The sequence below is a fragment of the Burkholderia ubonensis genome (assembly GCF_001718695.1).
In the GTDB taxonomy this organism is placed as follows: domain Bacteria; phylum Pseudomonadota; class Gammaproteobacteria; order Burkholderiales; family Burkholderiaceae; genus Burkholderia; species Burkholderia ubonensis_B.
In genome coordinates, this window is sequence record NZ_CP013422.1 from 341,699 (window position 1) to 399,369 (window position 57,671).

The 57,671-nt window shown below is 69.4% G+C and carries 43 protein-coding genes and 1 pseudogene (1 of these 44 cut by a window edge); 19 read left to right on the forward strand and 25 right to left on the reverse strand.

Features of this window, described 5'->3' with window-relative positions; translation table 11 throughout:
• Positions 1-147 carry the 3' end of an IclR family transcriptional regulator gene (locus WJ35_RS21500; protein WP_011881412.1) on the forward strand. It extends 729 nt beyond the left edge of the window, so only the last 147 of its 876 coding nucleotides appear in the window; its start codon lies beyond the left edge, outside the window; its stop codon occupies positions 145-147.
• A 105-nt stretch (positions 148-252) separates the two neighbouring features.
• Here WJ35_RS21500 and WJ35_RS21505 read toward each other — a convergent pair whose 3' ends face one another.
• Complete coding sequence (locus WJ35_RS21505; protein ID WP_059567524.1) at positions 253-1,815, reverse strand: methyl-accepting chemotaxis protein; 1,563 nt, start codon at positions 1,813-1,815, stop codon at positions 253-255.
• Between the two features lie 508 nt (positions 1,816-2,323).
• Here WJ35_RS21505 and WJ35_RS21510 point away from each other — a divergent pair.
• Together WJ35_RS21510 and WJ35_RS21515 are read left to right on the forward strand one after the other, a co-directional pair.
• Positions 2,324-3,337 carry a sel1 repeat family protein gene (locus tag WJ35_RS21510; RefSeq protein WP_221417822.1) on the forward strand — a complete coding sequence of 338 codons (1,014 nt, stop codon included), beginning with the start codon at positions 2,324-2,326 and terminating at the stop codon, positions 3,335-3,337.
• Between the two features lie 45 nt (positions 3,338-3,382).
• Complete coding sequence (locus WJ35_RS21515) at positions 3,383-3,670, forward strand: PAAR domain-containing protein (RefSeq protein ID WP_011881415.1); 288 nt, start codon at positions 3,383-3,385, stop codon at positions 3,668-3,670.
• A 99-nt stretch (positions 3,671-3,769) separates the two neighbouring features.
• Here the strand turns inward: WJ35_RS21515 and WJ35_RS21520 are convergent, their stop codons facing one another.
• Together WJ35_RS21520 and WJ35_RS21525 are read right to left on the reverse strand one after the other, a co-directional pair.
• A complete protein-coding gene (locus WJ35_RS21520; protein ID WP_059735651.1) occupies positions 3,770-5,026 on the reverse strand; it encodes a cyanate transporter in 1,257 nt (418 codons plus the stop codon).
• Positions 5,027-5,185: 159 nt separating this feature from the next.
• Positions 5,186-6,043 carry a helix-turn-helix transcriptional regulator gene (locus WJ35_RS21525; RefSeq protein WP_014724503.1) on the reverse strand — a complete coding sequence of 286 codons (858 nt, stop codon included), beginning with the start codon at positions 6,041-6,043 and terminating at the stop codon, positions 5,186-5,188.
• A gap of 95 nt (positions 6,044-6,138) precedes the next feature.
• Between WJ35_RS21525 and WJ35_RS21530 the strand changes: the two genes are divergently transcribed.
• Positions 6,139-7,032: an SDR family oxidoreductase gene (locus WJ35_RS21530; RefSeq protein ID WP_069240594.1), complete on the forward strand. Its 894-nt coding sequence runs from the start codon at positions 6,139-6,141 to the stop codon at positions 7,030-7,032.
• Between the two features lie 244 nt (positions 7,033-7,276).
• Here WJ35_RS21530 and WJ35_RS21535 read toward each other — a convergent pair whose 3' ends face one another.
• Entirely contained in the window at positions 7,277-8,656 is a 1,380-nt protein-coding gene (locus WJ35_RS21535) for an FAD-containing oxidoreductase (protein ID WP_069239953.1), read from the reverse strand.
• A gap of 226 nt (positions 8,657-8,882) precedes the next feature.
• Here WJ35_RS21535 and WJ35_RS21540 point away from each other — a divergent pair, with 226 nt between their 5' ends.
• The 5 genes from WJ35_RS21540 to WJ35_RS21560 all read left to right on the forward strand — a co-directional run bounded on the left by WJ35_RS21540 (position 8,883) and on the right by WJ35_RS21560 (position 14,732).
• Positions 8,883-9,521, forward strand: a complete 639-nt coding sequence (locus WJ35_RS21540) for a LysE family translocator (RefSeq protein ID WP_011881420.1) — start codon at positions 8,883-8,885, stop codon at positions 9,519-9,521.
• 332 nt (positions 9,522-9,853) lie between these two features.
• Positions 9,854-10,618 carry a DUF3348 domain-containing protein gene (locus WJ35_RS21545; RefSeq protein ID WP_069239954.1) on the forward strand — a complete coding sequence of 255 codons (765 nt, stop codon included), beginning with the start codon at positions 9,854-9,856 and terminating at the stop codon, positions 10,616-10,618.
• A 5-nt stretch (positions 10,619-10,623) separates the two neighbouring features.
• Positions 10,624-13,431, forward strand: a complete 2,808-nt coding sequence (locus tag WJ35_RS21550; protein WP_069239955.1) for a DUF802 domain-containing protein — start codon at positions 10,624-10,626, stop codon at positions 13,429-13,431.
• Positions 13,432-13,434: 3 nt separating this feature from the next.
• Positions 13,435-14,079 (forward strand): OmpA family protein, encoded by a 645-nt coding sequence (locus tag WJ35_RS21555; RefSeq protein WP_069239956.1) that lies wholly within the window; start codon positions 13,435-13,437, stop codon positions 14,077-14,079.
• A complete protein-coding gene (locus WJ35_RS21560) occupies positions 14,076-14,732 on the forward strand; it encodes a DUF2894 domain-containing protein (protein ID WP_069239957.1) in 657 nt (218 codons plus the stop codon). The genes WJ35_RS21555 and WJ35_RS21560 overlap by 4 nt, the downstream gene beginning before the upstream one ends.
• A 19-nt stretch (positions 14,733-14,751) precedes the next feature.
• Here WJ35_RS21560 and WJ35_RS21565 read toward each other — a convergent pair whose 3' ends face one another.
• The 3 genes from WJ35_RS21565 to WJ35_RS30620 form a co-directional block, all read right to left on the reverse strand.
• The gene (locus tag WJ35_RS21565) at positions 14,752-15,324 is read right to left on the reverse strand and encodes an NADPH-dependent FMN reductase (RefSeq protein WP_069239958.1); all 573 of its coding nucleotides are present in this window, start codon (positions 15,322-15,324) and stop codon (positions 14,752-14,754) included.
• Positions 15,325-15,470: 146 nt separating this feature from the next.
• Positions 15,471-16,754, reverse strand: a complete 1,284-nt coding sequence (locus WJ35_RS21570) for an isoprenylcysteine carboxylmethyltransferase family protein (RefSeq protein WP_069239959.1) — start codon at positions 16,752-16,754, stop codon at positions 15,471-15,473.
• 120 nt (positions 16,755-16,874) lie between these two features.
• Entirely contained in the window at positions 16,875-18,896 is a 2,022-nt protein-coding gene (locus tag WJ35_RS30620; RefSeq protein ID WP_080484408.1) for a collagen-like triple helix repeat-containing protein, read from the reverse strand.
• A gap of 372 nt (positions 18,897-19,268) precedes the next feature.
• Between WJ35_RS30620 and WJ35_RS21585 the strand changes: the two genes are divergently transcribed.
• Positions 19,269-19,667, forward strand: coding sequence for a carboxymuconolactone decarboxylase family protein (locus WJ35_RS21585; RefSeq protein ID WP_069239961.1), 399 nt, complete (start codon positions 19,269-19,271; stop codon positions 19,665-19,667).
• A 151-nt stretch (positions 19,668-19,818) separates the two neighbouring features.
• Here WJ35_RS21585 and WJ35_RS21590 read toward each other — a convergent pair whose 3' ends face one another.
• From WJ35_RS21590 to WJ35_RS21600, 3 genes and pseudogenes are all read right to left on the reverse strand, one after another.
• Positions 19,819-20,805: an alpha/beta fold hydrolase gene (locus tag WJ35_RS21590; protein ID WP_069239962.1), complete on the reverse strand. Its 987-nt coding sequence runs from the start codon at positions 20,803-20,805 to the stop codon at positions 19,819-19,821.
• 28 nt (positions 20,806-20,833) lie between these two features.
• Positions 20,834-22,440 (reverse strand): annotated as a pseudogene (locus WJ35_RS21595) (flavin-containing monooxygenase).
• On the reverse strand, positions 22,437-23,342 hold the full coding sequence (locus tag WJ35_RS21600) for an SDR family NAD(P)-dependent oxidoreductase (protein WP_069239963.1): 906 nt from the start codon (positions 23,340-23,342) through the stop codon (positions 22,437-22,439). Before WJ35_RS21600 ends, WJ35_RS21595 begins: the two are co-directional and overlap by 4 nt.
• An 89-nt stretch (positions 23,343-23,431) precedes the next feature.
• Between WJ35_RS21600 and WJ35_RS21605 the strand changes: the two genes are divergently transcribed.
• Positions 23,432-24,088, forward strand: coding sequence for a TetR/AcrR family transcriptional regulator (locus WJ35_RS21605; RefSeq protein ID WP_060235473.1), 657 nt, complete (start codon positions 23,432-23,434; stop codon positions 24,086-24,088).
• Between the two features lie 49 nt (positions 24,089-24,137).
• Here the strand turns inward: WJ35_RS21605 and WJ35_RS21610 are convergent, their stop codons facing one another.
• A complete protein-coding gene (locus WJ35_RS21610; protein ID WP_010098350.1) occupies positions 24,138-25,094 on the reverse strand; it encodes a LysR family transcriptional regulator in 957 nt (318 codons plus the stop codon).
• 126 nt (positions 25,095-25,220) lie between these two features.
• On the opposite strand from WJ35_RS21610, the gene WJ35_RS21615 reads away from it, so the two are divergent.
• The 6 genes from WJ35_RS21615 to WJ35_RS21640 all read left to right on the forward strand — a co-directional run bounded on the left by WJ35_RS21615 (position 25,221) and on the right by WJ35_RS21640 (position 33,008).
• On the forward strand, positions 25,221-25,865 hold the full coding sequence (locus WJ35_RS21615; protein ID WP_069239964.1) for a glutathione S-transferase family protein: 645 nt from the start codon (positions 25,221-25,223) through the stop codon (positions 25,863-25,865).
• A gap of 40 nt (positions 25,866-25,905) precedes the next feature.
• Positions 25,906-27,981 carry a pyridoxamine 5'-phosphate oxidase family protein gene (locus WJ35_RS21620; protein WP_069239965.1) on the forward strand — a complete coding sequence of 692 codons (2,076 nt, stop codon included), beginning with the start codon at positions 25,906-25,908 and terminating at the stop codon, positions 27,979-27,981.
• 132 nt (positions 27,982-28,113) lie between these two features.
• Positions 28,114-28,317, forward strand: a complete 204-nt coding sequence (locus WJ35_RS21625) for a DUF2970 domain-containing protein (protein ID WP_069239966.1) — start codon at positions 28,114-28,116, stop codon at positions 28,315-28,317.
• Between the two features lie 576 nt (positions 28,318-28,893).
• Positions 28,894-31,128 carry a TonB-dependent siderophore receptor gene (locus WJ35_RS21630; RefSeq protein ID WP_069239967.1) on the forward strand — a complete coding sequence of 745 codons (2,235 nt, stop codon included), beginning with the start codon at positions 28,894-28,896 and terminating at the stop codon, positions 31,126-31,128.
• Positions 31,129-31,161: 33 nt separating this feature from the next.
• Entirely contained in the window at positions 31,162-31,776 is a 615-nt protein-coding gene (gene pnuC / locus WJ35_RS21635) for a nicotinamide riboside transporter PnuC (RefSeq protein WP_069239968.1), read from the forward strand.
• Positions 31,777-31,799: 23 nt separating this feature from the next.
• On the forward strand, positions 31,800-33,008 hold the full coding sequence (locus tag WJ35_RS21640) for a phosphotransferase enzyme family protein (protein WP_069239969.1): 1,209 nt from the start codon (positions 31,800-31,802) through the stop codon (positions 33,006-33,008).
• Between the two features lie 449 nt (positions 33,009-33,457).
• Here WJ35_RS21640 and WJ35_RS21645 read toward each other — a convergent pair whose 3' ends face one another.
• The 5 genes from WJ35_RS21645 to WJ35_RS21665 are packed head-to-tail and all read right to left on the reverse strand — an operon-like array spanning position 33,458 to position 47,149.
• Positions 33,458-35,572 carry an HlyD family efflux transporter periplasmic adaptor subunit gene (locus WJ35_RS21645; RefSeq protein ID WP_069239970.1) on the reverse strand — a complete coding sequence of 705 codons (2,115 nt, stop codon included), beginning with the start codon at positions 35,570-35,572 and terminating at the stop codon, positions 33,458-33,460.
• 31 nt (positions 35,573-35,603) lie between these two features.
• Positions 35,604-37,046: an efflux RND transporter periplasmic adaptor subunit gene (locus WJ35_RS21650; RefSeq protein WP_014724524.1), complete on the reverse strand. Its 1,443-nt coding sequence runs from the start codon at positions 37,044-37,046 to the stop codon at positions 35,604-35,606.
• 4 nt (positions 37,047-37,050) lie between these two features.
• On the reverse strand, positions 37,051-37,824 hold the full coding sequence (locus WJ35_RS21655) for an efflux RND transporter periplasmic adaptor subunit (protein ID WP_069239971.1): 774 nt from the start codon (positions 37,822-37,824) through the stop codon (positions 37,051-37,053).
• Positions 37,821-39,470, reverse strand: a complete 1,650-nt coding sequence (locus WJ35_RS21660) for a TolC family protein (RefSeq protein WP_069239972.1) — start codon at positions 39,468-39,470, stop codon at positions 37,821-37,823. The genes WJ35_RS21655 and WJ35_RS21660 overlap by 4 nt, the downstream gene beginning before the upstream one ends.
• Positions 39,467-47,149, reverse strand: coding sequence for a DUF4347 domain-containing protein (locus tag WJ35_RS21665; RefSeq protein ID WP_069239973.1), 7,683 nt, complete (start codon positions 47,147-47,149; stop codon positions 39,467-39,469). Before WJ35_RS21665 ends, WJ35_RS21660 begins: the two co-directional genes overlap by 4 nt.
• Before the next feature lie 171 nt (positions 47,150-47,320).
• On the opposite strand from WJ35_RS21665, the gene WJ35_RS31500 reads away from it, so the two are divergent.
• Positions 47,321-47,608: a hypothetical protein gene (locus WJ35_RS31500; protein ID WP_124260097.1), complete on the forward strand. Its 288-nt coding sequence runs from the start codon at positions 47,321-47,323 to the stop codon at positions 47,606-47,608.
• A 32-nt stretch (positions 47,609-47,640) separates the two neighbouring features.
• On the opposite strand, the gene WJ35_RS21670 is transcribed toward WJ35_RS31500, so the two are convergent.
• Entirely contained in the window at positions 47,641-47,856 is a 216-nt protein-coding gene (locus WJ35_RS21670) for a hypothetical protein (protein ID WP_046429202.1), read from the reverse strand.
• A gap of 138 nt (positions 47,857-47,994) precedes the next feature.
• Between WJ35_RS21670 and WJ35_RS32320 the strand changes: the two genes are divergently transcribed.
• Positions 47,995-48,354, forward strand: a complete 360-nt coding sequence (locus WJ35_RS32320; protein WP_226103003.1) for a hypothetical protein — start codon at positions 47,995-47,997, stop codon at positions 48,352-48,354.
• Positions 48,355-48,417: 63 nt separating this feature from the next.
• On the opposite strand, the gene WJ35_RS21675 is transcribed toward WJ35_RS32320, so the two are convergent.
• From WJ35_RS21675 to WJ35_RS21710, 8 genes are all read right to left on the reverse strand, one after another.
• Positions 48,418-49,713, reverse strand: coding sequence for an O-acetylhomoserine aminocarboxypropyltransferase/cysteine synthase family protein (locus WJ35_RS21675; RefSeq protein ID WP_060235457.1), 1,296 nt, complete (start codon positions 49,711-49,713; stop codon positions 48,418-48,420).
• Between the two features lie 165 nt (positions 49,714-49,878).
• Complete coding sequence (locus WJ35_RS21680; RefSeq protein ID WP_080484444.1) at positions 49,879-50,640, reverse strand: class I SAM-dependent methyltransferase; 762 nt, start codon at positions 50,638-50,640, stop codon at positions 49,879-49,881.
• Positions 50,641-50,654: 14 nt separating this feature from the next.
• Entirely contained in the window at positions 50,655-51,281 is a 627-nt protein-coding gene (locus WJ35_RS21685) for a LysE family translocator (protein ID WP_059453435.1), read from the reverse strand.
• A gap of 1,051 nt (positions 51,282-52,332) precedes the next feature.
• Complete coding sequence (locus WJ35_RS21690) at positions 52,333-53,829, reverse strand: GMC family oxidoreductase (RefSeq protein ID WP_045578225.1); 1,497 nt, start codon at positions 53,827-53,829, stop codon at positions 52,333-52,335.
• Between the two features lie 37 nt (positions 53,830-53,866).
• Positions 53,867-55,354 (reverse strand): hypothetical protein, encoded by a 1,488-nt coding sequence (locus WJ35_RS21695; protein ID WP_059558942.1) that lies wholly within the window; start codon positions 55,352-55,354, stop codon positions 53,867-53,869.
• An 8-nt stretch (positions 55,355-55,362) separates the two neighbouring features.
• The gene (locus WJ35_RS21700) at positions 55,363-56,358 is read right to left on the reverse strand and encodes an iron-containing redox enzyme family protein (protein WP_224056523.1); all 996 of its coding nucleotides are present in this window, start codon (positions 56,356-56,358) and stop codon (positions 55,363-55,365) included.
• A gap of 10 nt (positions 56,359-56,368) precedes the next feature.
• Positions 56,369-57,334, reverse strand: a complete 966-nt coding sequence (locus tag WJ35_RS21705) for an iron-containing redox enzyme family protein (RefSeq protein WP_014724535.1) — start codon at positions 57,332-57,334, stop codon at positions 56,369-56,371.
• A gap of 76 nt (positions 57,335-57,410) precedes the next feature.
• Complete coding sequence (locus WJ35_RS21710) at positions 57,411-57,590, reverse strand: hypothetical protein (RefSeq protein ID WP_034194930.1); 180 nt, start codon at positions 57,588-57,590, stop codon at positions 57,411-57,413.
• Positions 57,591-57,671 lie beyond the last annotated feature (81 nt).

Consider the following 57,671-nt stretch of genomic DNA (forward strand, 5'->3'; position numbering starts at 1 on the left):
ACGCTGGCGTCGCGGCTCGGCGACGACCGGATGCCGATGGTCGTCGAACTGCTCAGGCGCCAGGCCGACGCGATCGGCCCGCGCACGAATCCGTTCGATGCCGCGCTGCGGCGGCCGATGCACGGGCTGTCGGGGAACGGCGGCTAGAGGCGGTGCGCGGCGGCGCTGCGGCGCGGCCGGTTCCGCGGTTGGGCGTCGCCTGTCGGTCACGGCTCACCGCTCGCGCGCCATCAGCGTGCCATCAGCGTGCCATCAGGCCGTCGCCGCGCCGTGCAGACGAAACTGCGCGACGGCATCGCTCAGCCGCGCGCCCTGATCGTCGAGCGACAGCGCGGCCGCCGCCGCTTCTTCGACGAGCGCGGCGTTGCGCTGCATCGTCTGTTCCATCTGGATCACGGCCGCGTTCACCTGCTCGATGCCGGCGGTCTGCTCGTCGAACGCGGTGCTGGTTTCGCTCATGATCGCGTTGACGCGCTCGACCGCGGTGACGAGTTCGGACATCGCCGAACCGGCGAGCGCGACGAGCGCGCTGCCGTCCTCGACACGCTGCGCGGAGTTGCCGATCAGTTCGCGGATTTCCTTCGCTGCCGACGCGCAGCGCTGCGCGAGCCCGCGTACCTCGGTCGCGACGACCGCGAAGCCGCGTCCCTGTTCGCCTGCCCGCGCGGCTTCGACGGCGGCGTTCAGCGCGAGGATGTTGGTCTGGAACGCGATGCTTTCGATCACGCCCACGATGCCGGAGATCCGCGCGGAGCTGGTGGAGATCGCCGACATCGTTTCGACGACGCGCCGCATCGCATCGCCGCCCCGCGCCGCGATGCCGGCCGCGCCCTGCGCGTAGGTGCGGGCATCGCGTGCGTTGTCCGCGTTCTGGCGCACCGTCGCGGTCAGTTGCTCCACGCTTGCGGCGGCTTGTTGCAGCGAGACGGCCTGCTGTTCGGTGCGCGTGGACAGATCGACGTTGCCGCTCGCGATCGTGCGCACGTCGCCGACGATCGTCTCGGTGCTCGTGCGTACCTGGGTCACGGTGTCGACGAGGCCGGCCTGCATGCGCTTCAACGCCTTCAGCAGATAGGCCATTTCGTTTTCGCCGCGGATCGCGACCGCGCCGGTCAGATCGCCTTTGGAGATCCGGTCGAACTGATCGACGGCCAGATGGATCGGCTCGATGATCGCCTTCGCCAGCACGCGCTGCGCGACGAAGCCGACCAGCAGCGCGAACGCGGCGACGCTCGCCATCGCCCATACGATCCGGTGAAAGCGCGCGCCGGCTGCGTCGTAGCGCGCCTTCTGGCGCGTGACCTGGAACGATTCGAGCGCGTCGATCGCCTGCTGATAGGCGGTGAACAGCCCGGGCGGCGCGGTGCGGTGCGTTTCGAGGAAGTCGAAGGCGTTGTCGTGGTCGAGCTGCGACATCGCCTTGAGGAACACCTGATCGAGCAGCGTGCGGCGACGTGATTGCAGCGTGTCGAACAGCGCCTGCTCGTCGGCGTCGCGGGCGTGCAGTCGCGTGTACGCGTCGAGCTCGTCGTTGCTTTGCTGGAGCAGCGTATGGAGCTGCGCGATTTCGGCGTTGGCCGGCTGGCCGGCGCTGATGATCTGCGCGACGTCGCTCACGCGTTCGCGCAGCACGAGCATCCGCTCGGAGCTGGTTTTCAGATGCAGCAGCGACGCGGTGTCGTCACGGTACATCGCCTCGAGCGAATGGTTGCCCGCGTAGAGCGCGGCGATGCAGGCGCCGACCACCAGCAGGAGCAGCACGGTGTAGCCGGCGATGGTCGCGACGAGGCCGCCGCGGATGGTGAGTTTGCGCATGACGTTCCCTTGCCGGCGGCCGAACGGCGGCCGACGGGCGATGTGGATGGCGGATCACGAACGACGACGGGCGCCGCGTCGAAGCTCGGGGCGCCGGGGTTACGAACGCGTTAACGGCGGGCGGGGCGCGGAGGTTTTATCCGTATGCGACGTGGATATGGATGGATGCGACAGGTGGGGCGCCTGCGTTCGGTTGAGGGTGGGGCGGGGTTGTTGGTATGGCCGATCGTGCTGCGGGCTGGAAAGTCGTTCGAATCTCGGCAGGCGATTCCGCTGAATCGGACGGAGGTGAATCGCTTCGTGGCAGTGAGTGAATTCAGCACGTGGGCGTGGAACGACGATGGATGGATTTGATTGAGATGCGCCAGGCGGCGCGTTGGCGATGCCGCATTCGCGGCGGCGGTGGTAGGTGTGAAATAGATGCGACAAAATGGTGGCCCAACAGCCATACGCGTCGCTCGTGGCCTTCATGCGAGCTTCGAACACGATCGCCCGTTCCGACTGATTCATGAATCGATACGCCATCATCATTGGGCTTTCCTTGGTTGCCTGCGCCTGCTCGAAAAAGGAACCGCCGGGGACCGCTTTGCCCGACATGAGCGCCGTGCGCACGAATCTCGCTTTCAGCTGCACGCATCAGGCGGATCACCTGCCGCCGCTTGATCCGCAGGCAGAGGGCCTGTTTCTCTACGCGCGCTTTTTGGAGAAGCAGGACGGCACGAAAGATTTCAACGAGGTGGCGCGCTATTACCGGATCGCGGCGGCACATGGACACTACAAGGCCAATCAGAATCTCCAGTCGCTGATTTCCGACGGTTTGGCCGGTTCACCCGATGCACCGAAGGAAACGGTGGAGCTTGCCGTGCGACTGATCCAACAAGGCATCCCATCGGGCTACTACGACATCGGCCACTATCTCGAAACGGGGTACGGACTGGGGCAGGATGCCGAGACGGCACTGCGGTATTTCCGAAAGGCGGCCGATCTTGGAAACCCGGAGGCGCAGGCGTATGTGGCGCAATTACTGGCGCCGCTTGATAAGGCTCCGGAGATTGCCAGACAGATGCGCCAGTGTGCTACGGACCAGGGATCTGGTGAGGCCGCAAGCGCGTTGGGTATCGATTTGAGCGGCGATAAGCTGTATCCGGACGCGGTAAAGGCCTTTCAAAAAGGAGTGGAGGCGGGCAGTATTCAGTCAGCTTCCTTTCTGGGTAACGGCTTCAAGGCCCCGCCGCAAACCGACGGTTTATATTATCTCGCGCTGACCAATGATTCAGAGCGCTCGCGGAGATACCGCGCGATTCTGGAATTCCTGCGCTCGAACGACGGCCGCAACCCCAAACTCCCCGACATCGACAAAATCGTGCCCCTTCCGCCCGCAAAGCTCCCCCGGTGGGACGGCACATTCGAATGGCAGAAGGAGCAGGACGCCGCCGCCTCGCCACCGAAGCCGTCGGAAGCGACGGTCGATGCGATGGCGAAGGCCTACAATCTGGATCCGAAAACCGGTTTCCCGCTGTAAGAGAAAACCGGCAAGACATTGAATACCTGAACGAGGCAACGACAAATGACGCGATACATGATCCTCGACGGCGATCACACGACCGTGGCCGGAACCGTCCGCGCAACGGCAACGCCGTTCGAGCTTGGCGGCAGACACATCGCTCATGAAGGCGACGACGTGATCTGTCCCGCGTGCAAAACCGTCGGCAAGATTCAATGTGTCGGCCCGCGACAGCCGATGACGGGGCCGGACGGGCGGCCTGTGGCATTGAGCGATGACCTTTGTATCTGCAAGTGCGCCCCGCCGCCGAAGCTCGTCCCGTCTCAGCAAGTGATGTCGGTCGATGCGTGACGGTACGCAAGGCCGCCAATCGCATGGTGGTCGATACGTTCACGTCGCCACCCATGCGCGCCGCAGCGGCTCACGCGCCATATCGTCAAACTTGCCCGCTCAGCACGCCGCGCCGGTAATGCGCACCATGCTGCGCCGATAACCGGCGGGCGCGAACGCGGCGTTCAACGCGGCCATCGCCGCGACCACGCCGGCATGCGCCCACCACGCGATCGCGAAGCCGCCGCCCGCGTCGCGCAGCCAGCCGATCAGCCACGGGCTCGCGGCCACGATCAGGAACCCGACACCCTGCACGAACGCGGCAAGCGCACCGGCGAGTCGTGCGTCGGGAAGATGGTCGAGCGTGACGATCAGGCTCATCGAGAAGAAACCGCCGAGCCCGATGCCGACGCTGGCGACCCACAGCCATGGCGCAAGCGCGGGCATTGCCGCGAACCCGGCGAAGCCGGTCGCCTGCAACGCCAGCGTCGCCCACAGCACCGCACGCCGATCGTGCGCCCGTTTCGCGAGCAGCGGCATCGCCAGCGCGCCGGCCGCCTGGAACAGCGCCATCCATGCAAGCAGGTTGCCGCTCGCCTGCGCGCTCATGCCAGCGCTGCGATAGAACGCCGGCAGCCACGCGACGACGCTCGCATAGCCGCTGTTGCAGAGACCGAAGAACAGCGCCAGCTGCCATGCGCGCGGCACCCGCGCGAACGCGGCGACCGACGCCGGCACCGTGGCCGCGTGCGCTGCATGCACTGCATGCGCTCCGTGCGCTGCGTCACGCGGCGCATGCGTTCGCCACAACGTGAGCGTGACGAGCGCGGGTACGGCCCAGACGGCCAGCGACAGACGCCAGCCGCCGTGCGCGGCGAGCCACGGGCTCGTCATCGCGCCGAACGCCCCGCCGCCGACGAGCGCGGCCGAATAGACGCCCATCGCGAGCGGCAGCCGATCGACGAACCAGCGCTTCGCGAGGCCCGGCGTGAGCGCCTGGATCACCGCGACTCCGGCGCCAGCGACGATCGCGGTGACCACCAGCCCGCTGCCGCTGCCCGCCCACAACCGCGCGGTGCAGCCGGCGGCGATCAGCACCAGCGCGACCGTCAGCGCGCGTCGTTCGCCGACGCGCCGCGCGAGCCCCACGCCGCCCCCGGCGACGATGCCCATCAGCACGAACGGCAGGGTGGTCAGCAGCGCAGCCGCGCGAAAGCCGAGGCCGGTGTCGCTGCGCACGAAGTCGAGGACGGGGCCGAATGCAGTGAGGAACGGACGCAGGTTGATGCCGGCCAGCACCAGCAGCGCGAGCGCGCCATACGACATTGAAGCGGCGCGCGGACGGCAGGCGGCTTGCGCGGTGCAGCGGTCGGTCATCGAATTGCTCCAGGACGGGGCCTGCGGCCCCACGATGCGATGCCGAAAGGGTAAAGCTGCGCTGCGCCGCTTGAAAATTAAATATTCGACTGCCTGTCAGTGGGGAATCCGATGGCGCGTCCACGCCGCACGACAGCGCGTATGGGCGACGCCGCACCGCTACATGGCCGGCGCCTGCGCTGCACGAGCCTGCTCGCGCGCAGCGACGAGCGAACGGATGCTTGCGCGATCGGCCGCCGTCGTCGGCGTGAAGATCACGAGGCTCAAGTCCGCACGGCCGATCACGGCGAACGCCGAGTATTCGAGCGTGATCCGCCCCGCGTGCGGATGGCGGATCTCCTTCGTTCCTTCGTCGTGCGAGCGGATATCGTGGTCGCGCCACAGCGCGTCGAATTCGGCGCTCGTCGCGCGCATCTCGTCGATGAAGGCCTGGACGGCCTGGGTTGCGCCGCCGCGCGCGATGTCGGCGCGGAACGCGCCCACCGCGAACCGCGCGACGCGGTCCCAGTTCGGTTGCGCGTCGCGCACGCGCGGATCGACGAAGATCAGCCGCAGGATGTTGCGCGCGGCCGGCGGCAGCGTCGCATAGTCGGTCAGCGTCGCGGCGGCCGCGGCGTTCCATGCGACCACGTCCCAGGTCGCCGTGCGCACGATCGCGGGGCTCGCGTCGAGCGCATCGAGCACGTGCTGCAGGCGCGGCGTCACGCCGCTGCTCGCGTGATAACGCACTTCGGGCGGATGGCCGACGCCGAGCAGGAACAGATGCTCGCGTTCGGCGTCGTCGAGCAGCAAGGCACGGGCGAGCCGATCGAGCACGTCGGCCGACGGCGCGCCGCCGCGCCCCTGTTCGAGCCACGTGTACCACGCGGTGCTCACATGCGCGCGCTGCGCGACTTCCTCGCGCCGCAGGCCCGGCGTGCGGCGCCGCGTCGACGGCAGCCCGAGCGCGGCGGGGTCGAGTTTCTCGCGGCGGTCCCGAAGGTACGCGCCGAGCAGGTTGTCGGGGGCGTCAGCCATAGCCTGTTAGTTCGTTTACCGGTAAACCGTCACGTCTTCACCGCGCGCGGCGGCCGGCAGATAGTAAGCCTCCATTTCATCCGGAGGTGTTGAACATGCGTGTCTTCGTTACAGGAGCGTCGGGCTTCGTCGGCTCCGCGGTCGTTGCCGAACTCATGGCCGCCGGGCATGCGGTGCTCGGCCTCGCGCGTTCCGACGCCGCCGCGGCAGCGATCGCGGCCGCCGGCGCGCAGGTGCATCGCGGGTCGCTCGAGGATGCCGACAGCCTGACGCGCGGCGCCGAGTCCGCCGACGCGGTCATCCATACGGGATTCAATCACGACTTCTCGCGCTTCGCTGAAAACTGCGAACTCGACCGCCGCGCGATCGAGACGATCGGCGCGGTGCTGGAAGGGTCGGCGCGGCCGCTCGTCGTCACGTCGGGGCTCGCGCTGGTGGCACCGGGCCGCGCGGCGACCGAGGACGATCCGCACGTGCCGGTGTCGGCGGCCTATCCGCGCGCGTCGGAAGCGACGGCGCACGCGCTCGAAGCGCGCGGCGTGCATGCGTCCGTCGTGCGCCTGCCGCCGTCGGTGCACGGCGACGGCGACCACGCGTTCGTGCCGCGCCTGATCGCGTTCGCACGCGAGCGACGGGTATCCGCTTACGTCGGCGAGGGCGAGAACCGCTGGCCGGCCGTGCATCAGCTGGACGCGGCGCGCGTGTACCGGCTCGCGGTCGAGCGCGGTGCGCGCGGCGCACGCTACCACGCGGTCGACGACACGGGCGTGCCGTTTCGCGAGATCGCGACCGTGATCGGCCGGCGGCTCGATCTGCCCGTTGCGTCGATCTCGGCCGAGCAGGCGCGCGAGTACTTCGGCTGGTTCGCGACGTTCGTCGGAATGGATGCGCCCGCAACCAGCGAGCGCACGCGCGCGGCGCTCGGCTGGGCGCCGACGCAGCCGGGGCTGTTGGCCGACATCGACCGGCCGCAGTACTTCGCGAGCTGACGCACGCGCGAGCAGCGCATGCGGCGCGCGTGTCGCGGCGCATCGCTGCGATGACGCTTCGATCCCCGGACATTCGGGCGCACGGGTAGTCGGGCACCCGGATGTTCGGACTGTCAGACGCCCGTGCCGAACCGCCGAGCCGCCGACCCCACCACCCGCCGTAAGGCACTCCCTGCACCGGCCGGCTGTGGCCAAGCCGTCGAGCCGAAAACGCGCGTTCAAGCGACACCGACGTCGGCGCCCCTCATTCCACCGGATGCAGATCCTGCAGCAACGTCGGCATCAGCTCCGACACCGTCGGATGAATGTGCATCGCGCGACTGATCGTCGTGTACGGCGCGTTCGCGGCCATCACGTCGAGCAGCGCATGCACGACCTCGTCGCCCGTCACGCCGAGAATCGACGCGCCCAGGATCGCGTGGCTGTCCGCGTCGACGATCACCTTCATGAAGCCCCGGCTCTCGCCTTTCTCGACCGCGCGCCCGACGCGCGTCATCGGCCGCGTGCCGACCAGCAGCCGGCGTCCCGTCTGCATCGCGTCGGCTTGCGTCATCCCGACGCGGCCGAGCGGCGGGTCGATGAACATCGCGTATGCGGGGATGCGGTCCGACACCTTGCGCGGATCGTTGTCGAGCAGGTTGGCCGCGACGATCTCGTAGTCGTTGTAGGACGTATGCGTGAACGCGCCGCGCCCGTTGCAGTCGCCCAGCGCCCAGATCCCGGGCACGTTCGTGCGCAGCTGCTCGTCGACCTCGATGTAGCCGTGCGCGTCGGTCGCGACGCCGGCGTGCGCGAGCCCGAGATCGTCGGTGTTCGGCACGCGTCCGACGGCGAGCAGCAGATGCGAGCCCGCGACCTCGCGCGCGCCGGACGCGCAGTCGAGCCCGACGACGACGCGGTGCCCGTCGCGCCGCGCGCTCAGGCAGTTCGCGTCGAGCTGCACGTCGATGCCTTCGGCTTCGAGGATCTCCCGCACCGCGTGCGACACGTCCTCGTCCTCGCGGCGGATCAGGCGCGGGCCTTTCTCGACGATCGTCACGCGCGAGCCGAAGCGCCGGTACATCTGGCCGAATTCGAGCCCGACGTAGCTGCCGCCGACGACGATCAGGTGCTCCGGCAGGAAATCGACGTCCATCATCGTCGAGTTGGTGAGATAGGGCACCTGGTCGAGGCCGGGCATCGGCGGCACCAGCGCGCGCCCGCCGACGTTGACGAAGATCCGCTCGGCTTCCAGCAGCGCGTCGCCGACGCGCACCGTGTCGGCCTGCTCGAAGCGGGCATGACCCTGCAACACGGTCGTATGGTCGAGCCCGCGCACCCACTGCTCGACGCCGTGGCTGGAGCGCGCGGAAATCTCGTCCTTGCGCGCCTTCACGCGCGGCATGTCGACCGTGACCGGTCCGCCGACCGTCACGCCGTATTCGCCGGCCCGCCGCGCGAGATGCGCGGCATACGCGCTCGCGATCAGCGTCTTGGTGGGGATGCAGCCGGTGTTCACGCAGGTGCCGCCGAACCGGCCCCGCTCGACGATGGCGACGCTCATGCCCGCGCCGGACAGCTGGGCGGCGAGCGGCGGGCCGGCCTGCCCGGTGCCGATGATGATCGCGTCGAAGTGTTGCGTCATGACGTCCTCCTGCGCTGGTTCAACGTGGGAACGGAGCGCGCAAGCCGCATGCCGGGCCGGCGCGCGCGAACGGCGGCGAGCGCCCATGGTAGACCGGTTGGCGCCGCCCCGCACGTGCGGCCGCGCTTTCGGCGGCCCGCGAAGCGTGCCAGAATCGGTGGCTTCCCGGTCCGGGACGGACGCGCAGGCGCCGGCGTCGCGGCGTCGCAAGGCAAAGGAGACTTCGATGACTGCATCGGCTGCCGTACTCGCCATTCTGGCTGCGCTATGGCTCGGCGCGATGATTCCGGGCCCCAGCTTCGTGCTGGTCGCCCGCAATTCGATCGGGCTGTCGCGCCGCGACGGGCTCGCAACCGCGCTCGGCATGGGCGTGGGCGGCATCGCGTTCGGCGGCGTCGCGCTCGCCGGGCTCTATACGCTGCTGCAGGCGGTCGAGTGGTTGTATGTCGCCCTCAAGCTGGCGGGCGGCGCGTATCTGATCTACATGGCGTCGAAGATCTGGCGCGGCGCGGACCGGCCGATCGCGATGGACGATCCGCGGGCCGGCGCGGCGGGCAGCGCGCGCAAGTCGTTCCTGGCCGGCCTCACGACCCAGCTGAGCAACCCGAAGACTGCGATCTGGTACGGCAGCATCTTCGCGGCGCTGCTGCCGCAACATCCGCCGCTGTGGTGCTACCTGGCGCTGCCGCCGCTTGTGTTCGCGGTCGAGTTCGGCTGGTACACGATCGTCGCGCTGTGCTTCTCCACCCGCCGGCCGCGCGAGCTGTATCTCCGGGCGAGGAAATGGGTCGACCGCATCGCGGCCGGTGCGATCGCGCTGCTCGGGCTGCGGCTGATCCTGAACGCGCCGAAGGCCGGGATCTGACGCGACGCGCGGTTGGCGAATCCGCCATGCACTGACTCCCCGTCACCACGGCCGGCCGATGGTCCGGCTGCGAGCGATCGCGTTCGGCACGAGTAAGGCTCATGGAACCCGTTCGACCGTCGTCGCGAGCCCGGCCGGCTTGCTCGCCGGCGGCCAGCAGCCGCCGCGCGGTGCGGTGCCGTCCCGGCCGGCGCGCCCGCGATCGGCTCGCGAGCCTTGTGCGGCGGGCGTTCCCGCCGGCCGCACGCGGTGCGGTGCCGCATCGCTTTCCCGATTCTGGCGGGCGACCGCGCGACGACGTGTAAACTGCTGCCTTTTTTGACGGTAGCAGCATGGTGCAAGCCCCCCAGCGCACGGCATTGAGCGGCCCGACGCTCGTTCGCCTGCTCGCGCGGCTGGCGGACGCCGACGTGCCCGAATCCCGGCAGACGCTCGCGGACCGGCTGAGCCAATGGCTCGGCTGGACGGACGCGATTTCGCTGTCCTCGGCGCTGAATGCGAACCCGCCCGCTGTCGCGGCCGGCGTGCGCGGCTACGACGCGGAGCGCGAGTGCGCGCGCGTGCGCCACGCGCTGGCGCAGGCGATCACGGGCGCCCTTCGGCCGCGCACGCGGCGGCGCGCCGGCGAGATGCCGCCGCCGCCCGCCGACACGGCCGATTTCGCGGACTTCCGCCAGCAGTGTCTGTCCCTGCAGCAGGAGATAGAAACGGCGATCGGCAACCTGCGCGGCCGCCTGCGCGTCGCGCTGGCGGCGCGCGCGCCCGGCATGGCGCGGCTCGCGACGCTCGACGCGATCATGGAGCGGGTGCTCGGCGCGCGCGAACGCAGCCTGCTGGCCACCGTGCCGGCGCTGCTCGGCGCGCACTTCGAGCGGCTGCGCGCGGCGGAGCAGCAGGCGCTTGCCGACGCGCAAGCAGCGGCCGATGCCGATGCCGATGCCGCGCCCGACGCGCCGAGCCCCGCGCCGGTCACGCCGGTCGTGCCGGGTACGTGGCTCGACACGTTCCGCGACGAGATGCAAAGCATCCTGCTCGCCGAACTCGAAATCCGGTTTCAAACGGTGGATGGGCTGCTCGCGGCCCTTCGCGCCAGCTAAAAGTTATGTCCAGAATTCGCATTGATCTCGTTGTATTTATGGCCGGCCTCGTCGCGGTGTGCTGGATCGGCGCCGGTTATGTCGCATCGAATCCGCCGGCGGCGGTCGTCACGCTGCTGATCGCCGCGTGCTACGTCGCCGGTGCGTGGGAGCTGCAGCGTTACCGGCAGGCCACGGCCACGCTGACGCGCGCGGTGGCCGGCTTGACCGAGCCGCCGCCGGCGCTCGACGCGTGGCTCGACACGCTGCACCCGAGCCTGCGCGGCGCGGTGCGCGCGCGCATCGAGGGCGCCCGCGCGGCGCTGCCGGGGCCGTCGCTGACGCCGTACCTGGTCGGCCTGCTCGTGCTGCTGGGGATGCTCGGCACGCTGCTCGGGATGGTCGTGACGCTGAAGGGCACCGGCGCCGCGCTGGAAAGCGCGGCCGATCTCGACGCGATCCGCGCGTCGCTGATCGCGCCGGTCAAGGGCCTCGGGTATGCGTTCGGCACGTCGATCGCCGGCGTCGCGACCTCGGCGATGCTCGGGCTGCTGTCCGCGCTGGTGCGCCGCGATCGGCTCGACGCATCGCAGCAGCTCGACGCGATGGTCGCGACGACGCTGCGGGTGCATTCGCACGCGCATCAGCGCGAGGAATCGTTCCGGCTCCTGCAGAAGCAGGCCGACGTGATGCCGGCGCTGGTCGAGCGGCTGCAGACGATGATGACCGCGATCGACGCGCGCAGCGCGGCGCTGCACGATCGCCAGATCGAAAGCCAGCACGCCTTCTTCGAGCGCACCGAGCGCGCGTATGCGGGCCTTGCCGCGAACGTCGGCGACGCGTTGAAGGAGAGCGCTGCCGAGAGCGCGCGCGTGGCCGGCGCGGCGCTGCAGCCGGTCGTCGCCGCGACGATGACGGGGCTCGCGCAGGAGATGGCCGCGCTGCGCGACACAGTGACGGGCGCGGTGCAGCGCCAGCTCGACGCGCTGGCCGGCGGCTTCGAGCAAACCACCGCCGACGTGACGGCCGCGTGGGGCCGCGCGCTCGACGAGCAGCGCCGCGCCGGCGACGCCGTAGCGCAGCAGCTGCAGACGACGCTCGGCCGGTTCACCGACACGTTCGCGCAGCGTTCGACCGATCTGCTCGACGGCGTCGCGACGCGCCTCGAGTCCACCGAAGGCCGTCTGTCCGACGCGTGGCGCGATGCGCTCGCGCAGCAGCAGCAGGTCGGCGACGCGCTGGCCGACCGGCATGCGCGCGCGCTCGGCGAAGCCGCGGCCACGTTCGAACGACACTCGGCGGCCGCGCTCGTCGCGATGCGCGACGCGCACGCGGGGTTGCAGACGCAACTGGCTGCACGCGACGAGCAGCGTCTGGCCGCATGGAACGCATCGCTCGCCGCGATGGCCGCGAAGCTCGGCGACGAATGGCAGCGGGCGGGCGTGCACAGCGCGGGCCGTCAGCAGGAGATCTGCGATGCGCTCGCACAGACGACGCGCGATCTGACCGCGCAGGCGGCGACGTTCGAGCAACGCTCGAACGATCTGCTGTCGACGATTCGCGATTCGCACGCGGGCCTGCAAACGCAACTCGCCGCACGCGACGAGGAGCGTCTGGCTGCATGGAACGCATCGCTCGCCGCGATGGCCGCGAAGCTCGGCGACGAATGGCAGCGTGCGGGCGTGCACAGCGCAGGCCGTCAGCAGGAAATCTGCGATGCGCTCGCACAGACCACACGCGATCTGACCGCGCAAGCCGCGACGTTCGAACGACGCTCGAACGATCTACTGTCGACGATTCGCGATTCGCACACAGGCTTGCAAACGCAACTGGCCGCACGCGACGAGGAGCGTCTGGCCGCATGGAACGCATCGCTCGCCGCGATGGCCGCGAAGCTCGGCGACGAATGGCAGCGCGCGGGCGTGCACAGCGCGGGCCGTCAGCAGGAGATCTGCGATGCGCTCGCACAGACCACACGCGATCTGACCGCGCAAGCGGCGACGTTCGAACGACGCTCGAACGATCTGCTGTCGACGATTCGCGATTCGCACGCGGGCCTGCAAACGCAGCTCGCCGCACGCGACGAGGAGCGTCTGGCCGCATGGAGCGACTCGCTGGCGGCCCTGGCCGCCGCGCTGCGTGACGAGTGGGCGCAAACGAGCGCACAGGCCGCGAGCCGCCAGCAGGACATCTGCGACACGCTCGCCCGCACCGCGAACGACATCACCGCGCAGGCGCAGGCGCACGCGAGCGACACGATCGCCGAGATCTCCCGGCTCGTGCAGGCCGCGTCGGAGGCGCCGAAGGCCGCGGCCGAGGTCGTCGCCGAGCTGCGCCAGCGCCTGTCCGACAGCATGGTGCGCGACACCGCGATGCTCGACGAGCGCAGCCGCCTGCTGGCCACGCTCGAGACGCTGCTCGACGCGGTCAATCACGCGTCGACCGAACAGCGCGGCGCGGTCGATGCGCTCGTGCGCACGTCGGCCGACCTGCTGGATCGCGTCGGCGTGCGTTTCAACGACACGGTCGAAGCCGAAACCCGCAAGCTCGATGCGGTGGCCGCGCAGGTCACCGCGGGCGCCGTCGAGGTCGCGAGCCTCGGCGACGCGTTCGGGATGGCCGTGCAGGTGTTCGGCGAATCGAACGACAAGCTGCTGAGCCATCTGCAGCGCATCGAGGCCGCGCTGGAGAAATCGCTCGCGCGCAGCGACGAGCAGCTCGAATACTACGTCGCGCAGGCGCGGGAAGTGATCGACCTGAGCATGATGTCGCAGAAGCAGATCGTCGAAGACCTGCAGCAGCTCGCCGGCCGGCGCGCGTCCGTCGGAGCGTAACGCATGCACGACGAAATCGACGGCGGCGCGCAATCGGCGCCGGTCTGGCCCGCCTTCGCCGACCTGATGTCGGTGCTGCTCGGCGCGTTCGTGCTGATCCTCGTCGGCGTGATCGGCATGCAGCTGCAGCTCACCTCGAAGCTCGAGGAGGCGATCAAGCAGCGCCAGCAGGAAGCGCAGCAGCGCAAGACGCTCGAACAGGCGCTCGCGGGGCCGCTCGCGGCCGGCCGCGTGACGCTCGTGAACGGACGCATCGGCATCGCCGGCAACGTGCTGTTCGCGCTGAACTCCGACCAGTTGCAGCCTGAAGGGAAGGAGCTGCTGAAGACGCTGGCCGGCCCGCTGTCCGCGTATCTGAAGACGCGCGACGAGATCCTGATGGTCAGCGGCTTCGCCGACGATCAGCAGGTGCACGCCGGCAACCGCCTGTTCGCGGACAACTGGGAGCTGTCGGCGAAGCGCGCGCTGACCGTGACGCGCGCGTTCATCGACGCGGGCGTGCCCGCAGCGTCGGTGTTCGCGGCCGCATTCGGCTCCGAGCAGCCGGTCAGCTCGAACGCGGACGACGCCGGGCGCGCGAAGAACCGCCGCGTCGAGATCGCGCCGGTGCCGCGCAAGAGCGCGTCGAATGGAGGAACGGCGAAGTGACGGTGGACGCGACGCAGGTGCGCGCGATGCTCGACGCATGGCGTGAGCAGCGCGCCGACCGGCTGGACCCGGTGCGCTTCCATCGGCTCGATGCGCTCGCCAAACGCGCGGCCGCGCTGGACGGCGATGCGCGCGCGCTGCTCGACGCGCGGTTCGCGACGCTGCTCGACGCGTTCGCCGCGATCGTGGCGCGCGCGAGCGAAGGCATAAACGTAGCTGCAACCGCAACCGCAGCTGCGTGCGACAGCGCGCATGCCGGCGCGCAGGGGCCTGCGCGCGGCGCACTCGCCGGGCTCGTCGCGCGGCTCGCGCGCGATGCGCAGGCGGACCGGGCCGGGATCGACCCGGCGCTGATCGAGTACTTCAGGGAAACCTGGTCGAAGGTCCGCACCGAGAAGCAGTATCGTCAGGCGCTCGACCGGGTGCCGCGCAATGCCGGCCCGCTCAATTCGAGCAGCCTCGTGCACCGGTCGCTGTCGCTGATGCGCGACCTGTCGCCGGGATACCTTCAGCAATTCCTGTCGTATGTGGATGCGCTGGCGTGGCTCGAGGATCTGGCCGGCGGCCCGCCGCCCGACAAGGATGCGCCGCGCGCCAAGGCAGCGAAGTCCGGCAAGCCCGCGAAGAAAGTCGCGCGGGTGAGGGCGCGATGACGCCCGTTGCGGTGCTTCGCTAGCGGCTCGGCGTCTGCGCGTCGATCGTCGCGCGCAGTGCGAGCAGCGCATCGGTCAGCGCCGGCGCGAAGTGCGGATGCGCGGCGATGCCCGCCGCGTCGAGCCGGCTGCCGAGGATCGGGAGCGCGATCGAGGCCTCGTCCACGACGCGAGCGGACATCACCGACAGCGTTTCCTTCAGCGCCGCGTCGGCGTGCGTCGCGCGCGGCGACGCGTTGAGCACCGCCACCGGCTTATGCACGAATGCTTCGCACCCGACCACCCAGTCCAGCGCGTTCTTCATCACGCCGGTCACGCCGTGCGCATACTCCGGACTTGCGATCAGCACGCCGTCGGCCGCGTTCAGCCGTTCGATCAAGTCGTGCACCGCGGGCGGCGTCGGAGATTTGATATCCGGATTGAACAGTGGAAACTCGCCGAGCCGTTCGAAGCGCACGATGCGCATCCCGTGCGGTGCGACGCGGGCCGCCGCATCGAGCAGCGCTGCGTTGTGCGATTGGGCGCGCAGGCTGCCGCACAGCGCGATGATGTCGACGCGGTGCGCGCGATCGGTTCGGGGTTCGTCGGCCATCGGCGGGTGGGTTGGCGGTGTAGGGGCGCGGCGTCGTCGCGTGGGTTCGACGGATTATCGCACCGGTGCGCGTTCGGGGCGCGCCGGCGCGAAGCGCGGATGCGCGCCGCTCATCGAACCGACGATCGCCGCCGCGTTACACGGCCTCACACCGCCGCGCGCATACCCAACGCGTGCCGCATCCGCGCAAACAACCCGTGCTCGGCGATCCACGCCGCATACGCGCGATAGTCCGGATCGCGCATCAGGTGACGCTCCTCGGTCTTCGCGCGCAGGAAGTAGATCAGGTTGACCGCGACGAGCGCCGCGCAATGCGCGAGCGCGACCTGCCAGCCGAGCGGCTCGACGAACGGCACCGAGATCATCCAGTACGACAGGTTCTTCGTGATGTAGGCCGGATGCTTCGTGAAGCGGTACGGGCCGGACGTGATGATCCCGCGGTTGGTCAGGTTCGAGAAGCGCAGGCCGAACGAGATCGTCGACAGCGCGTAGCACAGCAGCAGCGCGATGATCGTCGCGCCCCAGGCCACGCGAATCGCCGGCGCGGAGAGCAGCCAGTTGTCCCAGAACATCGAGCCCTCGTAGCGGATGTAGTTGTTCGAGATCAGCGACCAGAACGGCTGGTAGCAGATCAGCGCGGCGAGCCAGCCGAGCGTCGTCGGCTCGACGGTGCGCACGTGGCTGTCGAGGACGCGGAACGTGCACAGGTAGCCGACGGTGCCGAACATCAGGTCCATCGTGAACGACAGGTCGTACATGAACACGAACAGCGCGAGCGACATCGGCGCATGCATCGCGTTCGCGAGCGACGCGCTCAGGTGGTCGGCGTCCTTCGACAGGTAGACGGTCATCAGCGGCAGGAAGAACGCCTTGACCATCCACCCGGCGAGCATCTCGCGCACCGGCCGCCAGCTCGCGGGCTGCTCGCCGCGGAACAGGAAGCGCCCCCACAGCAGGTAGGCGTCATCGGTCTCGCGCTGATGGCGGTCCATCCACGCGAAATAGACCGGCGCGGCGACGATCACGTACGGCGCGAGCGCGCGCAGCAGCGACCAGAACGGCAGGTAGAACGCGCCGTGATACTCGGGCAGCAGCCAGTACAGCATGCCGATGCCCGCGTAGACCGACGCGAGCGCGCCGAGCCGCACCGCGACGCGGGCGACGCCGAGCGGCCGCACGGCCTGCCGCGACAGGCCGGCGCTCGGCCGCAGGTAGACGCGCGAGATGAAGAGCTCGTGCAGCGCGATCGTGCCGATGATCGCGAGGCTGGCGATGACCGCGCGCGTGGCGCCGTCGAGGGCGGGCTGGTCGCGCGTGATCCACAGCGCGAAGAGGCCGGCCGTGATGCCGAGCAGGCCGGCGCGCAACGGGGTGGCGGAGCGGGGCGGACGATCGTGGACTGCTGCAATGCCGTCGATGGTGGAATTCATGATCGGATCCTCGTCGGGAGGTGGGCCGGCGTCCCCGCTTGGCGGATGACGCCGGCCGTCGGCCGGGCTCCGTATCGGAATGGGCCCGGCCACTGGCCTGTCGTTCTGATGGGTGAAGCGTTACTTCTTCGGCGCGGTGGCGCCGAGCAGGCCGCCGACCAGGTTCGTCACCGGCGCGAGCAGGTTGGTCGCGCCGCCCGCGGTGCTGCCCGAACTGCCGGACAGGCCGGCCGTCACGGTGCCGCTGCCGGACGGCGTCGTCACCGTCCCGACCGCGCCGCCCGGGCTCGCCGTGCCGACAGCGCCGAGCGCACCGGTCGGCGACGTCAGCGAACCGGCGAGCGTGCCGACCGGGCCGCTCGTCAGCGCGCCCGTCAGGTTGCCGGTCACACCGCCGCCCGGCGCAGTGACCGTGCCGGTGAGGCTCGCGCCGAGCGGCGTCAGCGAATTGACGAGGTTCGTGACGGGCGCCAGCAGGCCGCCGACGCCCGCGCCACCGTTGCCGCCGGTGCCGCTGGTACCACCCGTACCGCTCGAACCGATGCCGCCGAGCGTGCCCGTCACGGTGCCGAGCAGCGCGGTGATCGGGGCGAGCGGGTTGGTGCCGCTCGTTCCACTCGTCCCGCTCGTTCCGCTGGTGCCGCCCGAGCCGCTCGAACTGCTGCCGCCGCCGAGCCCGCCCGTCAACGTGCCGAGCAGGCCGGTGATCGGCGCGAGCGGGTTCGTGCCGCTGCTGGAACTGCCGCTGCCGCCGTACAGCAGGCCGCCGGCCGATGCCACCGTGTTGCCGAGCTGCGCGACGGTATTGCCGGTGCTCGCGCCGACGGGGTTGCCGGTCGTGCTGCCGATCTGCGAGCCCGCGAGGCCCAGGCCGCTGCCGAGTGTGCCGAGCAGCCCGTTGAGCGGGGCGCCGAGCAGCGTCGCGCCGCCGAGCGTCTGCGTGGTGCCGGGCGTCTGGACGCCGCCGGCCAGCGTGTTCGTGATCGGGTTGATGAGGCTGCCGACCTGCGTTTCGAGCTGCTGGACCGGTGCGCTGCTCAGCGCCGTGTTCAACGCCGACGCGGTGGAGTTCACCGCGGTGCCGACCGTGTTGACGAGGCCGCCGACGGTCGTCGTGACCGGTGCGAGCGGCGACAGCGGGCCGGCGCCGAGGCTCGTCACCGCATTGCCGACATTGTTGACGGCTGCGCCGGCGCTGCTCAGCAGGCCGGTCGTCGACGTCAGCGTCGGGCCGAGCGGATTCGGCGACACGCCGATCGAGCCGAGGCCGGCCGCGACACCGTTGCCGAGCGACTGGACGCCGTTGCCGAGGCTCGTGACCGCATTGCCGACGCTGGCGGCCGTCGTCGGGTTCGTGCCGGGCACTTGCACGCCGCCGATCTGCGAGCCGCCGTTCGCGACGGTCGTGCCGAGTGCGGTGACCAGCGTGCCGGTTTGCTGAAGGACGTTGCCGAGCGGGGTGGTGGCGGTGCCCGAAGTGCCGGAAGTACCCGAAGTACCCGAAGTACCCGAAGTACCCGAAGTACCCGAAGTACCCGAAGTACCCGAAGTACCCGAAGTACCCGAAGTACCCGAAGTACCCGAAGTACCCGAAGTACCCGAAGTACCCGAAGTACCCGAAGTACCCGAAGTACCCGAAGTACCCGAAGTACCCGAAGTACCCGAAGTACCCGAAGTACCCGAAGTACCCGAAGTACCCGAAGTACCCGAAGTACCCGAAGTACCCGAAGTGCCCGAAGTGCCCGAAGTGCCGGAAGTGCCCGAAGTGCCGGAAGTGCCGGAAGTGCCCGAAGTGCCCGAAGTGCCCGAAGTGCCCGAAGTGCCCGAAGTGCCCGAAGTGCCGGAAGTGCCCGAAGTGCCCGAAGTACCCGAAGTACCCGAAGTACCCGAAGTACCCGAGGTACCCGAGGTACCCGAGGTACCCGAGGTACCCGAAGTGCCGGAAGTACCCGAAGTGCCCGAGCTACCGCCGCCCGACGTACCCGACGAACCGCCGCCCGACGTCCCGGACGTGCCTGATGTTCCCGACGTGCTCGGCTTGATCGACGGCGTCACCGGCCCGTCGACCGATCCGCAGCCATACAGCGTGACGACCGACAAGGCGGCCAGCGCCACCGTCGTTTTCTTGAAGTAATGATGCATGTTGGCCTCGACATTGGAAGTTGTGTCCGAGCCAACACTGCAAATTCCGCGCCACGACATGTTGTGCGCGATCCATGCGCGCTTTGTTGCGGGAATCGGGAAGATTGCGGTGATTTAAACGGGGGAAGGCAGGTTTCCGCGAGACGGCGCCGCGTGCTGCACGCATCGCCCGCCGCGGTGTTCCCGCCAGTCGCCGTAACGCCGGGCCGGATGTTACGTAGCGCCCTGCCCGCCGTCGCGCGTGCCCGGCCGGCGCGATCCGCGACGCCTTTGACGAAACGCCCGTACGCCGCGAACATCACGCGAAACCCACCGGAAACCCACCAGGCCGCAGGCGACGCCGAAGCGGCCCACTTCGAACAGGACAGAGAGATGAGCGAACAGGACAAGGAGCAGGGCAAGGCGCGCCGCATCGACGTGATGGGCGAGGCATTCGTCGAGCGGGCGATGCGCGATCTCGACGGATTTTCTCGGCCGCTGCAGGACTGGCTGAACGAGCACGCGTGGGGCAGCACGTGGCAGCGCGGCGGCATCGATCTCAAGACACGCAGCCTCTGCACGTGCGCGATGCTGGCTGCGCTCGGCCGCGGCACCGAGTTGAAGGGCCACGTGCGCGGCGCGCTCAACAACGGCGCGAGCCTCGTCGAGATTCGCGAGGTGCTGCTGCACAGCGCGCTGTACGCGGGCGCGCCGGCGGCGGTCGAGGCATTCCGCAACGCGCGCGAGGTCATCGCCGAGCTTGGATTGTCATTGCCCGACGACGAAGCCTGAGCCGCGTCGCCGAAGCGGGCCGCGGGCGCGCATGCGCCGCCGCGGCGTCACCGCGCGCGACGCGCGGCGCGGTTCATGACCGCGGCCGAGCCGTGCCGACTCGCGCGAGCGGCCCGCGGCTTCACGCCCGCCGCGGCGCCGCCCAACGCGATCAGTGCTCGACGTGCGCGCGCGCTGCACCCGCATCGACGGGCGCCGCGGCGACTTCGAGCAACCAGTCCGCCGTCGCGCCCGGAATCGTGACGGGCAGCATGTGGCCGCCTTCGACCACCCGCAGCCGCACGCGCGGCGACTTCTGCGCGAGGGCCTCGCCGTGGCTGCGCCAGTTCAGGATGCGGTCGTCGCGGCCGTACAGCACGTCAACCGGCAGCGCGAGCTCCGCGTAGCGGCGCTCCATCGCGGGCAGGTCGCCGGGCACCGCGATCAGGTCCGACGCCGTCGCATAGAAACTGCGCGGCCGCAGCCCGAGCAGCCCGCCGCCCTTGACCGGGAAATCGTCCGGCACCGCCTCCGGCGCGAACACCGCACGGACCGCCTTGCGGCCGGTCAGGATCGTCAGCGGAATCGCGAAGGTCCACGACACGAAGCGGCGCACGAGCTTCGACGGAATCAGCAGCGGGCGGAACGGCCCCGGCGGCTCGGATTCCAGATGCGAGAGCGGCGCGATCAGCGCGAGGCGGCTCACGTGCTCCGGATGGTTGAGGCCGACCGCGAGCGAAATCGCGCCGCCGAGCGAATGCCCGACGAGCACCGGCTTGTCGAGCTGCAGCGCGTCGATGAACGCGGCGATCGTGCGCGCCTGCGCAAAGATGTTTGCCTGCGAGCGCGCGCCGCGCAGCGAATGCCCGGCGCCCGGCCGGTCGATCAGGATCACGCGATGGCGTTCCGCGAGCTGTTGCAGCGGCAGGTACGCGAAATTGCGCAGTTGCCCGGCAAGCCCGTGGACGAACACGATCGGCGGGCCGCTGCCGTACTCGACGTAATGGATGCGGTCGCCGCCGATGTCGACGAACCGGCCTTCGGGCCGGAACGCGCGCGTCACGCGGTGCGCGATGTACCACGTGAACGCCGCGAGCGCCGCGCACACGGCCGCGACGGCGATCAGCGCCTGCTGGATGAGATGGATCGTATGGCTCATGTCGGCCTCGTCAGGTTTGACCGCGGATTCAAGCGCGGGTGTCGAGCGCGGGTTGCGGGACGGATGCGGCGCCCGCGTCGGGCTTCGCACGGCGTTCGAACCGCATCGCCGAATCGGCGAGCGTGCTGAACTTCAGCGACGCGAGATCGAGCACGTAGTTCTGGTGGAATTTCCACGGCTTCTTCTCTCCCTGCTTCGGCAGGATGCCGGCCGCGCGCTGGATGTAGCCCGAACTGAGGTTCACCGCCGGCACGTTGCCGAGATCGCCCGGCGCGAGGCGCGGCACGCAGGTGTCGTAGCCGTGCGCGCGCATGTGGTTGAGCAGGCGGCACACGTAGCGCGCGATCAGCTCGGCTTTCAGGGTCCATGACGCGTTCGTGTAGCCGAACGACGACGCGAGGTTCGGCACGTCGCTGTACATCATCCCCTTGTACGACACCGTCTGCGACAGGTCAACCGCGCGGCCGTCGACCGTGACCTGCGCGCCGCCGAGCATCTTCACCTTCAGCCCGGTGGCGGTGACGATCAAGTCCGCGTCGAGCCGCTGGCCGCTCTTCAGCCTGAGGCCGGTCGGCGTGAAGCGCTCGATCTCGTCGGTGACGATCGACGCGCGGCCCGCGCGGATCGCCTTGAACAGGTCGCCGTTCGGCACGAGGCACACGCGCTGGTCCCACGGCTTGTAGCGCGGCGTCAGGTGCGTCGCGACGTCGAAGTCCGGGCCGAGCTGCTTGCCGGCCGCGCGGATGATGAGCTTCTTCGTCGCATCCGGCTTGCGGCGCGCGAGATTGTAGAGATACATCGTCAGCAGCACGTTCTTGACGCGCACGAGCCGGTGCGCGAGCCGCGCCGGCAGCACGCGGCGCAGCGCATTGGCGATCCTGTCGCGCGCGGGCAGCGACACGATGTAGGTCGGCGAGCGCTGCAGCATCGTCACGTGCCGGGCCTCGGCTGCCATCGACGGCACGAGCGTCACCGCGGTCGCGCCGCTGCCGATCACGATCACGCGGCGGTCCGCGTACGACAGGTTCTTCGGCCAGTGCTGCGGATGCACGAGATCCGGCCGCCGAACGTGTCCTTGCCGGGCCAGTCGGGCAGGTAGCCCGCGTCGTAGTCGTAATAGCCGCTGCACATGTACAGGAAGCGGCAGGTCAGCACGAGCGCCTCGGCCGGGCCGCCGCTGCCGCCGCCGCCGCGTTCGACGCGCACGGTCCAGCGCGCGCGGTTCGAATCCCAGTCCGCGCCGACGACCTTGTGGCGGTAGCGGATCGTCTTGTCGATCCCGTAGGTGCGCGCGGTGTCGCGAATGTAGTCGAGGATCGTCTGGCCGTCCGAGATCGCCTTGTCGCTGTGCCACGGCCGGAAGCTGTAGCCGAGCGTAAACATGTCGGAATCCGAACGGACGCCCGGATAGCGGAACAGGTCCCAGGTGCCGCCGATCGCGTCGCGCGCCTCGAGGATCGCGACGCGCGCGAACGGGCAGCGCCGCTGCAGGTGATAGGCCGCGCCGATGCCGGACAGGCCGGCGCCGACGATCAGCACGTCGAGATCGGCGCCGTCGCGGCGCGTGCCGCCGGCGCTCGCGTGGCGGTCGAAGGCGGGCGGCGCGGCGCGCCGGTCGGTCGTCGTCGAAGTCATGCGGGGTCCTTGGTCGGCGGGGTCGGGCGCGCGCCGGGCACATGCGCGCGCTGGAGGTTGCGTGCGCGGGCGCGGCGCACGTGGCGGATCATCAGCATCTGGTAGGCGGCCCCCAGCACGCGCACGGTCCTGTCGAGGCGGCGGGCGTCGGCGCCGACGAGCACGCGGCGCGCATTGCGCTCGACGCCGGCGAGGATCTGCCGCGCGGCGTCGTCGGCCGTCGTCGCGTCGATCAGGCGGTTCGCCTGGCGGCGGTGGGTCGCCTCGTCCTGGCCGGTCAGCGCATGGATGCTGGTGTCGACGCGCGACGCGTCGACGATGTTCGTTGCGACGCCGCCCGGATGCACGCAGGTCGCGCTGACGGGCGCGCCGTCGAGCTCCAGCTCCATCCGCAGCGCCTCGGTGAAGCCGCGCACCGCGAACTTGGTCGCGTTGTACGCGCTTTGGGTCGGCATCGCGATCAGCCCGAACAGGCTCGACGTGTTGACGACATGGCCGTCGCCGGACGCGCGCAGATGGGGCAGGAACGCCTGCGTGCCATGCACGACGCCCCAGAAGTTGATGCCGACGATCCATTCGAGATCGTCGAAGCGCGCGGTTTCGGCGCTGGCCGCGAGCGACACGCCCGCGTTGTTGAAGATCAGGTTGACCTTGCCGTGCGACTGGGCCCGCACGAAGCCGGCCCACGCAAACACCGCGTCGCGGTCGGCAACGTCGAGCCGCTGCGTCGTCACGCGCACGCCGTGCCGCGAGCAGGCGGCCGCCGTGCCCGCGAGCCCGACGTCGTTGACGTCCGAGAGCGCGACCTCGCAGCCGCGCCGCGCGAGCTCGACCGCGAGACTGCGGCCCATGCCCGAACCGGCGCCGGTGATCGCGGCGACCTTCCCGGAAAACCCCTTCATCCGTCGTTCCTCCCGTGTCCGCTTGCGCTGTGCCGGCGGCGCGCTTATTGTGGTGTTGCGTGTCACCAATTTAGTTTTCGGGTGTCCTGATGTCAAATAGCGGAATGGAGAAAGCACTCAAAACGCAGAAACGGGGCCGCGCGTACGGCGGCGTGGCGCCCGAGGTGCGCGCGGCGGAGCGGCGCGACGCATTGATCCGCGCGGCGACGCGCGTGTTCGGCACGGTCGGTTTCCGGAAGGCGACCGTGCGGTCGATCTGTCGGGAAGCGAAGCTGAACGACCGCTATTTCTATGCGGCGTTTGACAGCACCGAGGATTTGCTGCGCTGCACCTACCTGCATCACGCGGAGCAGCTGCGCGACGCGGTCGCGCAGGCGGTCGCCGCGCGCGGCGGCGATCTGGACGCGCGCGTCGACGCGGGGCTCGCGGCGTTCTTCGCGTTCCTGCGCGACCCGTGCGCGGCGCGCGTGCTGCTGCTCGAGGTGATGGGCGTGAGCCTGGACACCGACGCGACGTATCAGCGCGTGCTCGTCGAGTTCGGCAAGCTGATCATGGCGATCGGCGGGCGGGGCGAGGCGATCACGGGGGCGGAGCGCACCGAGCAGTGGCTGATCGGGCTCGCGCTGGTCGGCGCGATGACGAACGTCGGCACGGCGTGGCTGCTGACCGAGTACCGAGATCCGGAAGCGCAGATGATCGCGAGCTGCAGGAAGGTGCTGCTCGGGACGTTGGGGGCGGCGGGGTAGGGGGGAGGCTGCTGCGTACCGATTGAATGCCGCCCGCGCGCGGCACGATTCACCCGGAAGCACGCTTCGACTTCGTCGCCCGCCCACGTGTCGCCCGCACCGGCGCCGCACCCATTTCCTCCCGCATCGCCTCGATGAACGCCCGCACCTTCGGCGACGGCAGCCGCGTCGACGGAAAGATCGCGTGAATCCCGGCCGGCGGCGAGCGCCAGCCGGGCAGCAGGCGCACGAGCCGGCCCGCGGCGACGTCGTCGGCGGTCGAGAAATCGGTCAGCAGCCCGAAGCCGCCGCCCGCGAGCGCGATCGCGCGGCAGGCGGTCGCAGTGTTCGACACGACGTGCGCGGTGCAGCGCACCGACGCCTTGCCGCCGCGCGCGTTCTCGAGCTCGAACGTCTGCGGGCGCGGCAACGTCGACAGCATCACGAACGGCAGCGCCGCGAGCGCCGCCGGATCGCGCGGCAACCCCCAGCGCGCGACGAACGCCGGGCTCGCGACCGGCCACTTCTCGTATTCGCCGAGCTGCACCGCGCGATAGTTGGAATCCGCGAGACGGCCGATGCGGATCGCGACGTCGATGTTGTCGGCGACGAGGTCGACGAGGCGGTCGTTCGCGATCAGTTCGACGTCGAGCGCCGGATGCGCGTCGCGCAGCGCGACGATCGCAGGCGCGACGACCTGCGCGCCATAGTCGATCGGCGCGCTCACGCGCAGCGTGCCGCGCAGCGGCCCCGTCTCCGACGACACCGCGTCGAGCGCGCTTTCGGTCGCGCGCATGATGTCGCGGCACGCGTCGTAGAACGCGCGCCCCGCGTCGGTCACGGCGAGCCGCCGCGTGGTGCGCACCAGCAGGTTCGCGCCCACTTCGGATTCGAGCCGCTGCATGTGCGTGCTGACCACCGTCTTCGCGAGCCCGAGCCGCTCGGCCGCCGCCGTCAGCGAGCCCGCTTCGACCACCGCCACGAAAACCGCGAGCCGGTTCAGGTTCACGTCGCGTAGATCCGCCATCGCCGATTGTCCTGTCAAAGAGGATGATGTTTCCGCGATTATCCCTCTTCTGAACACAGAGGGCGCACGTTACGCTGGGGCCGTTCGTCGCCGAATTCCGGCGGCGCGAGATCCAGGAGCCTTGCCATGTCTGCTGCCAACCAGCCTGCCCGTCCGGTTCGCGTCTACTCGTTTCCGCTGTCCGGCCACGCGCATCGCGTGCGCCTGTTCCTGTCGCTGCTCGGCGTGCCGTTCGAGGTCGTCGACGTGGATCTCGCCGCGGGCGAGCAGCGCCGGCCGGCCTTCCTTGCGCTGAACCCGTTCGGGCAGGTGCCCGTGATCGACGACGGCGGCGTCGTGCTGTCCGACTCGAACGCGATCCTCGTCTATCTCGCGAAGCGCTACGGCGACGCGCACTGGCTGCCCGACGATCCGGCCGGCGCGGCGGCCGTGCAGCGCTGGCTGTCGCTCGCGGCGGGACCGATCGCGGCGGGCCCGGCCGCGGCGCGGCTCGTCACCGTGTTCAACGCGACGCTCGACCACGACGCGGCCAAGCGCACCGCCGCGAAGGTGCTCGCCGCGATCGACGGCGAGCTGGCCGGCAAGCCGTTCGCGGCCGGCGCGCAGCCGACCATCGCCGACATCGCCGCCTACACGTACATCGCGCACGCGCCGGAAGGCGGCGTGTCGCTCGATCCGTATCCGCATCTGCGCGCGTGGCTCGCGCGCGTCGAGGCGTTGCCCGGGTTCGTCGGCATGCCGCCGACCCGCGCGGGCCTGCTCGCCGCGTGACGCGCGGCGGATCGACACGCGTAACCACCGGGAGAACGAGATGATCGCGCCGAGCGCCGCCGTACCGGGCTGGGAGCTGGATGTGTCGCCGTTTCATGCGGGCGAACTCGCCGTGCAGCAGCGCGCGGGCGTGGCCGACGCCGCGAGCGCCGTCGGGCTGCGCGGCATCCGGCGTTTCATGCCCGATCAGCATCGGGCGTTCTTCGCGCAATTGCCGTTCTTCGTGCTCGGCGGCGTCGACCCGGAGGGGCAGCCGTGGGCGACGCTGCGTGTCGGCGCGCCGGGCTTCGCGACGTCGCCCGACGCGCACACGCTGCGGATCGCGGGCGACGCATTGCCGGGCGATCCGCTGGCCGGTGCGTGGCGGCCGGGCGCGCCGCTCGGCGGGCTCGGCATCCAGTTCGACACGCGGCGGCGCAATCGCGTCAACGGCGTCGTGCAGGCCGTCGACGGCAGCAATGTGCTGACGGTCGCCGTCGAGCAGAGCTTCGGTAATTGCGCGAAATACATCCAGGCGCGCAAGCCGGTGCGCGTGCCGCGTGAGGGCGAGCGGTCCGCGGCTGATGCGGCGCCCGAGGTGTCGGACCGGCTGAGCGACGCCGATCGCGCGCTGCTGGCGCAGGCGGATACGTTCTTCGTCGCGAGCGCGAACCTGTCGGCGGAAGCGGGCGCGGCGCGCGGCGTGGACGTCTCGCATCGCGGCGGGATGCCGGGCTTCGTGCGCGTCGACGACGACGCCACGCTGACGACCCCCGACTTCAGCGGCAACCGGCTGTTCAACACGCTCGGCAACCTGCTGCTCGATCCGCGCGCGGGCTTGCTGTTCGTCGATTTCGAGCGCGGCGATCTGGTGCACGTCGCCGCGCGCGCGGAGATCGTCTGGGACGGGCCGCTCGTCGCGTCGTTCGAAGGCGCGCAGCGGGTGGTGCGGTATCGCGTGCAGGAAGTGCGGCGCAGCGTCGCGGTGATGCCGTTCCGCTGGTCGCCGGTCGAATGGGCGCCGCAGTTCGCGGCGGCGACGCGAGCGCCGGCCGCGACGGCTTCGCAAACGGCGGCGTCGCATGTGCCGACGCCCGCATCCGCCGCGCCGTCGGCGTCCGGCTGGCGCGCGCTGCGCGTCGCGAAGATCGTCGACGAAGCGCGCGCGATGCGCTCGTTTCATTTCGAGGCGGCGGACGGCGGCGCGCTGCCCGCATACGAAGCCGGTCAGCATCTGACGCTGCGCGTCGCGCTGCCGGGCGGCGATGCGCCGGCGATCCGCAGCTACACGCTGTCGGATGCGCCCGGCGCCGCCCATTACCGGATCACCGTGAAGCGGGAAGGGCGCGTGTCGGCGTGGCTGCACGACCACGCGCGCGCCGGCATGACGCTCGACGCGCAGATGCCGCGCGGCCGCTTCACGTTCGACGTCGCGAGCCCGCGACCGGCCGTGCTGGTGTCGGCCGGCATCGGCATCACGCCGATGATGGCGATGCTGCGACGCGCGCTGGCCGACGACAGCGCGTCGCGCCGCGTGGTGTTCGTGCACGGTGCGCGCGACGCGGCCGACCGGCCGTTCGCCGCCGAGCTCGCGCGTCTCGCACACGCCGACGCACGTGTGTCGCTGCACTGCTTCGACAGCCGCGCGCAGCGCGACGGCGCGGGCCGCGTCGACGTCGCGCAGCTCAAGCGCATCCTGCCGTTCGACGACTACGACTTCTACCTGTGCGGGCCGGCCGCCTTCATGCGCGAGCTGTACGACGGGCTGCGCGCGCTGAACGTCGCGGACGAGCGGATCCGTTTCGAGGCGTTCGGGCCGTCGAGCGTCGTGCGCACGGCGCACCGGGGCGAGCGCACGTCGCCGGCGGCGAGCGTGCCCGTGGTGTTTCGGCGCTCGGCGCGCGACGCCGAATGGACGCCCGCCGACGGCACGCTGCTCGAATTCGCCGAAAGCCGCGGCGTGACGGTGCCGTCGGATTGCCGCGCCGGCTCGTGCGGGACCTGCGCGACGCGTGTGCTGTCCGGCGCGGTCGACTACCTGCACGCATACGACGCAGCGGTCGAACCCGGCTGCGCGCTGCTGTGCGTCGCGCAGCCGGCCGCGCGGGCCGGCGAGCCGCTCGTGCTCGACCGTTGACGCACACGCGGCAACGCTGCGACACGCCGTCGCACGACGCGTGCTGCGCTAAAACCGCGCGCAACTGCTTCTTTTTCCGGAGACCTGTCGGACCGACGATAGCGTCAACCGATCGAACAAAGGAGCAACATCATGAAACTGTTCAGCATGATCCGTCTGGTCCTGTGGAGCTTCTTCGGCGTGCGCAACAGCAAGGCGCACGCCGCGGATCTGGAGAACGTCAACTTCACGCTGCTGCCGTTCGTGGCGATCATTCTCGCCGCGCTCGTCGGGGCGGTCATTTACGGCGTCGTGCACCTGGTGGCCGATCCGACGTCGACGATGCAGGGCTTCTGAACGATGGCCGAAACGCGCGCGAGTCGTCGCGCGCGTTTCGCGGTTCGCCCGGGCGTTGCACGTTGCCCGGCGAGCGCCGCTGCGGCGCGTCCTTCGCTCTAGGCGTTCTCCTCGCTTCAATCGCGTCGTCCCGCTTCACCTGCCCGGCGCGCTGCGCGCGCTTCACCCCATTCCCCGACCCGTTCCCGTGCCCGCGGTAAAATGCGCGCCGCGCCGCGATGCCGCGCGCGACGGGCATCCCGCCGTTCCGACGAACGGCGCACACAGGCCCGCCGCGGCGTTCGAAGCGTTCCCCGCACGACACGCCCGCGCGAAGCCGCCGGCCGCCCGCTGCGCCGCCGATCCACCGATCGGCGGCCAGGCCGGCGCCCGGCGCGTCAGCGGCTCAGATGCCCCAACCTGCGCTATCCCGACCGATCGGCCCGCACGCGGCCCGATCGCGCGGCGCGTCCGACGCACGGCGGGTCGAGCACGCGCACGGCGTCTGTCCGGCACCGTCGCGGCGGCGTGCGCTTCGTGTTTCCCAGGTTCAGCGCGTTTCGACAGGAACGAGCGGCAAGTTTTCCATCCAGAACGATGACGGTGAATAGAACAATCGCGTTGACCGCACGGCGGCGGCGCACGAAGGTCGGCTTGGGCGTGGGTCTCGGCATCACGCTTTTCGCCGCGCAGGCCGCGGCCGCGCCGGGCGACGCGCGACCGGCTTCGGATGCCGATGCGGCCGGCGGCGCCACGCTGCCGGCCATCAGCGTGAGCGGCGCGCGCGGCAATGCGTTGCGTGCGCGCACCGCGTCGGTCGCCGGCCATGACGACGCGCCGCTGCGCGATACGCCCGCGTCGGTCAGCGTCGTCACCCGCGCGCTGCTGGACGACCAGCAGGCGAAGCGATTGAGCGACGTCGTTCGCAACGACGCGTCGGTCAGCAACGCGTACGCGCCGGTCGGCTATTTCGAAGGCTTTTCGATTCGCGGCTTTCCGGTCGATCTCGCGAGCGCGATCCGCATCGACGGCCTGACGGTGTCGGGCGAGCAGAACGTGCCGCTCGAGAACAAGGAGCGCGTCGAGATCCTGAAAGGGCTCGCGGGCATCGACAGCGGCGTCGTCGCGCCGGGCGGCGTGATCAACTTCGTGACCAAGCGGTCCGCGAACGTCGCGAGCGTGACGACGGGCGTCGACAGCCGGGGATCGACGTCGGCCGCCATGGATCTCGGCCGGCGGTTCGGCCCCGCCAACCAGTTCGGCATCCGGATCAATGCGGCGAAGGAGAACATGCATTCGTATATCGACGGCACGAACGGGCGCCGCACGTTCGGATCGATCGCCGCCGACTGGGACATCAGCCCGCGCGCAAGCCTGCAGTTCAATGCGGAATTCCAGCAGTGGATCCAGCGTTCCGCGCCGGGGTATCAGCTGCTCGGCGGCACGGTGGTGCCGTCCGTCAAGTCGACGTCGAAGGCGCTCGGCACGCAGCCGTGGGCGAAACCGGTGACGACCGACGCGCTGAACCTCAACGCGCGCTTCGACTACCAGTTCAACGACGACTGGAAGGCGTACGTCGCCGCGGGCCGCAGCCGCACGATGATCGACGACAACAGCGCGTTCGCGTATGGCTGTTCGTACGCGGCGAGCTGCGCGGCCGGCGCGACGTCGCCGTTCTTCTTCGGCCGGAATGGGGATTTCGACGTGTACGACTTCCGCAGCCCGGGCGAGTATCGCCGCAACGACGACGTGCGCGCGGTGACTACGGGCAAGTTCGCGACCGGGCCGGTGCGCCACGAGCTGACGGTCGGCACGAGCGTGCAGCGGCGCGTCGTGCACATGGCGGACGCCGTCTACGACTATGTGGGCAGCGAGAACATCTACGGCCCGGACGTCACGTTCGCGCCGTCGCCGAACGTGCCCGGGCCGTCGTATCCGCGGCTCGACGCGTGGCAGTACGCGGTGTTCGGCGCCGACCGGATCAGCTTCGGCGACCACTGGCAGGTGCTCGCGGGCGGCAAGGAGGTGCTGCTGCGGCAGCGGAGCTGGAGCAGCCTCGACGGCCCGCAGGCCCGCACCGACCGCTCGGTGTTCCTGCCGCAGGTCGCGCTGGTCTACAAGCCGGTGAACGCGCTGTCGCTTTACGCGTCGTACAGCAAGGCGCTGTCGCTCGGCGACCAGGCGCCGGTGCGCGCGACCAACGCATATGCGTTCCTGCCGCCCGTCGAATCCCGCCAGATCGAAGTCGGTGCGAAATACGACTGGCTCGACCGCCTGAGCCTCACGGCCGCGGTATTCTCGATCAGCAAGCCGTTCCAGTTCGCGCAGCCCGACGCGTCGAACGGCAGCTACACGTTCGTGCAGCGCGGCACGCAGCGGCACCAGGGGATCGAGCTCGGCGCGGCCGGGCAGGTCACGCAGCGGCTGTCGCTGACCGCGACCGTGGCGGCGATTCGCGCGCGCGCTTACGATTCGGGGTCGCCGGCCTACGAAGGGCACCAGGCCATCAACGTCCCGGCGCTGCGCGCGTCGCTGTATGCGGACTATGCGGTGCCCGGCGTCGCCGGTCTCGCGCTGCTCGGCGGCGTCGATTACAGCGCGAGCCGCAATGCGAACGAAGAGGGCACGGCGCGCGTGCCGGCGTGGTTCGTGTTCAATCTCGGCGCGCGCTATGCGACGAAGATCGGCGGACACCGGACGGTGCTGCGCGTGTCGGTCGACAACCTGTTCAACAAGTTCTACTGGCGGGATGCGGGCGAGCAGCAGGGCGACGCGTACCTGTTTCCCGGCGCGCCGCGCACCGCGCGCGTGTCGCTGACTTACGATTTCTGATCGCGGTTCGACCTACACTGGAGAGTACGAACGATGTCCACCCTCGAAATCGCCGGCGTGATCGTCAGTGCGCTCGCGATCTGGCTGACCGCGAAGCGGCGCATGCTGTGCTGGCCCGTGGGGCTCGCGTCGGTCGCGCTGTACGGCTGGATCTTCTTCGACGCGAAGCTTTATTCGGACATGCTGCTGCAGGGCGCGTTCGCGGTGCTGCAGGTGTACGGCTGGCGGCGCTGGCTCGCGCAGCGTGAGCTGGACGCCGGCAGCGCGGGCGCTGCGCCGGCCGGCGACGTCGCGCCCGTGACCGGCGTGCGGCCGCGGCAGATGTTGCCCGACCTGATCGCGGCGGTCGTCGGCAGCGCGCTGCTCGGCGGGATCATGGCGCGCTGGACCGACGCCGCGCTGCCGTTCGTCGACGCGTCGCTGACCGCGTTCAGCCTCGTCGCGCAATACTGGACCGCGCGGCGCTACATCGCATCGTGGGGCCTGTGGATCGTGGTCAACGTGGTGTATGTCGGGATGTTCGTCGTCAAGGAGCTGTACCTGACCGCGGGGCTCTATGCGCTGTTCATCGGGCTCGCGGTGATCGGCTGGCGCGACTGGCGTCGCTCGGCCGACGCATTGCATGCGGCGACGAGCCCGGCCGCCTGACACCTCACGGAGCAACGTCGTTCATGACATTTCCTCTCGAGCCGGACGCGCGTGCAGTGCGCGGTGAAGCCGATACGCATGACGTCGCGCCGCCGCAGTTCGGTGTCGACGGCGAGCAGGCCGAACGCGACTGGCCGCTGATCACGCGCGACGAGGTGGCCGCGATCCTCGCGCGGATCGACGGCGCGGGGCCGCCGGCGCAGCTCGCGTGGCACAGCCCGCGGCCGTTCTCGGCGGCCGTGCTGGTTCATACCGCGCGCGGCCGCGCGCTGTTCGTCAAGCGTCATCACGTGAGCATCCGCGACGTCGCGGGGCTCGAGGAAGAACATCGTTTCATCGCGCATCTGCGGGCGCGCGGCGTGCCGGTCGCGGACGTGCTGGCGGCGCGCGACGGCGCGAGCGCGTTCGCGTCGGGCGAATGGACCTACGAAGTGCATGCGCTCGCGCCGGGCGTGGACGCGTATCGCGGCGTGATGTCGTGGAAGCCGTTCATGCATCCGTCGCACGCGTACGCGGCCGGCCGCGCGCTGGCCGAACTGCATCGCGCGTCGGCCGGCTACGATGCGCCGGCGCGGCCCGTGCGCACGCTGCTGTCGAGTTTTCGCGTGTTGTCGTGCGCGGATCTGACCGGCGCGCTCGAGCGCTGGGTCGCCGCGCAGCCGCTGTTGACGCGCGCGCTCGGCACGCGCGACTGGCGCGGCGATGTCGCGAAGTGGATCGGCCCGTATCACGCGCGCCTCGTGCCGCTGCTGGGCGCGCTGCCGCCGCTGTGGACCCACGGCGACTGGCACGCGTCGAACCTGTTGTGGAGCGACGGCGAGCCCGGCGCGCAGGTGCGCACGGTGCTCGATTTCGGGCTGTCGGATCGCACCTGCGCGGTGTATGACGTTGCGCTCGCGATCGAGCGCAACGCGATCGACTGGATGGCGCCGGCTGACGCGCGCAAGGTCGAATACGCGCAGATCGATGCGCTGCTCGACGGGTACGAGTCGCTCGCGCCGCTCGACGACGACGCGTATGCGGCGCTGGTGGCGCTGCTGCCGATCGTGCATACCGAGTTCGCGCTGTCCGAGGTTGCGTATTTCGACGGTATCGTCGGTTCGCCCGAGACGGTCGATGTTGCGTACGACGGCTATCTGATCGGGCATGCGCGATGGTTCGGCGAGCGGGATGGGCGGAAGTTGCTGGACTGGCTGGTGGAGCGGCGGCTTACGAAGCGGCGCAGCCTGTAAAGCCGCGTGCCGGAGGAAGTCGCGCCGGCACGCGGTTGCCCCGCGCTTCATCTTCCTTTCGTGCGGCGAGTTCTTCGAGGCAGAGCGTGAGAGGGCACCGAGACGATGTCTGCGCCCTCCGTGCTTTTGCGCGGAACAACGATTTCGACCGAAGCGCAGGTTCGTTTGAAGCCGAGCGGACCGGTTGCACGCCCGTGCGGTTTCGCGGGGGCTTGAGCCATATGCGGGGAAACTCGCACGTACGGTTCCTGGAAGAGAACACGCCGGTAACGGCGTGTCTTCACCGGCTTCGCTCTAGGACGATCCGCGCACTTTCCCGCGCAGATACGCGGCCGCACCCAACCTCGCGAAGGGCGTCTCGGAGCACGACGCATGCCGCGCCGCGCCGAACCTGACGACACCGGCAATACGCAAACGGTCGCGCCTCGCTCGGCAGGCTCCTCAACGCGTCAGAAGCCCAGTTCGCGTTGCAATACCGCGGCGACGAACCGCAGGCCGCGGCCCAGGTAGCTTTCGCGGCCGGCGCCGAGCTGCGCCGTGCCGGGCACCTCGCGTCCCGGCCCGTCGCCGCTGCTGCACGCGTCGAAGCGCACCTGCCAGGTGGCTTGCAGCGGCACCAGCTGGTGCGTCTTCGGATCCTGCTCGGCGGGGATCGGGCCGCCGTACGTGCTGGCCACGGTAGGCTCGTCGAGCGTGGCCACGTTGACCTTGTCGATCGCGGCGATGCGGCAACGGCGCGCCGCGAGTTCGGGCACGTCCGACACGAACACGGCCGTCTGTCCGGCCGCGAGGCGCTCCACGTCGTGCTCGCCCACGTAGGCGTCGCCCTTCACGCCGCCGGGCGCCACGATGTCGTAGAGCCGCTCGCCGCGCGGCAGCCAGGTGCCCGGCGCTTGCGCGTCGTCGTTGGCCTGCACGGTGCCGTCGAACGGCGCGCGGATCGTCAGTCGCGCGATCTCGGCACGCAGCCCCGCCACCGTCTGCCGCGCCGACTCCCAGCGGCGTTGCAACGCCGTGCCCTGCTGCTGCAGGCGATCGTCGAACGATTGCTGCTCGACTTCCCAGCGCAGCCGCGCCTCCTCGGCGCTGGCGCTGGCCAGCTTCGCGTCGAGATCGGGCGACACCAGCACTGCGAGCGTGTCGCCGGCGCGTACCTTGCGCCCGTCGCGCACCGGCTCCGGGTTCGCGGCCAGGTAGCCGGGCTCGACCGTATAGAGCCCCTGGGCGCGCAGCGGCGTGAGCACGGCCGGCGCGCTCACGCCGGCATGCCACGGCAGCACGAAGAATGCCAGCAGCGCCGCGCCCAGCAACGCGCTGCGTCGGGTTTCGCGGCGCCAGTGCAGCGCGTCGCGGCGCGCCCAGCAGTGCTGCGCCTCGCGCCACACCGGGCGCATGATGAACCAGCCGAATTCCACGCAGAACAGCACCATGCCGAGCAGCTTGAAGAACGCGTGATACACCACCAGCGCGATCGACATGAACACGGTCAGCCGGTACAGCCAGGTGGCGAACGAGAACGCGATCAGGAAGCGGCGGCGCTCGGCGCTGCACGGTTCGGGCTGCGGGTCGCCGAAGCCGAACAGGCGTTCGCGCAGCCACCAGCGGCCGAGCGCGAACGCGCGATCGTGCAGGTTCGGCATGTCGAGCCAGTCCGACAGCAGGAAATAGCCGTCGAAGCGCATGAAGGGGCTCGCGTTGATGCCGAGCGTGGCCACCCAGGTGGTGGTGGCGAGCAGGAACGCGCCGGCGCGCAGCGGCCCGTCGGGCAGCAGCGTCCACGCCAGCGTGGAGAACGCGGCGAGCGCCACCTCGCTGAGCATGCCGGCCGCGCCGATCCACAGCCGGCGGCGCCGCTCGGGCACCTTCCAGGCCTCGGTGGTGTCGGTGTACAGCACCGGCACCATCACCAGCAACGCCACGCCCATGGTGGGCACGCGGCAGCCGTGGCGCTGCGCCGTGTAGGCATGCGCGAACTCGTGCAGCACCTTGGCGAAGCCGAGCGCGATGCCCACGCCCACCAGGCCGCGCCAGTCGGCGTAGTTGTGGAAGGTGTGCAGGAATTCGTCCCAGCGCCGCGACGCGAGGAACAGGCCGAGCAGAGCCACCGCCGTGACCACGTACCAGAACGCCGGCCGGAACGCGAACGCGACGTAGCGGTGCGTGGCGCGCAGGAACGACATCGGATGCCAGATCGGAATCCGGATCATCAGGTAGTGCTTGAGCAGCCACATGGCGCGCGAGGTATGCTGCGCCGCCTCGTGGGCATCGAGCCGTGCGGTGTCCGCGGCGCTCATGGCAACCAGCAGGTTCTCCTGGCGCAGCGTGCGCAGCAGCGCCTCCATGTCGTCGAGCGTGACGGTGAGGGTGGTGTCGCGGTTCACGGCCTCGACGATCGCGTTCGCGTCGTCGAGCGCCCAGCGCGAGAGCAGCTCGAACGCGGGCCAGCCGATCAGGAAGAAGCGGTTCGCGGCAGGATCGTGCAGCATCCAGGTCGGCGCGCCGTCGGGCGTCACGGGGCCGGCCGAGAGCGTCAGTTCCTGGCGCAGTTGCGGGAGTCGGTGCATGGTGCGAAAGCGTCGTGCGGGTCGTCGTGTTTCACCAGCCCAGCCACTGGCGGGCCAGCGTCAGCGGACGGCGCAGCAGGTAGTAGATCGCGGGTACCCACGGCCCGCGGATCCGTGCGGTGCCCATCGCGCCGAGCGGCGCATGCGCGTCGCCCGCATCGAGCGTGGCGCGCACGCGGTAGGCGAGCACGCCCTCGGGCGTCGGCTCGGCGCGCCAGGCCACGGTGTCGACGCGCGCGTCGTAGCTCGCCAGCGGCGAACTCTTCGGATACAGCGTCAGCGTGGTGCCGGGCTTCACGTCGATGTTGTCGGCCACCGGCAGCCACGCGGTCACTTCCACGTGCGCGGGATTGGCCAGCAGCAGGATCTTCTCCCCGACGGCCACCGCCTTGCCGGTCCATTCGTTTGGATCGCTGAAGATCGCCACGCCGGCGCGCTGCGCGGTGACGTTCACGCGCGCGAGCTGGCGCGCGGTGTAGTCGAGCTCGACGCGGCTCTGGTCGAGCTTGCCCTGGCGCTCGGCCATGTCGAGGCGGTTCTTGTCGTCGGTCACCGCGAGCTGCGCCGTCTGCCGGAGTTCCTCCTGGGCCGTGTCGAAATCCTTGCGGGCCACGGCGTAGCGCGACTGCAGCGTGGTGGCGTCGAGCGCGAGCAGCGGCGTGCCCTGCTGCACGACCTGATTCGGACGCACGTACAGGCGGTCGATCACGCCGTCGAGCGGCGCGCGCACCACGAACGGATCCTTCGGCGTGACCTCGGCCGGCGCGAGCACCGTGAGCCGTACCGGGATCACGCACGCCACCGCCAGGCCGATCAGCACGCGGCGCTGCTGGCGGCCGGGCTTCAGCAAGACCCGGGCACGCTCGCGCCACGAGGCGCGGGGCGCGAACGACTCGAACGCGTGCGCCCACACCTGGCCGAGCTCGGTCAGCAGCGCGGTGTCGGTGGCGCTCCAGATCCCGTCGCGCGCGAACACCACGCCGCCCACGGCGCGGCCGGCCCGATCGGTCAGCGGCAGCCACGCGCCGTGCTCGGGCCACCACGCGGCCCATTCCTCCACCACGTGCGGCGCGTCGGCGCGCAGGTCGGCGGCGGTGAAGGTGTGCACGCGCGGCCGCGCCGGCAGCACCGGAGCGCCCTGGCCTTCCACGCGCGCCGCGGCGTCCTCGGGCGGGGCGCTCTGCAGGCCGCGCGCGAGCGCCTTGCAAAGCTGGCCGAGCCATTGCACGTAGGGTGCGTTCGGATCGCTCTGAGGCAGGCCCGACAACGCGGCCACGTGGCCCGGCGTGTCGCCGCGCCACCACGCGGCCTGCCGGTAGGGCACCAGCGCGAGCGTCTCGTTGACGATCGTGAAGCCGAGCGTGGTTTCGGTCGCGGCCGCGCGAGCGCGCGCCGACAGTTGCCAGAGCAGCGCGAGCTGCTGGCCGTCGATGCGGGGTTGAGCCGCCTCGTCCGCCGTACGGTTTGCCGTCATTGCATCACCGCGCGAAAGTCGCCCACCCGCTCATACCCGGCAGCAGGTCGGGCGCGCCGGCATTCAACGCCGCCGTCACGTCCACCGTCTGCGTGACGGGGTCGACGCGCGCGCCGATCCGCGCCACCTTGGCCGGGTAGGTCTTGCCGACTTCGTCCACCTGCACGCTCAGCGCGTGGCCCGGACGCAGCCAGGCGAGCCATTTCGACGGCACGATCATCTTCAGCTCGAGGTGGCTGGTGTCCACCACGGTGAGCAGCGGCTTGCCCGGTTCGGCGAACTGCTGCGGCGAGGCGCTGCGCTTGGACACGCGGCCGTCGAACGGCGCGGCGATCGCGCACTTGCGGACGGTGGCCGACATATAGGCCACCTCGGCCGCGCTGGCCTTCTGCTTGGCCTGCGCCTGCTGCACCTCGAGCGCGCCGATCGAATGCAGCGCGAGGAGCTTGCGGTTGGTGTCGAGCAGGTCGCGCGCGCCGTCCGCGTCGGCCTGCGCCTTGCGCAGCTGCGCGTTGTACAGCGAGCAGTCGAGCGTGACGAGCGTCTGCCCGGCGCGGAACGAATCGCCGTCGCGGAACGGCAGGGAGGCGATCTTGGCCGCCACTTCGCTCGAGATGTCCACCTGATCGCGCGACACGAGCTGGATGCGGATCCTCGAATCGGGATTGTCGACGGCCGGCGCGCCCGGCGGCGGCGCCGGGGGCGCCGCCAGGACCAGGCGCGAGGCGACGAGCAGCGCGATCGCGCCGGCTGCCCGGTAGTGCTTGAACGGCTTCATTTCTGCACAGCTCCTGCATCGCGCGAGGCGGCCGCGGCCAGCGTCGGGCCGGGTTGGGCGGGGGCCACGGCGGCCGGGTCGCCGCCCTTGGCGAGCGCGTCCCAGCGCTGCTGCGAGGCGGTGATCGCGCTGCGAATCGCGGCGAGGTCGTAGCCGGTGGGCTTGTCGCTCATCGGGTCGAGGCCCAGCGTGGCGAGCATCTGGCCATAGGCGCTTTCGAGTTCGCCGTAGCTCTGGTACAGGCGCAGCTCCGACATCATCGCCTGCGTGGCGTTGCGGATTTCCTCGAGCTTGCCCTGCGCGTTCGCTTCCGTGGCGTTGTGCGTATGCCGCAGGATCTGGCCGTCCACGTCGTTCATCTGCTTGAACAGGTCGAACTGGCGCGTCTTCGCCGCGAGCTCGCTGCGCGCCACGTGCACCTGCGTGAGCACCGCCATGCTCAGCGCCATGCGCTGCATCTTGGCCACGTCGAGCTGCGCCTGCGCCGTGCCGCGGATGTTGCGCGCGTTCAGCAGGTTCAGCAGGTTCCAGCTCACGCTGATGCCGGCCGTGCGCCAGGCGTTGTACACGAGGAAGCTGTTGCTGTCGAAGTGCGCGCCGAGGCTGAACTCGATGCCGGGCAGCAGCTTGGCCATCGCCTTGTGCGTCTCGTTCACGCTGATGCGCTCGTTGTAGCTCGCTTCCACCAGCTCGGGGCGGCGTTGCAGCGCCATGTCTTCCATCTTCGGCATGGCCATGTCGAAGGCCGGCACCTTGAAGTCGCTGCTCGCGGCCAGCGTGAAGTCCTTGCCCGGCTCGAGATTCATCAGCGAGGCGAGGCGCGGCTTGGCTTCCTCGAGCTGGTCGCGCACGGCCTCGAGCTGGCGCATCAGATCGAGCAGCGAGCGCTGGTAGTTCAGCGTGTCGAGCGGCGAGCGCAGGCCCTGCGCCTGGGTGCGGCGCGAATCGTCGAGCGCCGACCGCGCCTGGGTCAGCAGCGGCTCGATGCGATCGCGCAGGCGCTGCGCGCCCACCGCTTGCCAGTAGGCCTCGCGCACCTGCTGCATCATCAGCTGCACGACCTTGCGGCGGCGCTGCTCGAGCACCAGCACGCGGTCGGACTGTTCCTTGGCCTCGAAGTAGCTCACGCCGAAGTCGAGGATGTTCCAGGACAGGTTCAGGTCGGCGGTGCGGCTGTTCTTGTCGGTGGAGTACGACGGAATCAGCGACTGGTCGTGCGTGTAGAGACCTTCCGACGACGAAGCGAGCTCGTGGTTGCGGTTGGCGTAACCGGCTGCGGCCGTCAGCTTGGGCAGCAGGTCGAAGTTCGACAGGTCGAGCTGGCGCTGGGCGAGCGCCTCTTCCATCATCTTCAGGCGATGGTCGAGGTTGTAGCGCACGGCGCGCGCCATGGCCTCGTCGAGCGTGATCGGACCGGTCACCGGCTGCTGGTCGGCGAACATCGCCGTGCGGTCGGTGTGGGCGGTGGCGGCGCGCTCGGCATCCGTGAACGGTACCGGCTTGATGGCGCAGCCGGACAGCCAGACGACGGCCACGGCGGCCGCGAGCAATGCGGGACGCGGTGCGCGTCCCCGGAGCGTCTTGTTTTTCAAGTCGAGGGGTCTCTTGGAAAAATGGGCGAATGAACGGGCGAAAGCGAAGGTCATGAGCGGCGCTCCCCGGTGACGTGCAGGGTGGCCAGCGCATTGGCGAACTGGGCGGCGAGCGAGGGCTTGGCGAGGGGCGCGGCCTGCGCGTGCGGCGCGACGGCGTGGCCGTTGCCCTTGCCGTGTTCGGCGGGCTTGCCGGCGGCGTTGCCGTGGGCGTCGAAGCGCATCGTCACCTCGCGGCGCACGAGGTTGCCGGCGGCATCGCGCTGCACGAGCGTGACCCGAACGTCGTGCACGCCGGCGGGCGGCTTGCCGCTGAGTACGCCCGATTGCGCGTCGTAGTGCAGCCACGCCGGCAGCGGTGCGCCGTTGGCGAGCGTGACGGCGGTGACGGCCGCGTCGTCGGCGCCCGGCGCCTGCGCGTCGCGGGTGGCGGGCGTCTGCACCAGCGTCCGCACGTTCACCGCGAAATCCTGGCCGGCACGATGCAGCGGATGCACGTCGATCGGCGCCAGCGGATGAGCAGCCGGCGTCGCGCCTTCGATCCCGGCCGGTACCAGCGAATCGAGCGGCCGCACGTGCGTGTCGCCGAGCGAACGCTCGCGCGCACCGTGGCTCGCGAAGGTGAAGGTGTCGCGCGTGCCGATCGAACCGACGTCCCGCTGGCTGGTCGCGCCGAATGCATCGAGCACGATCAGCGGACTCGATACCCCGTCGGACTGGCCGAGGCTGTCGTCGGCGAGCAGCGGCGCGGCGTGCGGCAGGCCGATCGGCATGGCGCCGGTTTGCTCGCGGTCGGGTTGACCGTTCTGGTCGTGCGGCAGCACCCATTGCGGCAGGATCGGCGTGCCGACCGGCTGCGCCGTGCCGACGATGGTCAGCGTGCGCGTGAGCGGCGCGCTGGTCTTGACGCCGTCGCCGACCGTGAACACCAGCGTGCGCGTGCTGCCGGTGTGCTCGGCCTGCGTATGGAGATAGCCGACCGCGGTGAGCGCGGCCTGCCATTGCGCCAAGGTGGCGTTGCCGCTGGCCGAGTGCAGCGTGAGCGTGCCGTGCGCGGCGTCGAAGCTCGCGGCGATGTCGCCGGTGGCCGCGCCTGCCGCGAAGCTCAGCACGTCGTGCTGGGCGTCGAAGGCGCCGCTGAAGGCGATCGTGGCGGTGGTGGGCGCCGTGGCGTTCAGATCGGTCAGCGTGATGCCGGCGCCGACCGACACCGGGACGGTGACGCGGCCGCCCGCCGTATAGCTCAGTTGCGTGCCGTCCACGCCGAGCAGTGGCGTCTGGTGCGTCGCCGTGACCGACACGCTGCGCTCCAGCGCGGCGCTCGTCTTGACGCCGTCGTTGATGGTGAAGCCGATGCTGCGGGTGGTCGTGTCGGGCGTGACGGCCGTGTCGGTGTAGGTGACCGAGCGCAGCGCGGCCTGCCATTGCGCGAGCGTGGCGGTGCCGCCCGCGGAGACGAGGGTGAGCGTGCCGTGCGCGGCGTCGAAGCTCGCCGTGATGTTGCCCATCGTGCCGTCGTTGCTGAACGCGAGCACGTCCTCGCCGGCGTGGAAGCCCGCGCCGATCTGCACGGTGGCCGAGGCCAGCGTGGCGTTGTCGAGGTCGCTCAGCGTGAGGCTGCCGTCGATCGTCACCGGTACGGATGCGGCGTTGTCGCCCGCCACGAACGCGGCCGGGCCGCTGCTGGTGGTGGAGAGCGTCGGCGTCTGGTCGGTGGTGGCGACGGTCACGTCGCGCGTGATGGCGACGCTGGTCTTGGCGCCGTCGCTGACCGCGAAGCCGATGGTGCGCGTGGCCGTGTCGGGCGTGACGGCCGTGTCGGTGTAGGTGACCGAGCGCAGCGCGGCCTGCCATTGCGCTAGCGTGGCGGTGCCGCCCGACGAGACGAGCGTGAGCGTGCCGTGCGCGGCGTCGTAGGCGGCGGTGATGTTGCCCATCGTGGCGCGGTCGTTGGTGAACGCGAGCACGTCCTGCCCGGCGTGGAAGCCCGCGCCGATCTGCACGGTGGCCGAGGCCAGCGTCGCGTTGTCGCGGTCCGACAGCGTGATGCCCGAATCCACCGTGACCGGCTGGGACGGCGCGTTGTCTGCCGACACGAACGCAGTGCTGCCGCTGGCGGTCGAGCCCACGAGCGGCGTCTGGTCGGTGGCGGCCACGCTCACGTCGCGCGAGTAGGCGGCGCTGGTCCTCACGCCGTCGTTGATGCTGAAGCCGATGCTGCGGGTGGTCGCGTCGGGCGTGACGGCCGTGTCGGTGTAGGTGACCGAGCGCAGCGCGGCCTGCCATTGCGCGAGCGTGGCGGTGCCGCCCGCGGAGACGAGGGTGAGCGTGCCGTGCGCGGCGTCGAAGCTCGCCGTGATGTTGCCCATCGTGCCGTCGTTGCTGAACGCGAGCACGTCCTCGCCCGCATGGAAGCCCGCGCCGATCTGCACCGTGGCCGAGGCCAGCGTCGCATTGTCGAGGTCGCTCAGCGTGAGGCCGCCGTCGATCGTCACCGGTACGGATGCGGTGTTGTCGCCCGCCACGAACGCGGCCGGGCCGCTGCTGGTGGTGGAGAGCGTCGGCGTCTGGTCGGTGGTGGCGACGGTCACGTCGCGCGTGATGGCGACGCTGGTCTTGGTGCCGTCGCTGACCGCGAAGCCGATGGTGCGGGTGGCCGTGTCGGGCGTGACGGCCGTGTCGGTGTAGGTGACCGAGCGCAGCGCGGCCTGCCATTGCGCGAGCGTGGCGGTGCCGCCCGCCGAGACGAGCGTGAGCGTGCCGTGCGCGGCGTCGTAGGCGGCGGTGATGTTGCCCATCGTGGCGCGGTCGTTGGTGAACGCGAGCACGTCCTGCCCGGCGTGGAAGCCCGCGCCGATCTGCACGGTGGCCGCGGCCAGCGTCGCATTGTCGAGGTCGGTCACCGCGATGCCGGTGTCGATCGCGACCGGCGTGGATGCCGCGTTGTCGGCGGCCACGAACGCGGCGCTGCCGGTGCTGCTGGTGGACAGCAGCGGGGTCTGCTCGGTCGGCGTGACGACGATGGTGCGCGTCAGCACGTTGCTGAACTGCGAGCCGGCGCTCAGCGAAAAGCTGACGGTGCGCGTCGCGTCGTTCGGCGTGACCTGCGTGTCGCTATAGGCCACCGAGCGCAGCGCGGCCTGCCATTGGGCGAGCGTGGCCGAGCCGTTCGCCGAGGTCAGCGTCAGCATGCCGGTCGACGTATCGTAGCTGCCGGTGATGTTGCCCATCGTCAGGCCGTCGTTGCTGAACGACAGCCGGTCCTCGCCGCTATACAGGTTGCCCGTGATCGCGATCACCGCGCCGTCGACTACGTTGCCGAGCGGGTCCGCGACGGTCAGGTTCGGGTCGATCGCCACCGGCGCGGCGCTGGCGTTGTCGCCGGCCACGAAGCTCGCGCTGCCGGTGCTGGAGGTGCCCAGCGCCGGCGCCGAGCTGATCACGTTGACGCTGTAGTCGAGCGGCGAGCTGGTCTTCACGCCGTCGTTGACGACGACGCTGACGGTGCGCGTGCCGAGCGCGGCGTTGGCGCCGGTCGAGAACTGCAGGCTGTCGAGCACCGTCTGCCATTGCGCGACGGTGCCGCCGGTCGAGCTGATCGTCAGCGTGCCGCTGGCCGCGTCGTAGTTGACGTTCATGCCGTTGGTCAGCGTCGAAGGCGGCACGCTGATGCCGAGCGTGTCGCCGCTTTGCAGACCCGCGGTGATCTGTACCGTGATCGACATCGGTACCAGCGTCGAGCCGCTCACGTTCCGGTCGGTCAGCGTGATGCCGCTGTCGATCGCGGTGGCGGCCTGGCCGGTCAGGTAGTCGACGCTGTTGCCCGAGGCGCCGACCAGCGGCGTCTGATGGGTCGCCTGTACCACGATCACCTTGCTCGAGCCGACGCTGGACTTGGTGCCGTCGTTGACGCTGAAGCTGATGGTGCGACTCGCGGTCTGCGGCACCACGGCCGTGTCGGTGTAGGTGACCGAGCGCAGCGCGGCCTGCCACTGGGCGGCGGTCGAGCCGCCTGCCGAGGTCAGCGTGAGCGTGCCGGTGCCGGCGTCGAAATGCGCCTGGATGTCGCCGAACGCGCCGTTGCCGAGCGCGAGCACGTCTTCGCCGCTGTGGAAGTTGCCGGTGATCGCCACGGTGGCCGACGCCATGGTCGCCGAGTCGGAGTCGGTCAGCGTCAAGCCGGCGTCCACCACGACCGGGGCGGAGGGCGCGTTGTCGCCCGAAACGAAGGTGGTGGTGCCGCCGCTGTCGGTGACGATCGGCGACTGGTCGGTCGGAACGACGTTGATCGTGCGCTGGAAGTTGGTGCTGACCTTCGAGCCGTCCGTGATCACGAAGTTGATGACGCGCTGCGTGCCGTCCGGCGTGGCGGCCGAATCGGTAAAGCGGACCGAGCGCAGCGCGGCCTGCCATTGCGCGAGCGTGGCGGTGCCGCCCGCCGAGCTGAGGGCCAGCACGCCGTTCGAGTACGCGCCCGTGATGTTGCCCATCGTCGAGCCGTCGTTGGTGAACAGCAGCGTATCGCCGTTCGCGTCGTAACCGCTCGCGATCACGACGTTGGCCTGGGTCAGCGTGGCGTTGTCGCGATCGGACACCGTGATGCCCGAATCGATCACGACCGGCGTGCTGGGCACGTTGTCGCCCTGCGTGAACGTGAGGCTCCCAGACGAGCCGCCGATCACCGGTGTCTGGTCGGTATCGGCGACGGTCACGGTGGAGGTGGCCGCGGTGCTGGTCTTGGTGCCGTCGCTGATCGCGAAGCTGACGGTGCGCGCGAGGGCGCCCGGCGTAATGGCCGTCGAGTCGTAGGTGACGGCCCGCAGCGCGTTCTGCCACTGTGCGAGCGTGGCCTGGTTGCCCGACGAGGTCAGCGTCAGCGTGCCGTTCGCGTACACGGCCGAGATGTTGCCGTACAGCGCGGTGCTGTTGTTGTTGAAGGCGAGCACGTCGGTCGCCTCGTAATGGCCGGTGATGGTGACCACGGCCTGCTGGAGCGGGCCGCCGTCCAGATCGCCGACGGTGATGGCGTCGTTGACGGCGACCGCCGTCGAGGCGGTGTTGTCGCCGGCCACGAACGAGACGGTGTTGCCGCCGGCGCCGATCACCGGCGTCTGGTCGGTGGCCGTCACGGTCACGTTGCGCGTGGCCGTCGAGCTGGTCAGCGTGCCGTCGTTGATCTGGAAGCTGACCGTGCGTGTGCTGGACGAAGGCACCACCAGGTCGTTCGTGAACTGGATCGAGGCAAGCGCGTTCTGCCACTGCAGCAGCGACGCGCCGCCGGCCGCGGTCAGCGTCAGCACGCCCGTGCTGCCGTCGTACGCGCCGCTGATGTTGCCCATCGTCGCCGGATTGGCGGTGAACAGCAGCTGGTCGTGATTGCCCTGGAAGTTGCCTGTGATCGCGACGGTCGCGCTGACCAGCGTCGTGCTGCTGCCGTCGGTGAGCAGAATGCCCGGGTCGACCGCCACCGGCGTCGAGGTGGTGTTGTCGCCGCTCACGAACTGCGCCGAGCCGCTGTCGGTGCTGACCGTCGGGCCGGCCGTGACCACCATGCTGTGATGCAGCAGCGCGCTGGTCTTGGTGCCGTCGCCGACGGCGAACGTGATGTCGCGCGTGCCGCCCGTCGTGCCCGTCGCGCTCGCGAACGTGACGGCGTCGAAAGCGTTCTGCCATTGCGCGACGGTGGCGGTGCCGCCGGCCGACGTCAGCGTGAGCGCGTGCGTGGTCGCATTGTAGCTGCCGATGATGTTGCCATACAGCGTCACGTTCGAGTTGTTGAACGCGAGCGTGTCGCCGGTCGCGTAGCCGCTTGCGATCGTGACGGCGCCCGAGGTCAGCGTCGGCGTGTCGGCGTCGCTGACGTGCACGTTGGCGTCGACCGCGACCGCGGCCGAGCCGGCGAAGTAGCTGGTGCTGGTGGCGCCGCCCTCGGTCACGAGCGGCGTCTGGTCGACGGAGGTGACGGTGATGGTGCGCGTGGCCACGTTGCTCGCCTCGGTGCCGTCGTTGAACGCGAACGACACCGTGCGGGTGGTGGTGGACAGGTTGGGCGAGGCCTGCGTGCTGAAGAACGTGATCGACTGCAGCGCGGCCTGCCAGCTGGCGAGGCTGGGCGACCCGCTGCCGGTCAGCGTCAGGACGCCGGTGGCGCTGTTGTAGCTGCCGGTGATGCCGTTTTGCGCGACGAACGACAACTGGTCGCCGCTCTGCACGTTGGTGATGCGGACCGTGGCGGTGCTTGCCGAGGCCGAACTGGGGTCGGAGATCGTGATGCCGGGGTCCACCGCCACAGCGGTGCCGCCCACGCCGTTGTCGCTCGAACTCCACGACGCGCTGCCGCTGCTGGTGGTCACCGACGGGCCGTTGTCGGTATAGGCGAGGTTGTTGAGCGTGGGCTCGAAGCTGCCCGAGTCGTTCTGGTCGATCAGCGAGAACGAGACGATGTTGTTGAAGGCGCTGCCGAGCTGTATCTGGCTCGACACGGTGCCGGTGAAGCCGCCCACCGCGGCCGTGGCGAGCTGGACCAGCGCGCTCTTCGAGCCGTTGGCGTAGGTGGCCTGGATGTACAGGTCGCCGTTGAACGAGCTGAGGTCGAAGCTCTGCAGGCTGAACTGGTGGCCGTTGGCGAGCGAGATGGTGACGTTGCTCATCGTCGAGGCGCCGTCGGCGTTGATGTCCAGGACGCCGTCGGTGGGCGACACGGAGATGTCGCTCGGGAACGGCGAGTTCGACGCGTTGTAGGCGTAGGTGTTGCCGGGCTGGTCGAACGTGTAGACGAGGCCGTCGAGCGTGAACTGGGACAGGCCGATCGCCGCGAAGTTGTCGGCGGCCGCGCTGTCGTAGGTTTCCGTCGTCACGCCGAGCAGTTCGTTGAACTGCGCCTGGGCGCTGGCCGATTCGTTCAGCGCGGTGTGGACGTTGCCGACCTGGTATTCGAGCGTCCAGTTGCCGCCGAGCGCGGCCGAGCCGGTCGCGTCGATCGAGGCGGCCACGTTCAGGTGGGTGATGCCGGCGATCTTCTGTACCAGTGCCTGACCGTCGGCCTGTTGGGCCACGTCGCAGCCGTAGATCAGGAAGTCGCCGCCGGCGTGCATCGCCGCGCCGATCTGTGCGAGCTGCGTGCTGTAGCCGGACAGATCGCCGTTGGTGAGCCAGGTGGAGCCGACCTGGATCGCGCCGTCGCTGCCGTGCGAGAGCAGGCTGATCGACTCCACGCCGCGATGGGCCTGCAGGTATTGCGCGATCTGCGCGAGGCCGTCGGTTTTCGCGTCGAGCACCACGTACTGCGTACCGGCGGGCAGACCGGCGATCAGGACCTGGTAGTTCGCGACGCTCGGGTCGATGAACACGACCTCGGTCTGCGCGGCCGACATCGCGGCGCTGCCGTCGGTCGTGGCGGCATGTTGCGCTTCCCGTTGCGTCGATGGTGCCTGCTGGCGGTTCTGCGCGAACGGCGAGATCGGGTCGCTGCTCTGCGGCTTGTCCGCCGGTGCGTTGGGAGCGGCATTATTCGATGTGCCGACCGCGGGCGTGTAGATATGCGCCTCGGTGCGATGGATGACTTCCGCTGGCGCGTGCTCGTGGGCATGCGGCTGGGCGGCCACGGCGGCCACCGATGCGTCGTAGACGACACGCGGCTCGAGGGCGAGCAACAGGGGCGAGGCCGCGATGCGCGGGCCGGGCTGGCTGGCGTTTTGCTTCTGGCGCGCGAACCACTGCTTGATGATCTTCATGACGATGCTCTCCCTGCTGCTACCTGCCAGATGCCGTGCGGCCGGCTGCGGGGCCGCACCGGCCCCGCCTGATGATTGAAGCCCGGTCGCGATCAGCCGCGCGACGGGAAGCTGCCTTCCAGCGCGATAATGAATGACAGACCGAGGTACGGATTGCGGACGTTGACGGGCATGTTGCTGCGCGACACGCCGATCATGACGGTCGGGTTGGTTGTGAATTCAACGGCCGCGTCGAACGGCTTGAGTGTCTTGCTCGTCGTGTTTACGGCGCCGCCCTGTGTTTCTGAAGGCAGGGTTTATCCCCTGATTCAAACGGCGTGTTTTCAAGGTTCCGGCAGGGCCGCCGGCTCGCGACGTAACTGCTCGAGCGGATGGCAGGAAAATCGAATGGCGCGGCCGTGCGGCACATGGGGTTATATACCGCTGGTGCCGATTTTCATGAAACAGATTCGTTGGTAAAAACGTTTGCGCCGGATTATCGGCTTCCACGTTCAGGCTGTTAGGCAGGTCTTCGGCCGCCGCTCGTGGCGCGTGCTGACGAACACTTCGATGAACAACGCGTCGCCGTCATGGGACGCGGCGTGGAATGTCGATTCTGCGTCGGCGCAAATGTTTGCGAGCCCTAAATTGCCGATCGAAACAGGCGTGGCAACAATTTCATCGGACTGGAAAAAGTTGAATGGGTCGATAAGAAAATCGACTGTCAAGGCGTCAGACTAATTGTCTGATCAGCGGCAATTGGAGCTTGTTTGTTCGGTTGCGGTGATTGCCCCATGTGCCGTTTGCGACGAGCAACGAAATGTTGATGATGAGCAAGCCGGGCGCGTGCCGGAGAATGCGCGGCGATGCGCTTCTGCGCGATGCGAAACGCCGCCATGCCGATACCAGGTGCAGGGCGGGAGGTGAGCTCGTCGGAGAGCAGCGAGGTCGGTACCGCATCGCATCAATCGCGCAAATTGAACGAGCAACTACGACTGACCCCGTGCGACGAAGTGAGCGCGCTGAACGTGCTGGCCGACCACGGCAGCCGCCAGTCGCGCGAAGATGCGATCGAACTGGCGGCGTGCATTGCGCAACCAGGGCGCGGCCCCAGTCAACGCCACGCACATTGTCGACACGTATCCGACGGCCGCGACGTCGCAGCAGGCGCTGCGGCGTACGACGGTTTCGTGCCGGGCGTCGCCCCGACATCGGCCGGGGGGTGAACGTCTTGAAGCCGCCTCGAGGGCAGACGTTCGAAGCGGGCGTGTCGGCACGCCCGCTTCGCGTCAAAGCTGCGCGAGCGCCTGATCGAGATCGGCGATCAGGTCGTCGATATGCTCGATGCCGATCGACAGCCGCACCGTTTCTTCCTTCACGCCGGCCTTCGCGAGTTCGGCCGGCGAGAGCTGCCGATGCGTGGTCGATGCCGGATGCGTCGCGAGCGACTTCGTGTCGCCGATGTTGACGAGCCGCGTGAACAGCTTCAGCGCGTCCTGGAACTTCGCGCCGCCCGCGCGGCCGCCTTTCACCCCGAACGTCAGGAGCCCCGGCCCGCGCCCCGACAGATAGCGCGCGACGAGCGGATGGTCGGGGTGGTCGGGCAGTCCCGCGTAGCTCACCCATTCGACGTTCTCGTGGCGCGCGAGATGCTGCGCGATCTTCAGCGTGTTGTCGCTGATGCGCTCGATGCGCAGTGCAAGCGTTTCGATGCCCTGCAGGATCTGGAATGCGTTGAACGGCGAGATCGCCGCGCCCATGTTGCGCAGCGGTACGACGCGCGCGCGGCCGATATACGCGGCCTGACCGAACGCTTCCGTATAGACGACGCCGTGATAGCTGACGTCGGGCTCGTTCAGGCGCTTGAAGCGGTCCGCATGCTCCGCCCACGGGAACTTGCCCGAATCGACGATCGCGCCGCCGAGGCTCGTGCCGTGCCCGCCGAGATATTTCGTCAGCGAATGCACGACGATGTCCGCGCCGTGCTCGAACGGCCGCAGCAGGTACGGCGACGGCACCGTGTTGTCGACGATCAGCGGGATCCCGTGACGATGCGCGATCTCCGCGAGCGCGGCGATGTCGGTGACGTTGCCGAGCGGGTTGCCGACCGATTCCGCGAAGATCGCCTTCGTGCGCGCGTCGATCAGCGCGTCGAACGATGCGGGGTCGCGCGGATCGGCGAAGCGCGTGGCGATGCCGTATTGCGGCAGCGTGTGCGCGAACAGGTTGTAGGTGCCGCCGTACAGCGTGCTGGCGGACACGATGTTGTCGCCGGCTTCGGCGATCGTCTGGATCGAATAGGTGACGGCCGCCTGCCCCGACGCGAGCGCCAGCGCGCCGACGCCGCCCTCGAGCGCCGCGATGCGCTGCTCGAGCACGTCCGTCGTCGGGTTCATGATCCGCGTGTAGATGTTGCCCTGCACCTTCAGGTCGAACAGGTCCGCGCCGTGCTGCGTGTCGTCGAATGCATATGCGACGGTCTGGTAGATCGGCACCGCGACCGCGCGCGTGGTCGGGTCGGGACGATAGCCGCCGTGGACGGCGATGGTTTCGAGACGCCAGCTGGAAGAGGCCCTGTCGGTCATGGTGTGCTCCGTCTGTTGTTGTGATGGTCCGGCGATTATAGGAGCACGGGCGCTGCGGGCTTTAGAACGAATCGTTTGTTGCTTATGGTGCGCCGGCGCATCGCGTGCGTTTTCAGCGAATGCTGCGCAGCGGGATGTCGTGGTGGGCGGTGCGAATCCGTGCGCTCACGCGCGGCAGATCGCGATGATCTCGGCGCTCGTCGCGTCGTCGAATGGCGCGCCTTGCCAGTCGCCGCACCATTGCGTCGCCGAGAAGCCGGCTGCCGTCACGCGTGCTTGCAGATCGGGTTGGGCGATGAAGCGCAATCGGCTCGTATTTTGCAGCTGTATATCGTCGCGGCAGAAACGGTAGTATGTGTCGAACGACACGACCGGGCCGTCGATTGCGGTGACCGCGCGATGCAGTTCGACGCGGCCGAAATCGGGCGATTCGACGTGCGATGCGGGCGCGGACGGTACCCATCTGCGCCACGGTTCGACACGTGGATTGCGTGTCTCGAACATGAAGCGTCCGCCCTCGTTCAGCAGACGCCGCACGCCGTGCAGCGTGGCGTCGATCGCGGCGTCGGTCAGCAGGCACTGGAATGCGTGGCCGGTCATCACGACCGTATCGAAGCGCGCGTCGGGCGACAGGCCGGCGAGATCGCTGACGGCCCAGCGCACCGCGGATGCACCGGGTTGCTGCCGTGCATGCTCGATCATCGCGGCGGCCGGATCGATCGCGACGACGTCGTGCCCGGCCGCAGCGAGCCGGCGTGCGAACCGGCCGGTGCCGCAGCCGAGATCGAGGATGCGCTGCTGAACGGTGCCGATGCGCGATGCGCAGAACGCGAAGTCGTGATCGCCCGCGTTGAACAGGTCGTAGACCGCGACGAGGCGCGGGTCGGTGTAGAGGATTTCGCGGGCGGGTGCCGTGTCGGACATCATGCGGAGCGCATGCGTCAACGCTGCTGAGCCGCGACGCGCAGGCCGAGCGCGATGAAGATCGAGCCGATGATCTTGCCTTGCCAACGCGTCAGCCACGCGAGCCGCTTCACGAGCCGGCCGAGCGGACGGACCGAGCAGGCGATCAGCGTCGTGTACAGCGAACTGAGCGCGACGAAGATCAGGCCGAGCACGGCGAATTGCACGAACGTCGAGCCGCGTTCCGGATGCACGAACTGCGGCATGAACGCGAGGAAGAACAGTGCGGTTTTCGGGTTCAGCACTTCGGCGGGGATGGCCTGCAGATACGCCTTCAGCGGCGTGACGGGCGACAGCTTCGGCAGCGACGGGTCGGACGGCTTCTCGATCAGCGCACGCACGCCGAGGTAGATCAGGTAGGCGGCGCCGACCCACTTCACGACGTTGAACGCGAGCGCGGACGTCATCAGCAGCGCCGACAAACCGACGGCCGCGAACAGCGTATGCACGAAGTCGCCGCTGGCGACGCCGAGGCCGGTCAGGATGCCGGTCTTGCGGCCGCCCTGTACGGTGCGGCTGAGGACGAGCAGTACGGCGGGGCCGGGGATCAGGAACAGACCCAGGACGACGGCGGTGAAGGTGGTCAGCGTGGTCAGGTCGAACATGGCGGCTCCGGCAGGGTTGGCGCAGCGGCGGGGATGGGGGGATTGTAGTCGGTTTGTTCGGCTCGCTTGCGCCGACGTCGATCTCAAGTTATTCGGACCTTGCCCTCCAACAGATTGCGGTGGTCGAAAACGGTGCAGAATCGCGTTGGTGAGGTGAGCGGCGGCGGGACATCGGTTCGTCTCTACGGGGATGCGCGGCTTCTGATGCAGAGCATTATGGACTCGACTACGCCAGTCCCTGACCCAGGCGGAGTGCCGGGGCACCCCTCTGGGATTCACCAGGAACTATGAACGGTACGGCAGGCACATATGAATTGTTGTGAATCCAAGTGCCAAGACGGTTATCCATTTCCTTTTTAAAAGCGGCCCGAAATGAGATTTACATGGAAATCTGGCCCCGTACTCGCCGGGCAGCTGGTGTACTGCCAAGCTGAGTACTCGTTCGACTTCGTTCCGAGGGAAAATGAATTAAACAGCCGAGTTCGGGCTCCCGAACTGGATCTATTTCGATTGGTACGCTTCAATTGGAGGTATCCGTAGAAACCGGCGAAATACTATTTCCGTGGGGCTTGTTTCCACACACGCGATGGACAGATCGAGTTATGGTCCCTCCAAATACTTGTCCAGGCCGATTGTTCCTCGCGGATATTTCCGTTCTCGTGCCCGGAGCTGCGGTCGACTTACCTGGAGGCACGGAATGGCAGACACATTTCCACCGCGAGTCTGGGTGGTTATATACCGGCGTCGGTGATACGGCAGATGTCATCGTGGAATTCGCAGCCAACGCAGGTGCGTCACTGACAAATGAACAACTCACAGGGCTGTGGCTAAAGCCGATACGTGAATGATCCATTTCCGCGTGGGAGTTTGAGGATTACCAAGGATGATCAGACTTCATTGACGCACTTGACGCGCTCCGGTCGTTGCCACAAACAGCGTTGGCTTCGATACGTCCAGCCTCGAAAACAAGCTAAGCGGATATTTTCTTGACGCGGCACATTCCAAGAACCATAACCCGCGCAAACGCATGCGTATCGATCCACGCACGCCATCACCCACCCCCCAACACCAACGCAGCCCCTTTCTCCCCGATCATCAACGCCGGCCCCTGCGTATGCCCGGACGTGATGCGCGGCATGATCGACACATCGATGACCCGCAGCGCCTCGACCCCGTGAACGCGCAACTGCGGATCGACCACAGCATCGTTGCCGGTGCCCATCCTGCACGTGCCGACCGGATGGCTGAGCGAGCCCGCATTGCTCAGGATCCAGTTGCGGATCTCGGCGGGCGTGCGCACCGACGGGCCGGGCGTCTGCTCCTCGCCGCGCCAGGCCGACAGCCCGGGCGCGTTGCCGAGCGAGCGCATCAGCTCGAAGCCCTGCACGCATTGCTCGAAGTCGCCCGGCGCCGACAGGAAGTTCATGTCGATCAGCGGCGCGGCGGTCGGATCGGCCGAGCGCAGCGCGACGCGGCCCCGGCTTTGTAGCCGCATCATGTCGCCCGTCACCGAATAGAAACTGCGCAGTTCCTCCTCGGACTGGCCGCACGTATAGCGTCCGCGCATCATCTCGGCTGCATTGGCCGGCTGGCCGTCGGCATTCGCGTTCGCCCAGACGATCGCGTAGCCCTCGTTGACGGGCTGGTCGAGGATCGGCTGCCGCGACGTCCAGATGCCCTGGAAGATCAACGCGTCCATCAGGTTGGCGCCCACGCCCGGCAGGTCCATCTGCACGGGGATGCCGAGTTGCCGCAATTGCGCGGCGTCGCCGACGCCCGAGCGCATCAGGATCTGCGGCGAGTTGATCGCGCCCGCGCACAGCAGGATTTCCCGGTCGGCGATCGCACGTACGCGCGCGCCGCCGCGGACGTAGTGCACCGCGGCCGCGCGCCGCGTGCCGTTGAACTCGATCCGTTCGACGAGCGATTCGGCGGCGAGCGTCAGATTCGACTGCCGCGCGAGCAGCGGCTCGACGTAGCGCTGGTAGCTCGTCACGCGCTGGAAGCGCGTGTCGATGGTCGAGCGTAGCGGCGACACGCCGGCCATCGGCCGCCCGTCGTTGTAGTTCGGGTTGTAGCGGTGGCCGAGCTGCTCGCTCGCGCTCACGAACGCCTCGCCGAACGCGTTGCGCGTCGTGGTGGTCGGTTGCAGCATGCGTTCGACCTGCTCGAAGTGCGGCGCGACGTCCTGGTAGCGCCAGCCGTCGCAGCCGTACCGGCTCGCCCACTGATCGAAGTCGGCAGGCGCGCCGCGCACGTAGACCATGTCGTTGTGCGCGGTGCAGCCGCCCGTCACCTTCGCCCGCCAGACGTCCATCACGCGATCGTTCATGCGCGTCTGCGGCACGCTTTTGTAACCCCAGTGAATCGCGCCGATGCGGTACAGGCAGTTGATCTGGTTCGGGTCGCGGATCGGCGGGAAATGCGACGCGAGCGGCCCGGCCTCGAGCAGGAGCACCTTGATCGACGGGTTGTCGGCGAGCCGCCCGGCGACGATGCTGCCCGCCGAGCCGGAACCGATGACGATGTAGTCGTAGCGTTCGTCCACGGGCTTCTCCTCGTGCGTGTGAGCTGGCGCGGCGCCGTCAGCCGCGCGGGTCGAGCAGCCGGCCGTACGGGCCGTGCAGCGCGAGCGTCGGCTGCGCGCCGTAAAAGCCGGCGATGCCGCTCCACGCGCGGTGGTTCAGTTCGAGCAGGAACAGGATGCGGCGCATCGCGATCGTCTGGCGCACGGGATCGATCGCGGCGATCTGCTCGAACGTGTCGCGCGAGATGCTGTTGTGGTTCAGCGATTCGTTCAGTTCCTCGTGGTCGCCGGACACGCTGTGGAACGCGTCGTTGTCCTTGACCGCCGCCATCAGGCGCAGCGACATCTTCGGCGGCTCGCCGAAGATGCCCTCGACGACCATGATCGCGGCGAACGACGACACCGGGTCGACATCGGCGAGGAGCGTGAGCGCGTCGACGAACGCGAAGTGCAGCGGCAGCGGCACGATCTGCGCGAGCATGCGCGGTGCGACGCCGAGCGCTTCGCAGGTCGTGCTTTCGAGCGCCTCGTGGCCGTATTCCTCGCCGTAGTAGCGGAGCATCATCGTGCGCAGCGGAATGCTGAGCCGCATGCTCAGCAGCGGCGCGATGATTTCCACGAAGCGCCGCGTCACGTGGTACTGCTCGATGAACGGGCCGGCGACGAGCGGCGAATAGCCGCCGTTCAGCGCGTCCACCGCGCTCACGTACGGATTCTCGCCCCAGAGGTTCAGCGTTTCGCGCGTGATCAGCTCGGTCTGTCGCATGAACTCGAGCCCGTTCGACAGCGACACGGCCGGCACGTCCGCGCACGGCAGCCGCTGCGCGTCTTCACCGCTCGCGGCGACGAGGCTCGACGCGACCAGCCACAGATGCGACATCAGGTCGTGCTCGTCGTACAGCCCGGCCGTGTCGAACCGGGCGTCGTCCGCGGCGCTGGCGCGCGGCGCGCCGGAGAACGCATCGAGCATCAGCGCGACGGCTGCCAGCGTGAGCGGCGCGGCGCGGCGGAAGTATTCGAACTCGATGCGCAGCAGCGCGAGATGGAAGTTGGGTTCGACCTGCGCGTCGAACGGATCGTCGTGCGCGTCGAACAGCGTGCGCGCGGAGGCGGGTCGATCGAGGTGCAGCCGGAGCGTCGCGGCATCGCGCGCGACCGCGTCGCGCCGCGCGGCGTCGAGCGTGGCGAGGCTGGCCGCGACCGTCTGCGCGATGCACGAGTCGATCCGCGCGGCCTGCGCGGCAAGCGCATCGGCGGCCGTGTCGTCGGCCTCGCCGATCAGCGAATGCGTGTCGAGAAACGTGCCGAGCGCGTGCCAGCCAGAGTCGGGTTCGCTTTCGCGCAGCGTCCACCACAGCGGCGACGCCGTGTCGGTCAGGCTGTGGAGTTGCGCGGCGATCTGGTCCGCGGCGTCGCTGGCGTCGAACGCCAGCCGGTATTCGTGCGCGCCCGCGCGCATGCTGACGAGCGCCGAGCCGGGCTCGTGGTGGATCGCGTCGACGACGAGGCGCGGCGACTGATAACGCTGAAATGTCCAGAGTTCCATGGCGACCCTCAGTGGAAGATGCGCGGCAGCGGCGCGCTGTCGTCGGCGTAGTAGGCGAGGATGGTGTCCTCCTGGCGCACCAGCGTCTCGACCATCAGCGAGACGTTGCGTTTCGTGACCGTGCAGGCTTCGGGATCGATCGCGGTGTCGAGCGCCATCAACTGCCGCGAGATGTCCTCGTGCCGGTACGTGTCGTTCAGGTCCGCGTGTGCGCGCAGCGGCCGGTAGAACGCCTCGGGCATGCCGAGCGCGACGCAGCGCGCGTCGAACGCGTCGATGAATGCAGGCTGCGCGCGCTCGAACAGAAACAGGCTCGCCTTGAACGACAGCGGATGCTGGCGCGCGTGCACGCCGAGCGCGGCCGCGAGCGAGAACGTCGCGGGCAGCGGCTGGTGCTGCTCGATCTGCGCCTCGGCGAGCCCCACGGCCTTCAGCGACGCCTCGAGAAACCGGTCGTGGCCGAGCTCCGATTTCAGGAAGTCCTGCAGCAGCGTGCGCTCCGCGGGACTGGCGGCCCAGCCGAGCGCGGGCCCGATCAGCCCCGGCGCCGCGCGCACGATCCAGTAATACTCGAGCGTATAGCCGATCAGCTGGCGGCGCGTCGCGCGTTGTTCGACCAGCGCGCGCAGGAATGCCGAGCGTGCGCTGCGCGCGGCGGTGCGCTCCGCGATGCGGCGGATGTCGCGGTAGAGCTGCGCGCCGCTGGTCGCCACCGCGGCGCGGCGCGGATCGGATTCGATCAGCAGGCGCAGCACGTTGAAATCGGCGAGCAGCGGCGGGATCTTGTCGGCGATGCGGGGCGAGCGCGCGGCCAGTTCCTCGGGCGTCATGCCGCCCGCGTGCAAATCGCCGATCAGGCGCGCGACGTCGGTCGCCTCGTCGGGCGCGAAGCGGAACGCGCATTGCCGGCCGCCGGCGCTCAGCACGGCGCCGCTATCCGTGAGCTGCGAGGTCACGATGCCGCGGAATTTCGGCATCGCGGGAGCTGCGAGCGAGCTGTCCATGGTGGTTGCCTCACAGGTCGGACACGCGCCGCAGCAGCGGCGCGTCGGATGTGTAGTAGTGCCAGACGGCCGTGTAGAAGTCGTCGTAGAGCTCGACGAACAGCCGCAACTGGGCCTTCATGCGTGCGACGGTGGCGGCATCGAGCACCGGCACGTCGTGAAAGATCGCGCGTGTCAGGCTGCCGTGCGCCGCGTTGAGGTTGATGGTTGCGTGCGTCTTGAGCGGGCCGACGAGCCCGTCGGGCAGTTGCGCGCGCTCGCACGCCTGGATGAAGCTGTCGTGCTGCATGCCCTGGCCTTCGAGCAAGCCGAGCGTCGTGAAGAAGAACAGCGGATCGCTGTGCGACCAGTACGCGAGCGCATTGCACAGCCCCATCGTCTCGGGCAGCGGGATCGCGTCGAGCATGTCGGCGCGGCTCAGCCCCGCGAAGTTCAGCGCGCGCAGCAGGATCTCGTCGTGTCCGTACTCTTCGGAGAAGAAGCGGTTGAGCGTCAGTCGCACCGGCGTGCTCGGCACGTAGGACAGCACGGGCGCATCGAAATAGCTTTCGCGGAACAGGAAGTGCCAGTTCTCGATCACCATGCCGATCGCGAGCCGCTCGGGCAGGTCGCCCGGCGAGCGCGTGTCGAGGCATGCGCGCCAGAACGGGTTGCGGTAGAGCGTCTCCTCGCAGTACTGCTCGACGAGATCCTCGATCTCGAGGATCACTTCCGCGCCCGCGCGACTCGCGACCGGCGCGTCGTCGTCGATCAGGCCGGCCTCGTCCAGCGTGCCGACCAGCTCGTCGAGCAGCGCGCGCGGCAACGCGGGCTCGTCGCGCGCGATCTCGTCGAGATCGCGGCGGCCGTCGAACTGGTCGAGCGTGCGGGCCAGCGCGGCGGCGGCGTGCGGGCCGTCGGGCAGCGCGTCGACGTGCCCCAGCGTCACCGGCGTCACCAGCCGCGGACGGGATGCGGGCGATTCGATCTGTTCCATGATGAGACTCCCGAAGTGGGCGCACGGGGCGGGCGCGCGGCTCGCCCCGCAACTGGCTGAATCGGTGCCGCGGCGATTACAGGTGGATCGCGATCAGCGTCGGCGTGCCATCGGGCTTGTTGACGGTGACAAGGTAGTGCTTGCCGCCGAGCGTGCCCGTATTGATGTAGAGATCCACCTTGTGGCCGTCGAACACGTTCTTGGCCGGTTCGGCGTTCTTCACTTCATGAACCGTGGGCTGATGGGTATTTGCCATATCGATCACCGTTTTGAAAATTAAAGGAGCTCCGGCCTGATTCGAATAATCGGGCTGGATGATTTACAGTGAAATCCGGAA

Excerpts from the sequence above, each read along its gene's own strand:
- WJ35_RS21555 (WP_069239956.1), top strand. The coding sequence starts at position 13,435 with ATGCACGACGAAATCGACGGCGGCGCGCAATCGGCGCCGGTCTGGCCC.
- WJ35_RS30620 (WP_080484408.1), bottom strand. The coding sequence starts at position 18,896 with ATGCATCATTACTTCAAGAAAACGACGGTGGCGCTGGCCGCCTTGTCG.
- WJ35_RS21625 (WP_069239966.1), top strand. The coding sequence starts at position 28,114 with ATGAAACTGTTCAGCATGATCCGTCTGGTCCTGTGGAGCTTCTTCGGC.
- WJ35_RS21600 (WP_069239963.1), bottom strand. The coding sequence starts at position 23,342 with ATGAAGGGGTTTTCCGGGAAGGTCGCCGCGATCACCGGCGCCGGTTCG.
- WJ35_RS21615 (WP_069239964.1), top strand. The coding sequence starts at position 25,221 with ATGTCTGCTGCCAACCAGCCTGCCCGTCCGGTTCGCGTCTACTCGTTT.
- pnuC (WP_069239968.1), top strand. The coding sequence starts at position 31,162 with ATGTCCACCCTCGAAATCGCCGGCGTGATCGTCAGTGCGCTCGCGATC.
- WJ35_RS21525 (WP_014724503.1), bottom strand. The coding sequence starts at position 6,043 with ATGGCTGACGCCCCCGACAACCTGCTCGGCGCGTACCTTCGGGACCGC.
- WJ35_RS21710 (WP_034194930.1), bottom strand. The coding sequence starts at position 57,590 with ATGGCAAATACCCATCAGCCCACGGTTCATGAAGTGAAGAACGCCGAA.
- WJ35_RS21605 (WP_060235473.1), top strand. The coding sequence starts at position 23,432 with ATGTCAAATAGCGGAATGGAGAAAGCACTCAAAACGCAGAAACGGGGC.
- WJ35_RS21675 (WP_060235457.1), bottom strand. The coding sequence starts at position 49,713 with ATGACCGACAGGGCCTCTTCCAGCTGGCGTCTCGAAACCATCGCCGTC.
- WJ35_RS21610 (WP_010098350.1), bottom strand. The coding sequence starts at position 25,094 with ATGGCGGATCTACGCGACGTGAACCTGAACCGGCTCGCGGTTTTCGTG.
- WJ35_RS21655 (WP_069239971.1), bottom strand. The coding sequence starts at position 37,824 with ATGAAGCCGTTCAAGCACTACCGGGCAGCCGGCGCGATCGCGCTGCTC.
- WJ35_RS21535 (WP_069239953.1), bottom strand. The coding sequence starts at position 8,656 with ATGACGCAACACTTCGACGCGATCATCATCGGCACCGGGCAGGCCGGC.
- WJ35_RS21650 (WP_014724524.1), bottom strand. The coding sequence starts at position 37,046 with ATGACGGCAAACCGTACGGCGGACGAGGCGGCTCAACCCCGCATCGAC.
- WJ35_RS21545 (WP_069239954.1), top strand. The coding sequence starts at position 9,854 with ATGGTGCAAGCCCCCCAGCGCACGGCATTGAGCGGCCCGACGCTCGTT.
- WJ35_RS21680 (WP_080484444.1), bottom strand. The coding sequence starts at position 50,640 with ATGATGTCCGACACGGCACCCGCCCGCGAAATCCTCTACACCGACCCG.
- WJ35_RS21705 (WP_014724535.1), bottom strand. The coding sequence starts at position 57,334 with ATGGAACAGATCGAATCGCCCGCATCCCGTCCGCGGCTGGTGACGCCG.
- WJ35_RS21565 (WP_069239958.1), bottom strand. The coding sequence starts at position 15,324 with ATGGCCGACGAACCCCGAACCGATCGCGCGCACCGCGTCGACATCATC.
- WJ35_RS21585 (WP_069239961.1), top strand. The coding sequence starts at position 19,269 with ATGAGCGAACAGGACAAGGAGCAGGGCAAGGCGCGCCGCATCGACGTG.
- WJ35_RS21685 (WP_059453435.1), bottom strand. The coding sequence starts at position 51,281 with ATGTTCGACCTGACCACGCTGACCACCTTCACCGCCGTCGTCCTGGGT.
- WJ35_RS21660 (WP_069239972.1), bottom strand. The coding sequence starts at position 39,470 with ATGACCTTCGCTTTCGCCCGTTCATTCGCCCATTTTTCCAAGAGACCC.
- WJ35_RS21640 (WP_069239969.1), top strand. The coding sequence starts at position 31,800 with ATGACATTTCCTCTCGAGCCGGACGCGCGTGCAGTGCGCGGTGAAGCC.
- WJ35_RS21630 (WP_069239967.1), top strand. The coding sequence starts at position 28,894 with ATGACGGTGAATAGAACAATCGCGTTGACCGCACGGCGGCGGCGCACG.
- WJ35_RS21590 (WP_069239962.1), bottom strand. The coding sequence starts at position 20,805 with ATGAGCCATACGATCCATCTCATCCAGCAGGCGCTGATCGCCGTCGCG.
- WJ35_RS21530 (WP_069240594.1), top strand. The coding sequence starts at position 6,139 with ATGCGTGTCTTCGTTACAGGAGCGTCGGGCTTCGTCGGCTCCGCGGTC.
- WJ35_RS21540 (WP_011881420.1), top strand. The coding sequence starts at position 8,883 with ATGACTGCATCGGCTGCCGTACTCGCCATTCTGGCTGCGCTATGGCTC.
- WJ35_RS21620 (WP_069239965.1), top strand. The coding sequence starts at position 25,906 with ATGATCGCGCCGAGCGCCGCCGTACCGGGCTGGGAGCTGGATGTGTCG.
- WJ35_RS21570 (WP_069239959.1), bottom strand. The coding sequence starts at position 16,754 with ATGAATTCCACCATCGACGGCATTGCAGCAGTCCACGATCGTCCGCCC.
- WJ35_RS21505 (WP_059567524.1), bottom strand. The coding sequence starts at position 1,815 with ATGCGCAAACTCACCATCCGCGGCGGCCTCGTCGCGACCATCGCCGGC.
- WJ35_RS21645 (WP_069239970.1), bottom strand. The coding sequence starts at position 35,572 with ATGCACCGACTCCCGCAACTGCGCCAGGAACTGACGCTCTCGGCCGGC.
- WJ35_RS21515 (WP_011881415.1), top strand. The coding sequence starts at position 3,383 with ATGACGCGATACATGATCCTCGACGGCGATCACACGACCGTGGCCGGA.
- WJ35_RS21700 (WP_224056523.1), bottom strand. The coding sequence starts at position 56,358 with ATGGACAGCTCGCTCGCAGCTCCCGCGATGCCGAAATTCCGCGGCATC.
- WJ35_RS21665 (WP_069239973.1), bottom strand. The coding sequence starts at position 47,149 with ATGAAGATCATCAAGCAGTGGTTCGCGCGCCAGAAGCAAAACGCCAGC.
- WJ35_RS21510 (WP_221417822.1), top strand. The coding sequence starts at position 2,324 with ATGAATCGATACGCCATCATCATTGGGCTTTCCTTGGTTGCCTGCGCC.
- WJ35_RS31500 (WP_124260097.1), top strand. The coding sequence starts at position 47,321 with ATGTTGCTGCGCGACACGCCGATCATGACGGTCGGGTTGGTTGTGAAT.
- WJ35_RS21695 (WP_059558942.1), bottom strand. The coding sequence starts at position 55,354 with ATGGAACTCTGGACATTTCAGCGTTATCAGTCGCCGCGCCTCGTCGTC.
- WJ35_RS21520 (WP_059735651.1), bottom strand. The coding sequence starts at position 5,026 with ATGACCGACCGCTGCACCGCGCAAGCCGCCTGCCGTCCGCGCGCCGCT.
- WJ35_RS21550 (WP_069239955.1), top strand. The coding sequence starts at position 10,624 with ATGTCCAGAATTCGCATTGATCTCGTTGTATTTATGGCCGGCCTCGTC.
- WJ35_RS32320 (WP_226103003.1), top strand. The coding sequence starts at position 47,995 with ATGCGCTTCTGCGCGATGCGAAACGCCGCCATGCCGATACCAGGTGCA.